Source organism: Micromonospora sp. CA-263727 (assembly GCF_050942455.1).
In the GTDB taxonomy this organism is placed as follows: Bacteria; Actinomycetota; Actinomycetes; order Mycobacteriales; family Micromonosporaceae; genus Micromonospora.
Genome location: NZ_CP192031.1, coordinates 4,244,166 through 4,301,454 on the forward strand (window position 1 = coordinate 4,244,166; position 57,289 = coordinate 4,301,454).

At 68.6% G+C, this 57,289-nt stretch carries 53 protein-coding genes and 2 pseudogenes (1 of these 55 running past the window's edge); 18 read left to right on the forward strand and 37 right to left on the reverse strand.

The window, feature by feature from the left end; translation table 11 throughout:
• Window positions 1-25: 25 nt before the first annotated feature.
• From ACQPYA_RS18540 to ACQPYA_RS18550, 3 genes are read left to right on the forward strand one after another with little or no spacing between them, the layout of a single operon-like run.
• Window positions 26-787, forward strand: a complete 762-nt coding sequence (locus ACQPYA_RS18540; RefSeq protein WP_433528349.1) for a class I SAM-dependent methyltransferase — start codon at window positions 26-28, stop codon at window positions 785-787.
• Window positions 784-2,031, forward strand: a complete 1,248-nt coding sequence (locus ACQPYA_RS18545; protein WP_433528350.1) for an ATP-grasp domain-containing protein — start codon at window positions 784-786, stop codon at window positions 2,029-2,031. Before ACQPYA_RS18540 ends, ACQPYA_RS18545 begins: the two co-directional genes overlap by 4 nt.
• Window positions 2,028-2,840 carry a class I SAM-dependent DNA methyltransferase gene (locus tag ACQPYA_RS18550; protein WP_433528351.1) on the forward strand — a complete coding sequence of 271 codons (813 nt, stop codon included), beginning with the start codon at window positions 2,028-2,030 and terminating at the stop codon, window positions 2,838-2,840. Before ACQPYA_RS18545 ends, ACQPYA_RS18550 begins: the two co-directional genes overlap by 4 nt.
• A gap of 45 nt (window positions 2,841-2,885) precedes the next feature.
• On the opposite strand, the gene ACQPYA_RS18555 is transcribed toward ACQPYA_RS18550, so the two are convergent.
• The 4 genes from ACQPYA_RS18555 to ACQPYA_RS18570 form a co-directional block, all read right to left on the reverse strand.
• Window positions 2,886-3,635, reverse strand: coding sequence for an ATP-binding cassette domain-containing protein (locus ACQPYA_RS18555; RefSeq protein WP_433528352.1), 750 nt, complete (start codon window positions 3,633-3,635; stop codon window positions 2,886-2,888).
• A gap of 60 nt (window positions 3,636-3,695) precedes the next feature.
• Entirely contained in the window at window positions 3,696-5,654 is a 1,959-nt protein-coding gene (locus ACQPYA_RS18560) for a dipeptide/oligopeptide/nickel ABC transporter permease/ATP-binding protein (protein ID WP_433528353.1), read from the reverse strand.
• Window positions 5,651-6,628 carry an ABC transporter permease gene (locus tag ACQPYA_RS18565; protein WP_433528354.1) on the reverse strand — a complete coding sequence of 326 codons (978 nt, stop codon included), beginning with the start codon at window positions 6,626-6,628 and terminating at the stop codon, window positions 5,651-5,653. Before ACQPYA_RS18565 ends, ACQPYA_RS18560 begins: the two co-directional genes overlap by 4 nt.
• Window positions 6,629-6,693: 65 nt before the next feature.
• Entirely contained in the window at window positions 6,694-8,118 is a 1,425-nt protein-coding gene (locus tag ACQPYA_RS18570; RefSeq protein WP_433528355.1) for an ABC transporter substrate-binding protein, read from the reverse strand.
• Between the two features lie 535 nt (window positions 8,119-8,653).
• Between ACQPYA_RS18570 and ACQPYA_RS18575 the strand changes: the two genes are divergently transcribed.
• The gene (locus tag ACQPYA_RS18575; RefSeq protein ID WP_433528356.1) at window positions 8,654-9,211 is read left to right on the forward strand and encodes a DUF6879 family protein; all 558 of its coding nucleotides are present in this window, start codon (window positions 8,654-8,656) and stop codon (window positions 9,209-9,211) included.
• A 553-nt stretch (window positions 9,212-9,764) separates the two neighbouring features.
• Here the strand turns inward: ACQPYA_RS18575 and ACQPYA_RS18580 are convergent.
• Together ACQPYA_RS18580 and ACQPYA_RS18585 are read right to left on the reverse strand one after the other, a co-directional pair.
• Entirely contained in the window at window positions 9,765-10,343 is a 579-nt protein-coding gene (locus ACQPYA_RS18580; RefSeq protein ID WP_433528357.1) for an AAA family ATPase, read from the reverse strand.
• Window positions 10,344-11,074: 731 nt separating this feature from the next.
• Window positions 11,075-11,974, reverse strand: coding sequence for a hypothetical protein (locus tag ACQPYA_RS18585; protein ID WP_433528358.1), 900 nt, complete (start codon window positions 11,972-11,974; stop codon window positions 11,075-11,077).
• Between the two features lie 1,121 nt (window positions 11,975-13,095).
• Between ACQPYA_RS18585 and ACQPYA_RS18590 the strand changes: the two genes are divergently transcribed.
• Complete coding sequence (locus ACQPYA_RS18590) at window positions 13,096-14,475, forward strand: IS1380 family transposase (protein WP_433528359.1); 1,380 nt, start codon at window positions 13,096-13,098, stop codon at window positions 14,473-14,475.
• 161 nt (window positions 14,476-14,636) lie between these two features.
• Here the strand turns inward: ACQPYA_RS18590 and ACQPYA_RS18595 are convergent, their stop codons facing one another.
• Window positions 14,637-14,930, reverse strand: a complete 294-nt coding sequence (locus tag ACQPYA_RS18595) for a group II intron maturase-specific domain-containing protein (RefSeq protein ID WP_433528360.1) — start codon at window positions 14,928-14,930, stop codon at window positions 14,637-14,639.
• Here ACQPYA_RS18595 and ACQPYA_RS18600 point away from each other — a divergent pair.
• On the forward strand, window positions 14,887-15,231 hold the full coding sequence (locus tag ACQPYA_RS18600) for a tetratricopeptide repeat protein (RefSeq protein ID WP_433528361.1): 345 nt from the start codon (window positions 14,887-14,889) through the stop codon (window positions 15,229-15,231). The genes ACQPYA_RS18595 and ACQPYA_RS18600 overlap by 44 nt on opposite strands.
• Before the next feature lie 59 nt (window positions 15,232-15,290).
• Here ACQPYA_RS18600 and ACQPYA_RS18605 read toward each other — a convergent pair whose 3' ends face one another.
• Window positions 15,291-15,893 (reverse strand): hypothetical protein, encoded by a 603-nt coding sequence (locus ACQPYA_RS18605; RefSeq protein WP_433528362.1) that lies wholly within the window; start codon window positions 15,891-15,893, stop codon window positions 15,291-15,293.
• Between the two features lie 197 nt (window positions 15,894-16,090).
• Window positions 16,091-16,555 carry a winged helix-turn-helix transcriptional regulator gene (locus ACQPYA_RS18610; protein WP_433528363.1) on the reverse strand — a complete coding sequence of 155 codons (465 nt, stop codon included), beginning with the start codon at window positions 16,553-16,555 and terminating at the stop codon, window positions 16,091-16,093.
• Between the two features lie 112 nt (window positions 16,556-16,667).
• Between ACQPYA_RS18610 and ACQPYA_RS18615 the strand changes: the two genes are divergently transcribed.
• Window positions 16,668-17,312: an NADPH-dependent F420 reductase gene (locus ACQPYA_RS18615; RefSeq protein ID WP_433528364.1), complete on the forward strand. Its 645-nt coding sequence runs from the start codon at window positions 16,668-16,670 to the stop codon at window positions 17,310-17,312.
• A gap of 132 nt (window positions 17,313-17,444) precedes the next feature.
• Here ACQPYA_RS18615 and ACQPYA_RS18620 read toward each other — a convergent pair whose 3' ends face one another.
• The 7 genes and pseudogenes from ACQPYA_RS18620 to ACQPYA_RS18650 all read right to left on the reverse strand — a co-directional run bounded on the left by ACQPYA_RS18620 (window position 17,445) and on the right by ACQPYA_RS18650 (window position 23,659).
• On the reverse strand, window positions 17,445-17,843 hold the full coding sequence (locus ACQPYA_RS18620; RefSeq protein ID WP_433528365.1) for a hypothetical protein: 399 nt from the start codon (window positions 17,841-17,843) through the stop codon (window positions 17,445-17,447).
• 388 nt (window positions 17,844-18,231) lie between these two features.
• Window positions 18,232-18,438 (reverse strand): hypothetical protein, encoded by a 207-nt coding sequence (locus tag ACQPYA_RS18625; RefSeq protein WP_433528366.1) that lies wholly within the window; start codon window positions 18,436-18,438, stop codon window positions 18,232-18,234.
• Window positions 18,439-18,946: 508 nt separating this feature from the next.
• On the reverse strand, window positions 18,947-20,152 hold the full coding sequence (locus tag ACQPYA_RS18630) for an IS256 family transposase (protein WP_433533476.1): 1,206 nt from the start codon (window positions 20,150-20,152) through the stop codon (window positions 18,947-18,949).
• A gap of 747 nt (window positions 20,153-20,899) precedes the next feature.
• Window positions 20,900-21,025: pseudogene (locus ACQPYA_RS18635) on the reverse strand (ATP-binding protein); the annotation flags it as partial.
• Window positions 21,026-21,110: 85 nt separating this feature from the next.
• Window positions 21,111-22,124, reverse strand: a complete 1,014-nt coding sequence (locus ACQPYA_RS18640; protein ID WP_433528367.1) for a hypothetical protein — start codon at window positions 22,122-22,124, stop codon at window positions 21,111-21,113.
• A 175-nt stretch (window positions 22,125-22,299) separates the two neighbouring features.
• A complete protein-coding gene (locus ACQPYA_RS18645) occupies window positions 22,300-23,106 on the reverse strand; it encodes a hypothetical protein (protein WP_433528368.1) in 807 nt (268 codons plus the stop codon).
• 82 nt (window positions 23,107-23,188) lie between these two features.
• A complete protein-coding gene (locus tag ACQPYA_RS18650) occupies window positions 23,189-23,659 on the reverse strand; it encodes a glycine-rich domain-containing protein (RefSeq protein WP_433528369.1) in 471 nt (156 codons plus the stop codon).
• 105 nt (window positions 23,660-23,764) lie between these two features.
• Here ACQPYA_RS18650 and ACQPYA_RS18655 point away from each other — a divergent pair, with 105 nt between their 5' ends.
• Window positions 23,765-25,177 carry a helix-turn-helix domain-containing protein gene (locus tag ACQPYA_RS18655; protein ID WP_433528370.1) on the forward strand — a complete coding sequence of 471 codons (1,413 nt, stop codon included), beginning with the start codon at window positions 23,765-23,767 and terminating at the stop codon, window positions 25,175-25,177.
• Between the two features lie 95 nt (window positions 25,178-25,272).
• On the opposite strand, the gene ACQPYA_RS18660 is transcribed toward ACQPYA_RS18655, so the two are convergent.
• The 9 genes from ACQPYA_RS18660 to ACQPYA_RS18700 form a co-directional block, all read right to left on the reverse strand.
• Complete coding sequence (locus ACQPYA_RS18660; protein WP_433528371.1) at window positions 25,273-25,935, reverse strand: NUDIX domain-containing protein; 663 nt, start codon at window positions 25,933-25,935, stop codon at window positions 25,273-25,275.
• 18 nt (window positions 25,936-25,953) lie between these two features.
• Window positions 25,954-26,520, reverse strand: coding sequence for a hypothetical protein (locus ACQPYA_RS18665; protein ID WP_433528372.1), 567 nt, complete (start codon window positions 26,518-26,520; stop codon window positions 25,954-25,956).
• 151 nt (window positions 26,521-26,671) lie between these two features.
• On the reverse strand, window positions 26,672-28,363 hold the full coding sequence (locus ACQPYA_RS18670; protein WP_433528373.1) for a pentapeptide repeat-containing protein: 1,692 nt from the start codon (window positions 28,361-28,363) through the stop codon (window positions 26,672-26,674).
• Window positions 28,364-28,982: 619 nt separating this feature from the next.
• Window positions 28,983-29,378 carry a hypothetical protein gene (locus tag ACQPYA_RS18675; protein ID WP_433528374.1) on the reverse strand — a complete coding sequence of 132 codons (396 nt, stop codon included), beginning with the start codon at window positions 29,376-29,378 and terminating at the stop codon, window positions 28,983-28,985.
• 1,252 nt (window positions 29,379-30,630) lie between these two features.
• Window positions 30,631-31,641 (reverse strand): hypothetical protein, encoded by a 1,011-nt coding sequence (locus tag ACQPYA_RS18680; RefSeq protein ID WP_433528375.1) that lies wholly within the window; start codon window positions 31,639-31,641, stop codon window positions 30,631-30,633.
• A 56-nt stretch (window positions 31,642-31,697) separates the two neighbouring features.
• On the reverse strand, window positions 31,698-32,048 hold the full coding sequence (locus ACQPYA_RS18685) for a PadR family transcriptional regulator (RefSeq protein WP_433528376.1): 351 nt from the start codon (window positions 32,046-32,048) through the stop codon (window positions 31,698-31,700).
• A gap of 497 nt (window positions 32,049-32,545) precedes the next feature.
• Window positions 32,546-32,743: a DUF397 domain-containing protein gene (locus ACQPYA_RS18690; RefSeq protein WP_433528377.1), complete on the reverse strand. Its 198-nt coding sequence runs from the start codon at window positions 32,741-32,743 to the stop codon at window positions 32,546-32,548.
• A gap of 221 nt (window positions 32,744-32,964) precedes the next feature.
• Window positions 32,965-33,174 carry a DUF397 domain-containing protein gene (locus ACQPYA_RS18695; RefSeq protein WP_433528378.1) on the reverse strand — a complete coding sequence of 70 codons (210 nt, stop codon included), beginning with the start codon at window positions 33,172-33,174 and terminating at the stop codon, window positions 32,965-32,967.
• Window positions 33,167-34,069 (reverse strand): helix-turn-helix domain-containing protein, encoded by a 903-nt coding sequence (locus ACQPYA_RS18700; RefSeq protein WP_433528379.1) that lies wholly within the window; start codon window positions 34,067-34,069, stop codon window positions 33,167-33,169. The genes ACQPYA_RS18695 and ACQPYA_RS18700 overlap by 8 nt, the downstream gene beginning before the upstream one ends.
• A 591-nt stretch (window positions 34,070-34,660) precedes the next feature.
• On the opposite strand from ACQPYA_RS18700, the gene ACQPYA_RS18705 reads away from it, so the two are divergent.
• The 7 genes from ACQPYA_RS18705 to ACQPYA_RS18735 all read left to right on the forward strand — a co-directional run bounded on the left by ACQPYA_RS18705 (window position 34,661) and on the right by ACQPYA_RS18735 (window position 41,222).
• Window positions 34,661-34,969: a hypothetical protein gene (locus tag ACQPYA_RS18705; RefSeq protein ID WP_433528380.1), complete on the forward strand. Its 309-nt coding sequence runs from the start codon at window positions 34,661-34,663 to the stop codon at window positions 34,967-34,969.
• Between the two features lie 47 nt (window positions 34,970-35,016).
• On the forward strand, window positions 35,017-35,757 hold the full coding sequence (locus tag ACQPYA_RS18710; RefSeq protein ID WP_433528381.1) for a GOLPH3/VPS74 family protein: 741 nt from the start codon (window positions 35,017-35,019) through the stop codon (window positions 35,755-35,757).
• Window positions 35,758-35,789: 32 nt separating this feature from the next.
• Window positions 35,790-37,283, forward strand: coding sequence for an APC family permease (locus ACQPYA_RS18715; RefSeq protein WP_433528382.1), 1,494 nt, complete (start codon window positions 35,790-35,792; stop codon window positions 37,281-37,283).
• Between the two features lie 15 nt (window positions 37,284-37,298).
• A complete protein-coding gene (locus ACQPYA_RS18720) occupies window positions 37,299-37,943 on the forward strand; it encodes a GNAT family N-acetyltransferase (protein ID WP_433528383.1) in 645 nt (214 codons plus the stop codon).
• A gap of 68 nt (window positions 37,944-38,011) precedes the next feature.
• Window positions 38,012-38,155, forward strand: a complete 144-nt coding sequence (locus ACQPYA_RS18725; RefSeq protein ID WP_433528384.1) for a hypothetical protein — start codon at window positions 38,012-38,014, stop codon at window positions 38,153-38,155.
• A gap of 86 nt (window positions 38,156-38,241) precedes the next feature.
• On the forward strand, window positions 38,242-39,174 hold the full coding sequence (locus ACQPYA_RS18730; protein WP_433528385.1) for a hypothetical protein: 933 nt from the start codon (window positions 38,242-38,244) through the stop codon (window positions 39,172-39,174).
• A gap of 797 nt (window positions 39,175-39,971) precedes the next feature.
• Window positions 39,972-41,222, forward strand: coding sequence for an IS701 family transposase (locus tag ACQPYA_RS18735; protein ID WP_433527925.1), 1,251 nt, complete (start codon window positions 39,972-39,974; stop codon window positions 41,220-41,222).
• A gap of 360 nt (window positions 41,223-41,582) precedes the next feature.
• Here the strand turns inward: ACQPYA_RS18735 and ACQPYA_RS18740 are convergent, their stop codons facing one another.
• The 3 genes and pseudogenes from ACQPYA_RS18740 to ACQPYA_RS18750 form a co-directional block, all read right to left on the reverse strand.
• A complete protein-coding gene (locus ACQPYA_RS18740; protein WP_433528386.1) occupies window positions 41,583-43,226 on the reverse strand; it encodes a cobyrinate a,c-diamide synthase in 1,644 nt (547 codons plus the stop codon).
• A complete protein-coding gene (gene cobO, locus ACQPYA_RS18745) occupies window positions 43,220-43,834 on the reverse strand; it encodes a cob(I)yrinic acid a,c-diamide adenosyltransferase (RefSeq protein WP_433528387.1) in 615 nt (204 codons plus the stop codon). Before cobO ends, ACQPYA_RS18740 begins: the two co-directional genes overlap by 7 nt.
• Window positions 43,834-45,881: pseudogene (locus ACQPYA_RS18750) on the reverse strand (magnesium chelatase subunit D family protein). The gene cobO and the pseudogene ACQPYA_RS18750 overlap by 1 nt, the downstream one beginning before the upstream one ends.
• 317 nt (window positions 45,882-46,198) lie before the next feature.
• On the opposite strand from ACQPYA_RS18750, the gene cbiE reads away from it, so the two are divergent.
• The 3 genes from cbiE to cobF are packed head-to-tail and all read left to right on the forward strand — an operon-like array spanning window position 46,199 to window position 48,947.
• The gene (gene cbiE, locus ACQPYA_RS18755) at window positions 46,199-47,416 is read left to right on the forward strand and encodes a precorrin-6y C5,15-methyltransferase (decarboxylating) subunit CbiE (RefSeq protein WP_433533535.1); all 1,218 of its coding nucleotides are present in this window, start codon (window positions 46,199-46,201) and stop codon (window positions 47,414-47,416) included.
• Complete coding sequence (cobM, locus tag ACQPYA_RS18760) at window positions 47,413-48,174, forward strand: precorrin-4 C(11)-methyltransferase (RefSeq protein WP_433528388.1); 762 nt, start codon at window positions 47,413-47,415, stop codon at window positions 48,172-48,174. The genes cbiE and cobM overlap by 4 nt, the downstream gene beginning before the upstream one ends.
• Window positions 48,175-48,179: 5 nt before the next feature.
• Window positions 48,180-48,947 (forward strand): precorrin-6A synthase (deacetylating), encoded by a 768-nt coding sequence (cobF, locus tag ACQPYA_RS18765; protein WP_433528389.1) that lies wholly within the window; start codon window positions 48,180-48,182, stop codon window positions 48,945-48,947.
• A 3-nt stretch (window positions 48,948-48,950) separates the two neighbouring features.
• Here the strand turns inward: cobF and ACQPYA_RS18770 are convergent, their stop codons facing one another.
• From ACQPYA_RS18770 to ACQPYA_RS18810, 9 genes are all read right to left on the reverse strand, one after another.
• Window positions 48,951-49,904, reverse strand: a complete 954-nt coding sequence (locus ACQPYA_RS18770; protein WP_433528390.1) for a DMT family transporter — start codon at window positions 49,902-49,904, stop codon at window positions 48,951-48,953.
• A gap of 188 nt (window positions 49,905-50,092) precedes the next feature.
• Complete coding sequence (locus tag ACQPYA_RS18775) at window positions 50,093-50,428, reverse strand: VOC family protein (RefSeq protein WP_433528391.1); 336 nt, start codon at window positions 50,426-50,428, stop codon at window positions 50,093-50,095.
• Window positions 50,425-51,408 carry an LLM class flavin-dependent oxidoreductase gene (locus ACQPYA_RS18780; protein WP_433528392.1) on the reverse strand — a complete coding sequence of 328 codons (984 nt, stop codon included), beginning with the start codon at window positions 51,406-51,408 and terminating at the stop codon, window positions 50,425-50,427. The genes ACQPYA_RS18775 and ACQPYA_RS18780 overlap by 4 nt, the downstream gene beginning before the upstream one ends.
• A 7-nt stretch (window positions 51,409-51,415) precedes the next feature.
• Entirely contained in the window at window positions 51,416-52,387 is a 972-nt protein-coding gene (locus ACQPYA_RS18785; RefSeq protein WP_433528393.1) for an enoyl-CoA hydratase/isomerase family protein, read from the reverse strand.
• Window positions 52,388-52,396: 9 nt separating this feature from the next.
• On the reverse strand, window positions 52,397-53,395 hold the full coding sequence (locus ACQPYA_RS18790) for an LLM class flavin-dependent oxidoreductase (protein WP_433528394.1): 999 nt from the start codon (window positions 53,393-53,395) through the stop codon (window positions 52,397-52,399).
• Window positions 53,395-54,942, reverse strand: a complete 1,548-nt coding sequence (locus tag ACQPYA_RS18795; RefSeq protein ID WP_433528395.1) for a class I adenylate-forming enzyme family protein — start codon at window positions 54,940-54,942, stop codon at window positions 53,395-53,397. Before ACQPYA_RS18795 ends, ACQPYA_RS18790 begins: the two co-directional genes overlap by 1 nt.
• Window positions 54,939-55,946 carry an LLM class flavin-dependent oxidoreductase gene (locus ACQPYA_RS18800; protein ID WP_433528396.1) on the reverse strand — a complete coding sequence of 336 codons (1,008 nt, stop codon included), beginning with the start codon at window positions 55,944-55,946 and terminating at the stop codon, window positions 54,939-54,941. The genes ACQPYA_RS18795 and ACQPYA_RS18800 overlap by 4 nt, the downstream gene beginning before the upstream one ends.
• On the reverse strand, window positions 55,943-57,034 hold the full coding sequence (locus ACQPYA_RS18805) for an LLM class flavin-dependent oxidoreductase (protein ID WP_433528397.1): 1,092 nt from the start codon (window positions 57,032-57,034) through the stop codon (window positions 55,943-55,945). The genes ACQPYA_RS18800 and ACQPYA_RS18805 overlap by 4 nt, the downstream gene beginning before the upstream one ends.
• Before the next feature lie 72 nt (window positions 57,035-57,106).
• Window positions 57,107-57,289, reverse strand: the end of a protein-coding gene (locus ACQPYA_RS18810) for an acyl-CoA dehydrogenase family protein (protein ID WP_433528398.1). Its footprint extends 852 nt past the window's final position; 183 of the gene's 1,035 nt are visible here — the last part of the coding sequence; its start codon lies off the right edge, out of view; its stop codon occupies window positions 57,107-57,109.

Consider the following 57,289-nt stretch of genomic DNA (forward strand, 5'->3'; position numbering starts at 1 on the left):
TCGTCGAACGAGTTCGGAGTCGCCTGTGGAGTGGTTTGAAGACGACGGGTTCTGGGTGGACTTCGCGGGGGCGCTGTTCGCTCCGCACCGCCGACAGGAGGCACAGCGGTGGGTGGCAACGTCGCCGCTGTTCACGGTGACGACCGGGACCAGGGCGCTGGATCTGGGCTGCGGGCCGGGTACCTACGCTGTTCCGCTCGCCGCGCGGGGTGCCCAGGTCACCGGGGTTGATTTGAGCGCGGCGATGTTGGACCAAGCCCGCACGGCGAGCAAGGAGGCTGGGGTCGCGCTGCGGCTGGTTCGCGCCGACATGCGCGAGTTCGTGGAGCCGGCCTGCTATGAGCTGGTCATCAGCATGTACACGTCGTTCGGCTACTTCGCCGATCCGGAACAGAATCAGCTGGTGCTACGCCACGCCTGGCAGAGCCTGGTGCCGGGTGGTCGGCTGCTGATGGACTTGTTCAGCAAGGAGATCTTCGCCCGGTGGGCCGGCACTCCGAAGACGGTCGAGGTGGACGGTGGTTACCTGTTCATGCGGGACACCGTCCTGGACGACTGGACCCGGTTCCGCAGCGACTGGACCCTGGTCCGGGGCGTCACCGCTCGGCACGGGTTCTTCGAACAGTTCGTCTACAGCGCCGCCGAGATCCGCGCCATGCTCGCCGCCGCCGGATTCACCGGGATCGTCTGCTTCGGGGGCTTCGCCGGAGAACCGTACGACAACAACGCGAAGCGACTCGTCGTGCAGGCGACCCGACCGCCGGAGAGCGAGGGGGACCTCGCATGACCATCGTGCTCCTCGAAGCGCTCACCTTCGGTCTAGCCCGCCTGCGCGACGCCGCCACCGCTGCCGGACACCGGCTGTGCCTGCTCACTGGAAATCGGTCGGTCTACGCGTACGAACTTGACCACCTCGGTCCGCAGGAGCTGGAAGTGATCGACGTCGACACCACCGACGTGGACGCCTGCGCGGCGATCCTCGACCGAGTCCCTGACCTGGCCGGGTTGGTCAACTCCACCGACACCTGGATGCTGCCCGGCGCGCAGCTGGCGCAACGGTACGGCCTGGCCACCCTCGGCCCGCAGGTCGCTCGCACCCTGCGGGACAAGGCGCACGTCCGTACCCTGCTGCACCGGGCCGGACTCAGCCGCGCCGACGCGACCCGGGTCAAGGCCACGGCCGAGGCGGTCACCGACGCGGTCGCGGCGATCGGCTACCCGATGATCCTGAAGGACTCGGCGGGCACCTCTTCCCGGTCGGTCTGGCTGATCCGCGACGACACCGAACGCGACCGGGCCGCCCGCGAGGTCGCCGACGCCACCCTGCTGGGCCCGCATCTGGTGGCCGAACCCTACTTCCCCGGCCCCGTCTACAGCGCCGAGACAGTCAGCTGGCAGGGACACACGAGACTCCTTGGGATCGCCGTGCACGTCCACACCCCGGAACCGGTACGCCGGGAAGAGGCAGTCGCCTTTCCGGTCGCCTTTCCACGAGCCGACCTGGATCGACTGGAGGGCTGGATAGGTCGGATCCTCGCCGCGGTCGGATTCGCCGACGGCGTGGCCCACACCGAGTTCGCGCACACCCCGGCCGGCCCGGAGGTCGTGGAGATCAACGGACGGATCGCCGGGGCGGTCATCGGGGAGATGATGTGCCGCTCGCTCGGCGTGAATGTGTACACGGCGGTGATCGACGCCGCGCTGGGTCGGCGCCCCCAACTGCTGGACGCGGCACTGGCCTCCGGCTGCGGTTACGGCATGACGTTCCTGCACCCACCGGCCGCCGGCCGGCTCGCCGGCTGGCATGGTCCCGAGCGGCTGCCGATCTTCCCCGGCAGCCCGGAGTTCTTCCTGACCGCCCAGGTCGGCGACCAGATCATTCACCTCGCCGACCAACGTGGTTGCACCGCCCTGGTGATGGCCGAGGGGCCCACCGCCGAAATCGGCCTGTACCACTCGCTTGCCGCCGCCGGCACCGTCACCCACGACATGCGACCGCTGGACGGACTGCCCTGGACAGGAGCCCCATGAGCACGTACGGACCGGAAACCTACGGTGAGCGCAACGCCGACGTCTACGACGAGTGGCACGCCGACCTCGACCCGACCGACGCGGTGCAGTGCCTGGCCGGCCTGATCGAGGAGGGGCCGGCAGGGCCAGTCCTGGAACTCGCCGTCGGCACCGGCCGGGTCACCATCCCCCTCGCCGAGCGCGGTGTCGACCTGCGGGGCATCGACGCCTCCGAGGCGATGGTGGCCCACATGCGGGCCAAACCCGGCGGCGACCAGATCCCGGTCGCCATCGGCGACATGGCCGACGTCGACCCGGGCACCGACGACCGCTTCGCCATGATCTTCGTCGTCTTCACCACCTTCTTTTTCCTGATGACGCAGGAAGATCAAGTGCGCTGCTTCGCCAACGTCGCCCGACGCCTCCTACCAGGAGGCCGATTCGTGCTGGAATGCCTGGTGCCTGACCTCGCCCGCTACCAGCGGCAGCAGAGCGTCGACGCCCACCGCGTCGACCACGACCACGTCCGTCTCGTCGCGGTACGCCACGATCCGGTCGACCAACGCTTCGACGGCCAGCACATTCTCATCACCAACGAAGGCATCCGCCTGGCTCCGGTGTCGATGCGCTACGCCTGGCCCTCCGAACTCGACCTCATGGCCCGCCTCAGTGGACTGCACCGCCGCCACCGCTGGGGCGGCTGGCGCCGCGAGCCCTACCTCGGCACCGGCACCCACGTCACCATCTACGAGAAGCCCGCCGACGAGGAACAACTCGCCCGCAACCGTGCCGCCCGGCCGGATTCGCAGCACGCGGCGCCGGCCAGGTAGCGAGACGATGCCTGCCACGAGCAGTTTGAGGCACCAGCGCCGACGTCACCCGCTGCGAGAAGTCCGCACAGCAGTCCGGCTCACGTCCAGGCCAATGGCGGGGGTTGCGGCGAGCAGTTCCCGGGTGTAGGGATGGCGAGGGTTGCTGCCGACCTGTTTGGTCGTGCCCTGTTCGACGATGCGGCCGTGGCGCATGACCGCGACCCGGTCGGCGAACTGTTGGACGACGGCGAGGTCGTGGGAGATGAACAGGCAGGCCAGGTCGAGCTGATCGCGGAGGTCGCACAGCAGGTTGAGGATGGTCGCCTGCACCGAGACGTCGAGCGCGGTGACCGGTTCGTCGCACACCAGGAGGCGCGGCCTCAGGGCCAGTGCGCGGGCGATCGCGACCCTTTGCTGCTGGCCTCCGGACAGTTGCCGGGGCCGACGGTCACCAAGCTGCGGATCGAGTCCGACGAGGTTCAGCACCTCGGCGACGCGCGCGGCCCGCGAGCGAGCGTCGCCGATGTGGTGGATGTGCAGTGGCTCGGTGACGGCCTGACGCACCGTCTGCCGTGGGCTGAGGGTCAGATAGGGGTCCTGGAACACCATCTGCACCTGGCGTCTATGCGTCCGTAACGTCCGGCCGCGCAGGGCGTGCACGTCGACGCCGCAGAACCGCACCACGCCGGTGAGGGGTCGGTGTAGTCCCGTGATGACCCGGGCGAGGGTGGTCTTCCCGCAGCCCGATTCGCCGACGAGTCCGACGATCTCGCCGCCCGCGACGTGTAGTGTCACGTCCTCGACGACGGTCACCAGTCCGCGTCGCTGACGCCTGGGGTGGCCGGCGGTGAGTCGTTCGACCTCCAGCATCGCTCACACCCCATCCGGGTCGCGGGCGGTCTCAGCGGCGAGTGCCGGCCCGTCGGACTGCTGTCGAGGGCACGCCGACCGGTGAGCCGGTAGGGAGGTCAAGGCCAGCAGCCTGGGCTGCTGGTGCGCGCATTCCGGCACGACGTCCGGGCAGCGGGGTGCGAACGCGCAGCCGGTGGTGTCGTCCGGTCCGGCACCGGTGCGGCCTGGCATGGTGCGGAACCGGGTGCCCGGTACGGTCCCGGGGCGCGGCACGGCGTCGAGTAGACCCCGGGTGTAGGGGTGGTCGGGGTTGCCGATCACGGCGTCGAGGGGCCCGGATTCCACGATCCGGCCGGCATACATGACGGCCACGTTGTCGGCCAGCCGGGTGACCACCGCCAGGTCGTGGCTGACGATGATCATGGCCATACCCAGTTCGTCGCGGAGCCGTGCCAGCAGGTCGAGTAGCCGCGCCTGCACGGTCACGTCGAGTGCGGAGGTCGGTTCGTCGGCGACGAGCAACTCCGGCTCACCTGCGATCGCGATGGCGATCTGGACGCGTTGGCGCATCCCGCCGGACAGTTGGTGGGGAAACTGGCGGGTGACCGTGGCGGGATCGGGAAGCCCGGCCAGGTGCAGCAGGTCTTCGCTGACCCGGCGGATCGCCGTCCGCTGGCCGGGGTTGCCGGCATTGCGTACGGCCTCGTCGACATGCGCGCCGACACTGCGGAGTGGATTGAGTGCGGCGAGGCTGTCCTGAAAGACCACGCCCACGCGGCGGCCGTTGATCTGGCGTCGCTCCCGTGGGGTGAGTCCGACGAGTTGCCGCGCCGCCGCGCCGGCTTCCCACATCGCCGAGCCGGTGACGACCGCGCTGGGGTCCAGCAGGCCGAAGGAGGCCAACGCGGAGGTCGTCTTGCCGCTGCCGGACTCGCCGACGATCGCCAGGATCTTCCCTCGTGGGACGTCGTAGGAGACGTCGGCGACGACACGTCGGTGCTCACTGCCGCGCGGGTAAGCCACGGACAGGTTCCGGACACGCAGCAGGGTGCCGTCCCCGGCGGACGTGGTCGCGATGGTGGCCGGCACACCCGTGACTCGCGCAGCCAGCGCCCGCCCGCCCCGGACACGCAGACGCCCGGGGAGCACCCAGCGCAGGATCGAGGGCCGCTCGTCGCCGACCGCCAGCCGCTCGCCCAGCAGGTTACTCGCGAATACGACGGCGGTGATCGCCAGTCCGGGCGGGTAGGCCAGCCACCACGCCGAGGCCAGGTGAGGGCGCCCCTCCACGAGCATCTGACCCCATTCCGCCTGCGGCGGGGGGATACCCAGACCGAGAAAGCTCAGCGTGGCGACACCGAGCACGATGGCGCCGACATCGGTGCTGGCGTACACCAGACACGGCGCGAGGGCCGGCGGAAGCAGGTGCCGGCAGATGATGCGTACGGGGCCGGCGCCGAGCAGCCGCAGCGCGTCCAGATGCGGGCTGGCCCGCAGGCCCGTGACCCGGGCACGCGCGATGCGCGCGTACGGCGCCCATGCCCACAGCGACATGGCGATCACGAGGTTCTCCACACCGGGGCCCCGCACGCCGATGACCGCCAGCGCCACGAGCATCCCCGGTAGTGAGACCGCCATGTCGATGACCCGGGAGACGATCCGGTCGACAAACCCACCCGCATAGCCGGCGGTCGTGCCGGCGACGACCCCGACGGTCACCGAGATCGCCAGGACCGCCGCCGTGACCGCGAGCGAGATACGTGCCCCGTGGATGATCCGGCTGAGTTGGTCGCGGCCGAGTTGATCAGTGCCGAGCAGATGCTCCGCCGACGGCGGCAGCAGGCTGGCCGCCAGATCGTTGGCCGTCGGATCGGCCGGCGCCAGGATCGGTGCCAGGACCCCCACGGTCGCGAACACCGCCAAGGGCAACGCGACCAGAACGGTCCGTGCCGGCCCGCGTCGACGCGGCCCGGCGGTCATGCCGTGACCGCCCGTACATCCTCGGGAACCTGCCCGGCACCACCGCGGCCCCAGCGTGGCCGAGGTATCCGCAGGTGCGTCCCCGGGCCCCGGCTAGATCGCGGGTCGATGAGAACCTGCAACACGTCGGCGAGCCGGTTGGCCAAGATGAACCCTCCGCCCAGCACCAGCGCGCTGGCCTGCAGCGCCGGGATGTCCCGGGCCGCAGCCGCGTATACGAAGTACGCCCCGAGACCGGGCCACCCGAAGATCTGCTCCACCACGACAGTGCCCACCAGCATGCTGCCGACAGTGACTCCGGTGACGGACAGGATCGGCCCGGCCGCGTTCGGCAGGCCATCGCGGACCACGATCGACACCGGGCTGCTCCCCCGGGCCACAGCGGCGAGGACATACGGCCGGTCAAGTGCCTCCCGTAACGTGACAGCCACCACCCGGCTCAGGACGCCGGCCGCCGGCAGCCCGAGCACCGCCATCGGCATCACCCACGTCGCCGGGCTGGCCATCCCCGAGGTCGGGACCAGTCGCAACCGCAGCGCCAGAACCAGAACCAGCAGGTAGCTCAGCCAGAACGCCGGCACCGAGGTCGCCAGCAGCGCCCCGATCCGCAACACGCCGCGCAGCAAACCACGCTTCGACACCGCCCCGACGATGCCGGCCGTCACCCCCACCACGAGCGCCACCACGACAGAACCCGCGACCAGCCCCACCGTCACGCCCATCCGATCGGCTATCTCAGGCCCGATCGGCAAATCCGTTCGCAGCGACACCCCGAAATCACCGGTGCTCGCGTCGGCCAGCCACCGCAGGTACCGCACCGCAGCGGGAGCATCCAGCCCCAACTCGACACGGACCGCCTCCACCTGTTCAGGAGTCGCCGGCCGGCCAGCCCGAGTCGCCGCCAGAATCGCCGCCGGGTCACCGCGCGCCAGCAGAACGAGCGCGAAGGTGCCGGCGGACAGTGCGAGAAGCACACCGACCGTGTCGACAACCCACCGTGTCAGGTAGCCGCCGGCGGAACGCAGACGCCCGGGAACGCTCACCGAACAGTAACCCCGGCCAGGTCGAGAGTCACGTCGGTAGGGGGCACCGCGAAGCCATCCACCCCGGCCCGCACCGCCCACAGCCGTGGCCGGTAGACCAACGGCACGAATCCGGCGTCAGCAGCCACCGCATCGTAAAGCGCCTGGTAAGCCACGGCACGGGCGGCGGAATCCCGGGCGAACAACGCCTTGTCGACCAGGTCCTCGGTGGCCGGCGTCACCCACAGCGGCGCCCGCGCCCCATCGGTGAACAGCGACACGATCGAGCTGGACGGATCATACGGTGCCCCCAGGGTCTCGAAGAACGTGATGTCGTACCTGCCCTCGGCCCGCTCGTCGTAGTAGGCGGCGGCATCCACCGGAACCAACTCCACGCCGATGCCCACCTCCTTCAACGAAGCGGCGATCGCGGCGGCCATGGTGCGAGGATCGAGCTGTCCCTCAGCCGGTGCTGCTGGGATGAGCATCCGCAGCGACAGCGGCCTACCGTCCCTGACCCGGGTTTCACCACTCTGGACGTACCCAGCGGCGTCCAACACGCTGCGCGCAGCTGCCTGGTCGAAACCCACCGGCAGGTCCGTGCCGGAATCCGGCACACCCGGCGGGAACACCCGCCGAGCCGGCTCCGCAAAGCCCAAGAACAACGCCTGCGCCAGCGCTCCGGTGTCGATCGCCTTGCCAACAGCCTGCCGGACGGCCCTGTCGCCCGCAGGGCCGTCCGGATTGAAGCCCAGCAGAATCGAGACATCCGCCGCGCCGCTGAGCAGTTCGGCACCGGCGTGCTCACGCAGCGACCGCGCCTCCACCGGCGTGATCGGCGCCAGATAGCCGCCACCAATCAAATCGATCTCACCGTTGGTGAGGGCGTCAACACGTGCCTGAGAATCCGGGATGACCTTGAACTCAAGTCGCTCTAGACCAGGTTTCGGCCCCCAGTAGTCGTCGTTGCGGGCCAAGACGACACCAGTGGCGCTACTCGACACGAACTTCCACGCCCCGGTGCCCACCGGCTCCTGAAACGTCCCATCCGCAGCCACCGACGCGGGACTCAGCAGCCGCACCGGACGAACGATCGACAACTCCTGTAGCAGAGGCTCGTACGACTCGGACAACGTGAGTAGGACAGTGTCCGCATCCGGAGCCTCGACGGAGGTGATGACCTGCGACGCCCGAAAGAACGAGAAACGCTTGTTGCCCACCCACCGGTCGAAGTTCCACTTCACGGCAGCGGCATCAAGCGGAGTACCGTCGCTGAACCGCACACCGTCACGCAGCTCAAAGCTCACCTGCCGGCCGTCTTCGGCAACCGTCCACGACTGCGCCAGACCCGGCTCCACCCGCCCGTCCCTGCCATAGCTGACCAACGGCTCGTAGATCGCGTCCAGCAACAAGAAGTTGCCCGTGAACGCATGCGGATCCAACGCACCCGACTCCGCACTTAACCCGACACGCAACGTGGTCGACGAGACACCACCCCCGGGGTCCGAGCCACAGGCGCTGAGAAGCGCGATCGCTACAGCGAGAACGGCAACAAGCGGACGAGGTCGCGACACGATCACTCCTGATGCACATCTGTCGATGAAACGAGGGGACTCAGTAGGAGTAGTCGCCGCCCCAACGCACCTGGTTCCCGAGACAACCCAGGGCCGAGATAGCCGAGGGAGGGATGCCGGCGGCGGGTTCGATGCCCTGCAGGTGTCACGGTCCAGCGTGAGGTCGGATGTCCGATGGGACAGGGGGCCGCCGGATTGCTCGGCCACTACTCTCAGTAGTATCCTCCTTACCGGAAGGTGCCGGCGGCGCGGTGCTGTATTCGGAGGTCGTGGTGAAGCTGACCAAGCTCTATCGGCGAGCTGGAGAATGTCCTTCCCGGCGAAGGAGCGGTCAGGATCCCTGCCGAGGTGGTGCTCGGGGCGGTCGAGCGTTACCGCGAGTCCGGGCAGCGGTGATCGAGGGTTGACCCGATCGTTCACGTCGCTCGATGACGACGAGTTCAATCAACTGTTCCGCGACTTCCGCTACACGGCCTACCGCCTGGAAACGCTCCAGCGGTACGACGTGGCGTACGAGCAGGACGAGTTCGGGCGGTTCCTGGCGGGCGAGAGTCGCGGCGAGTTTCCCGGGATCGCAGCCTGGTGCGACACCGTGCGGGCGGCGGCGTCGGCCGGCAAGCGCATGCACCGCGTGCACGTGGTCACCGAGCCGTTGTCGGACTACGTCCGGTTCGAGTGCGGCTGGGCCTACGAGCACACCGTCGAGGCCGGCGAGGACGTCCGCCTGATCGTGGTGTCCGCAGACGACTGGCCGGCCGCACTGCCGCACTACGACTACTGGCTGTTCGACTCCTCGCAGCTCGTCGCCATGTACTACGACGAAGCAGGGCGGTTCGTCTCCGGCGAGCTGATCACCGAGCCGGCCAAGATCGTGCAAGCGAACCTGTGGCGTGACGCGGCCGTCGCCGCAGCGATCCCCTACCGGCAGTACGCAGGCCAACTCCAGATCAGCTCCCCGTAGCCGACGATTCGGCCTCGGCGAGGAGGCAACCACGTGTACCCGGCGCGCAACGAGTCGTCCGGTGATGCCGAGGCGGTCGTCCAAGCCGGCACGGTGCACGGCGGGATCAACCTGCTCGGACGCGCCGCCGCCCCACCGGCACCCCCTCGTCAGCTCCCTCTCGCCGCGCCCCGCTTCGTCAACCGCGAGCAGACCCTGACCCGTCTGGACGCGGCGCTGCCCAACGACGGCACCACTCCTGCGGGTAGCCCGCGATGGCCGTCGCGACCATCGCGGGCGCTCCCGGCGTGGGCAAGACCGCCCTGGCCGTTTACTGGGCTCACCGGGTCCGCACCTGGTTCACCGACGGCGATCTCTACGTCGATATGCGCGGCTACGGTCCGGGGCCCGCGACTTCGGCGCGAGCATCCAAGCGACCATGCGCCTGGACGGCCTGCCGATCTGGACATCAGTCGCGAACTCGGGATCACCGCCGCCCTGAACTGGTCCGCCGCCGAACTCGACCCGCTGTCGGCGGCCAGCCGGGTTTCTCCGTGGACGGCCAGTTCCGAAGCTACGGAAGGTAACCACGGGTTGCTGATCGTCCGGCGTTTGCGAAGGCGACGATCTCGTCGAGTCCAGGGCGATAGCCGTCGCTGGTGTTTACCTCGATCTCGGGCACGCCGAGCCGGACGGGCTGGAAGCCGTCGTGGCCGACGGCATGGATCTGATGGTCGCCGAGGTATGCGTCGGCGTGGGCACGCCGGATCGAGTTCTCGTCCTGCCGTCGCTGGATGCGACCAAAGGCTGTCTGTGCGGTGACCTGGCAGTGCACGACCCGAATGTCGGCCATCCCGATCAATGGCTGCAGGCCGGGGCGCCAGAGGCGGTCTTGGAAGGCTGCCTCGGCGACCGTGGTGACGCCTGCGGTCAGGAGCAGCTGCAGCACCTTGAAGAACGTGGGAAGGGTCCGACGGGTCAGCTCGTCGCTCGGTGCGGCAATGAAGTCGCCGGCCGCGTGGACCATCCCCTCCTTGATCTCGTCCCGGCAGATTGCTGGGCAGCCGATCCTCAGGGCGAGCAGGTGCGCGAGTGTCGTTTTTCCAGCCCCCGACGGTCCGCTGACGATGACAAGGGTCGGGGTTGTTCCCATCACGTCGTTATAGCTCAGCGGGGTCCACCGCGCGGCGTCGGGTAGGGATCAGCTCTGAGTCACCTACGGCCAGATACCTCCCCGCCAAGTGGCCGCCAGTGGGGAATCTCAACTGGCCACCAACAACCCACCCCGCCTTGGCCGACTCCGGCTAGGAAAGCGCAGGCCACGGCATCAAAACCCCAGTCAAGCAGCCCGCCGACGGCCACCGGCTCGCAAACCGACAACCGCACCTACAACCGACTACTACGGGGCCTGCTTTGGCAAGGAGAATTTTGATCCGACAAGCTTGCACAATTCGAACAGAGTCAACTGGAATTGTTCGTCAATGAATCTCAGGAGATTTTGATAGGACTGACTCCATCTACCCGGCGCCTGCTCTGCATCTAATCGCAAACGGAGCCGAGCGTTATTTCGAGTGTTGCCGCAGCAACAGGGGCGGGGTCAATAGATCCGCACATTGCCCCGCCCCCTCACGCTACTCCCGTGGCGCTATCGAGGAATTCCTAATGTCGGGATCGAAATTAGCCGTCACCGCAGCTTCTATACGTAGACCCGCCCCGACGACAGCAAGAATCAAAGCAAAGAAGTTAACCCACATCGGCCTATTTGAAGACACCGAGTTAATCAAAATGGCGAGCAGCCCCGCGAATATTGACACCGTCCCAATGGCTCGAACTGTACCACTTTGATTTGCTTTCATTGTCATCGACTCGCAGGCTCAATTCATGCTAGAAGCGGATACTGGCAATTCCTCCTGCTTTTTGCAGTCTATCGCCAGCACTGCCGGTATAATTGAGTTGGAACAACCCCCATCCGATCGATGCTGACCACGACCCGTTGCCATCCTGGTTGTGCTCGAAGTAGCTAGATGCATCGATTCTCTGTGACCGGTCTGAGCCACAGCTTGGCGGGTTTTCCTCGGCATTGTAGCGCCTGAGGCTGATGGCGGTAAAGCCGTGATCTACGTTCAACTGGAACCCGCTTACCCTATCGCGGATCCGCCACACCGCTGCCGTAGGGGTCAGGCTTTCGAGCCAGATTGCATCGTCAGAGGTTTGGTGAGAGTTATTCCATGTGTAGGACTCCTTCCAAGTGTTAATGGTGGAGTAGCAGCCAAAGTTGTAACTTTCCAGTGCGATCCCTACGGCATCGTCCGGCGCGCTTCCATTGACGTAGTCGTCTCGGAAGTTCCAGTGCGCCTCGATGTTGTCACTGTTTCCACCTGTGTAGACGAAGTTGTAGGCCACAGTCGTTATCGTGAACGCGTTTACAGGGACGTCGAAGATGACGTTCTGGTCGTCCGATGTTACGCCGACCTGCGCTCGGACATATTTGGTGTAAGTTAGATCCGCTTGCCTCGGTGAGGCATTCTCGATGCCAAAGGCCGGGTTCGAGATTCGCACATCGGTGACTCCGATCCGTGCCAACTCTTCACCCATGGCGCGGAAGTTGATCCGGTCCTGGGCGAGCCACTTATTGATTACCCTGCCCGGCGCGCGTTCCTCGTCGGATACGGCTGCCGGCGCTGCACCTGCGGCACCGGCATCGCGGAGATCTGCTTGGGCAGGCATCGCTGTGGTGAGCAGCAGTGTCGCGGCTCCGAGTAGCCCGATGGTGAGTTTCTGCATAGATCCTCCGTAATCGATCGACGACCTTGGGTCAATGCGTGTTCCCGTCAGCGTTGCCATGCTGGCAAGCGGCCTGCTTACCGAGGTGGATCTCAGCAACGGATAGAGATTGGTGCAACACGGGCGAAGGTGTCGAGTCGGGCGGCAGTGGAAACAGGCATAGAACCATCGATAGACAGGTTCTTGCGACAGATCCACGTCTTCGAGAGGGCTCCACGTGATTGCCTATCGTGCCATGGTGTGCGCCACGAGGCGCTGTATCCCGGACGGGGGTGAGAGACCGCCCGTCTCCTCGCCGTCGTAGCGGTGGGGTGAAGCTGGAGGTAGCCGCATCCTGGGGGTCGCTGGGATGGGGTGGGAGCAGCCTCGACGAAGTCACGTTGGCTCGGTACTACCGGACGGGCCGGGTGTGGTGAGCAAGACGAGAAGGTATACGCGAGGAACCGGTGTTGTTACGCCTCTTGACACGATGCCAGCTGCAACTCGGTGGATTGGCTGGTTCGCGGTGCGCACCTGCCCTTTCATGATGGGCAGGGAACTCGCGGTTGGGGTCTAGCGCGGGAGGCCATGGTGAAGGACTACGGCGTAGCCGTGGCGATGCCGCAGGGGCAGAGCCGGGTGCCTAACTCTTCGACCGGGCATCAGTGAACGTGGGAAGCATCCGCGACGCGTTCCATCCGGGCTGGGCTGCCAGGTCGGCATTGGGGTGGATAGGCGCGACGCCGGCCGAAGGTCTGCGGGTGTGGCGGAGCCGTCGTAGTACTCCGAGCCGGGGAAAGCCCGAGCGCATGGGGAAGGGCGGCAGCGTGTTCAAGTCAGAGAGGGACCGTAATGTCCGAAGATGCACTGGTGAACACCGGCGCTGCTGTCTGCTGGCCGAGCAGGGACTCGGCCGGGGCGGTGGTACGGAGGATGCAGACCAAACTTCTCCAGGCCGCTCGCCGAACCCGCCGTGCGATTCTCACCGCAACGGGCTCTCCACGTGTCTTAACCCGGGTGATTCGTGGTGATCATCAACTTGTGGGTCTGACCGGCGTGTAATAGACGAAAGTGCCTCTCCGGCAGGGGAAACTTGTGATTGCGACATCTACAAGGATCTCTACCAAGGAGGCACTTCCGGCGTGCAGTTTACGGCGTGGTCGAAGGATCTGCGGGTCACCGCGGACGGAACACAGGTGGTGTCGCACGTCGGCACGGCGCTGCTGCGGATGCTCGCGGACCGGGCCGGGCTAACCAACGCCTTGTCGGCAGCGCTCGCCCGTGCCGGGGTGTTCCCGGTTCATGACCGGGGCCGAGTCCTGGTCGATCTGGCCGTGATGATCGCCGACGGCGGTGAAGCCATCTGTGACATCGACGTGTTGCGGCACCAGGGCGAGGTGTTCGGGCCGGTCGCCTCGGACACCACCGTCTGGCGGGCCCTGGACGAGATCGGCCCTGCCCAGTTACGGCGCATCGCGGTGGCGAGGGCGAAGGTCCGGGCCCGGCTGTGGCAGCTGTTCGGCGGCCCACCGGCGGCCCGCGCCGCCGGGCGTGACATCGGTGACGGGGTGGTCGTGCTGGACGTGGACTCCACGATCCTGATCGCGCACTCCGACAAAGACGGCGCCGCGGCCACCTACAAGCACACCTACGGCTTCCACCCCATCCTCGTGACCTGCGACAACACCAGCGAACTTTTGGCCCTTACGCTGCGGCCGGGCAACGCCGGCGCCAACACCGCCGCCGACCACCTCGCGGTGCTGGCCGACGCGATCGCGCAGATCCCCGCCGCGCATCGCCGGAACCTGCTGATCCGCGGGGACAGCGCGGCCGGCACGCACGTCGTGCTGGACTGGCTCACCGCGCTGAACACCCGCCGCCGCACCGTCGAGTACTCCATCGGCTGGTCGGTCGGCGAGCCGGAACGCGCCGCCATCACCGCGCTGCCCGCCACGGCGTGGACGCCGGCGCTGACCGCCGACGGCGGCGTCCGTGAGAAAGCCGAGGTGGCCGAGCTGACCGGCCTGCTCACCCTGCCCGGCTGGCCCCAGACGATGCAGGTCATCGTCCGCCGCGAACGCCCGCACCCAGGCGCTCAGCTGTCGCTGTTCGAGCACCGGGACGGCTGGCGCTACACCGCATTCGTCACCAACACCCGCGCCGGCGCGTTGCAGTGGCTCGAAGCCCGCCACCGCGCCCACGCCCGCGTCGAGGACCGGATCCGCTGCGCCAAGGACACCGGCCTGCGCCGGCTCCCGTCCCGCGAGTTCGCCATCAACCAGGCCTGGTGCCTCGCGGCCGCGATCGCCGCCGACCTGCTCGCCTGGCTGCAGATCCACGCCCTCGACGGCGACCTCGCCCGCGCCGAACCGAAACGACTGCGATACCGGCTGCTGCACACCGCAGCCCGCCTCACCCACGGCCAACGCCGCCGCTGGCTGCGCATCCCCGCCACCTGGCCCTGGGCCACCCAACTGTCCGCCGCGTTCACCCGGATCACGACAATCCCCGCACCCGGCTGACCCCCGTCAGCCCCAACACCTACGACCGGACACCCCAGGAGACCACGCCCCGCCGCCGCGACAGACGGCCCACCACCATGCCCAGACCGCCACACCCATCAACAATCATCGACCAATGCGCTCCGGCCGAACCAGCAGCCACCACCGGCGAATCATCGAGGTTAACCGCTGACTATCGGCGGTATCGGTGTCCACGGGGTCGCAATATTGTTACCCCGATATCGGTAACGGGTCACTTTAACGCTGGATGCGCCGGTGAACGCCACCCCGTTGTGAGCGAATCTCCAGCCGACGTCGCAGAAGCGACGGCGAACTTCCTTGATGCTGGGCCGGTTCTTGCCCGCATACTTATTCCGGGTCCATCGCATCAACCGCCACCATGCGTGCCGGGTGATGCTGTTGAATATCTGCTTGGAAACCCCGTATCGGAAAGCGATCGCGATCCTCGACGGCATCAACGACCAGTGGAGCGTCGCCTGGGCGTCGTACCCGCTCGGCCTGGCCTACCAGCAGGCCGGCCAGCTTGACGAGGCCCGGGGAGTGCACGAGCAAGCCCTGGGTCTCTTCCGTCGATTCGACGATCGACGCAGCGAAGGACTCACCCTCGCCGCGCTCGGAGACACCTTCCACGCTGCCGGTCGGCCGGACGACGCCCAACGCTGCTGGCGACAGGCACTCCAGATCCTCGACCCCCTCGGGGACCCCCACGCCAGCACCATCCGCCGACACGTCATCGAGCCAGAGTCCGCGTCGTGACGAAAGCAGTGCGGCATCCGGAGGCGAACGGGACCAGGGCCTGCGGCCCGACGAGGGTGTCAGCAGCCGAGTTGCAGGCGGGCCTTGAAGCGTAGGGTTCCCATCGGTACGGCGTCTCCGCATCGGACGGTGCCGACCTCGATGTTGTCGAAGGTCGTGTACGTCTGGGTGCCCTCGCGCACGACGTTGTAGGCCACTCCCAGGGGGCCGAGATCGTGGCGTAGACACCTGAACCAGGTGTATTCACCGGAGACGGCCCGGGTGCCTTTGTACAGGCCGTAGTAGCCGGGCTCGTTGAAGCTCCAGCGCATGCTCGTCGTCTCGGTGTCGGTGCTGGCCTTGGTGTTCTGCACGGTGAACCCGACCTTGACCGAGACCTTCGTGAAGATCGCTCCGGCGGAGCTGCTGACCTCGACGCTGCCACCGATGGTCGTGCTGACCGAACTGACCTTGGTCAGGGTCTCGGTCCGTTCACCCGTCGTGCCCGGGGCGATGTTGAGGCTCATGAAGTGGGTGAGTGTCGGGCTCACCTCGGAGGCGAGGATCTCGTACCAGGGGCCACCGGTGGTGTGGGGCCCGCACCAGCCACGAGGCGGCCAGATGAGATCGGCCTTGGCCGGGGCCGCCATCGCCAGTGTGGAGAGCAGAATGAGAACGGTCACCGTGCCGATATGTCGGGCTTGTCGCGCTATTGGACCGACAAGTTTCACGGAGCCTCCAAGCCGAGGGGATTACGAAGAGTATGGTGGCCGACCGGTAGAGTAGTCATCGGCTTGATCATTCAGCATCCGCACAAAGCAGCAGAAGGCAGCGAATCGGTTACCCGGCTGACCGGTGCCGGTGACGCAAAGCCGCCACGTCACCGTCCCGTTCCTTCGGGTTCGGCATCACCGGCTGGGTTCAGCGGGGTGCTTTCAGCGCGACGCCGAGCGGATCCGGGTCGGGTGGAGGTTTTGCGCGCCTCGAACCGTTCCTGGGCGGTAAGGACGGCTTCGGCGTATCGGGTGGCCCAGGCGCCCATCGCCTGCATCGGCTCCAGCAGCGCGCCGCCTGCTTCCGTCAGCGCGTAGTCCACGCGGGGTGGCGCCTGCGGGTACGGCCGGCGCGCCACCAGGCCGTTGTACTCCAGCCGGCGTAGCGCGTCGTTGAGGACCTTGGGGCTGATCCCGCCGATGCGGGCAAGGAGCATCGCCGGTCGCATCGGGCCGTACGCGGCGATGGTGAAGACCACGACGCTGTCCCAGCGGTTGGCGAGGACCTCGAATGCCACGCGGGCCCGGCAGTCGGAGGTGTAGTCGTCGAGCTGGTTGGCGGGGTTGCCCATGCGCCCATCCTGCCCGCTGTATCGCACACCGTTCGGTGTGCATCGGCCTGCCTATCGTCCTGGACGGCGGCGGCGTACCGAGCCGCTGCGCAGCGGAGGAGGGAGCAGGCGGATGAGAATCGGCATACTCGGCACGGGCGGTATGGCGGCGGCGCTCGGCGGCGCGTGGAGCGCGGCCGGGCACGACGTCGTGATCGGCGGCCGGAATCAGGGGCGGGCGGAGCAGACTGCCGGCCGTATCGGCGCGGCCGGGCATGGCAGCCTCGCGGGCGCGGCAGCCCATGGCGACGCCGTCCTTCTCGCGGTCCCGGCGGCAGAAGCGCCGCACCTGGTGGGCGGCCTTGCCGGGAAGCTCTCCGGTCGGACGGTCATCGACTGCACCAACCCCGTCGTACCGACCAGCGACGGGCTGATGCTCGACACCGGCGGCGTCACGTCTCTGGCGCGGCAGCTGGCAGCCGCCGTGCCCGACGCGCACGTGGTCAAGGCGTTCAATCTCTGCCACGCGAGCATCTGGACACTACGTCCGCCGGCCTTCGAGGGCGTACCGCTGGCCGTGCCCTACTGCGCCGACGACGCCGAGGCAGCCGCGGCGACGGAGACCCTGATCAGCTCGATCGGCTGCACGCCAGCGCCGTGCGGCGGGCTGGCGCGGGCGGCGTACCTGGAGGCGACAGCGGCGCTTGCGATCGGGCTGTGGTGGGCGGGCCAGCAGCCGCGTACCGCGTTCCCCTCCCTGGCAGAGACACCCGTCTGAAGTGCGGCCAAAACAACCCGCTCGAATCACGGACTGGGCTTGACCCGGGCTTCGGGCCACATCGCCGAGCAGAATACGAGCGCGATGCCCAACGGCATCCTCATTCGCCGCGGAAAACGTGCGGTGTGGCTGCTATCGAGATCGAGGTAGAGCGGCAGGCGTCCGATCCGATTCGTCTAGCAGTGCCTGTAACCGGTCGCGGCATCGCAGGATGAGGCTGGAGATCTCGTCGAACGTCGCCACGCTGACGAGTCCGTTCTCGAACCACATCGCGCGCACGGCGGTCCGGCTCTGCACGAGGTATGTCGCGGCAGCCTCGATCAGCCCGACGAACTCGTCACGGCGGTCCGGAGGCGTGAGCTGGGCAGAACGTCGCGCCACCCGCAGCGGCTCGCCGGGAGCGGTGAAGATCGCGGCAAGATCGCCGTCGGCTCGACTGGCGCCGATGCCCGCGAGAAGGTACTCCAACTCGGCAGCGGCTAACGTCAGCCTGCCAACCGCCAGGACCGTCTCGTCGGTAAGTCGTCGCATCGGCCAACCGTAGCGGGCTCGGACCCACTTCGAGCCTCCTCGCGTGCCGCGTACTGCGCTGAACTATGTCCCCGCTGAGTGGCCTGCCAGTGGGGAATCCGAACTGGCCGCCAACACGTCGTTGGTGGCTGCGGGGACGCGCCAAGGTCACGCTCTTTGAGTCGATACCTGCCGCGAGTCACGCGCTACCCGACGGTCACGGCCCGTCTGAAGGCCGACGCAGGCTCCTGCCGAGTCGAGTCTGCTGTTGCAACAGCGCCGGGACTAAGCCTGCCCTCAGCGTCACCCGAGTGGCTCACCCTCACCATCCTGCAACGAACCTGCGGCTGCGGCTGGACGCCGGTAAGGGCCAGCTACTGAACACGGCCGTGACCAGGAGGTCCGAAGATCAGCCGGTTCGGCGGTTGCCATACTGGCGAGGACTCTGCACCGTGCCGGAACGGCCGTGGGCGCGGCTCGCGGTACCCCCGATGTGGTTGGCGGTGGCCTTGCCCTTGGACCGGCGTGCCGCCCGGTTCTCGAAGGGCTGCGGCTGCTCCTCGGTTCCCGCTTCGGCGTCAGCGGTGGGATCGGCGTCGCTGGTGGCGTCGGCCATCGGTGTCTCCTCGTGCTGTTCAGGACTGGGCTATTCGCTGCGGATCTGGAAGCGTGGCCGCCGCGATACGCAGACGGTAGCGGGCAGGCCGACCCGAGTCGGAACCGACTGCCCAGGTAAACCATCCAGTCACGCCAGAGCCCCTCGCCAGGGCGATCCAACCACACCGTCCGAGCACCCGGATTTGGCCGATGAGCGCGCGTGCTTCAGCGCGTACAAGATCACGCTCGATCCATGATCGCAACGTTGTTGCGTTTAGCGTTTTGTGCGGGGGTCAAGTCCTTTTTCGAAGATTGTGATGGTGGCGTGGAAGGTGTAGGTCTGTGTGGTTGCGGGGTGTTGGCCGGCGTTGGGGCCGTATTTGCTGGTGGGGTTTTTGCGGGTGCGGGCTTTGACGCGTCGGGGACGTCCGGTGGGTAGGAGATGGGTCAGTGCGGCGTGGCCGATCGGGCCGATCAGGGTGGTGGGGGAGTGTCAAGTTAACGGCTGATCTTGGTTGTTGAGGTGGTCAGTGGTTGGCCGGGGTGAGCCGGCCTTCGAAGGCGATCTGGAAGGCGTTCAGAGGTGCCTTCCAGCGCATGGTCCAGCGCCGGCGGCCCGCGCCGGTCGGGTCGAGGCTCATCAAGGCCATGTAGACGCACTTGAGTGCGGCTTGCTCGTTCGGGAAGTGGCCACGAGCTCGCACGGCCTTGCGGATACGGGCGTTGACCGACTCGATCGCGTTCGTGGAGCAGATGACCTTGCGGATCTCGACGTCGAAGGCGAGGAACGGTACGAACTCCGCCCAGGCGTTCTCCCACAGCTTCACGATCGCCGGATACTTACGGCCCCACGCCTCGGCGAACTCGAGGAACCGCTCGGTGGCGGCGTCCTCGGTCGGTGCGGTGTAGACCGGCCGCAGCGCTTTGGCGATCTTGTCCCAGTCCTGCCGGGCGGCGTAGCGGAACGAGTTGCGCAGCAGATGCACCACACACGTCTGCACGATTGTGCGCGGCCAGACCGTCTCCACCGCCTCCGGCAGTCCCTTGAGCCCGTCACAGACCAGCATGAGCACGTCGGCCACGCCGCGGTTCTTCAACTCGGTGAGCACGTGCAGCCAGTGCTTGGCGCCCTCGCCGCCGTCACCGGCCCAGATACCGAGGATGTCACGGTGGCCGTCGACGGTGACCGCCATGGCCAGGTAGATCGGCCGGTTCGCGACCTGCCCGTCCCTGATCTTGACGTTGATGGCATCGATGAACACGACCGGATACACCCGGTCCAGGGGCCGGTTCTGCCACTCCGCCATGCCGTCCATGACCTTGTCCGTGATCGTGGAGATGGTCTGCTTGGACACCTCAGCGCCGTAGACCTCGGCCAGGTGCGCGGCGATCTCCCCGTGGGTCAGGCCCTTAGCAGACAGCGACAGCACCATGTCGTCGACACCGGTCAGGCGCCGCTGCCGCTTACGCACGATCTGCGGCTCGAACGTCCCCGCCGCGTCGCGTGGGACCCGCACCTCGACCGGCCCGACGTCGGTGAGCACCGTCTTGGTCCGGCTGCCGTTACGGGTGTTCCCGCTACCCCGACCCGCCGAGTCATGCCTGTCGTAGCCGACGTGGTCGGTGATCTCCCCGTCCAACGCCGATTCGAGGACCCGCTTCGTCAACTGCTGCAGCAGCCCGCCCTCGCCGGTCAGCTTCAGCCCGTCCCCACGAGCCCGATCGACCAGCATCGCGATCAACTGCTCATCCGTGACCGCACCCACCGGCCCCACGGCCGGCTGTCCCACGGTGGCCTCGGTCGTCATCTGGCGTCTCTCCCTTGATCGGTCAATCAGCCGTTATTTGTACAGTCCCATGCCCGGCGCGTACACACCCCCGGCCACCTCCACCAACCTGGTGATGACAGACTTCTCCATGACGGGACTCCCGATGATCGCCTTGCTCGACACAAGTTGATCTACCAGGAGTCCCGTTCCCGCTACCCGGCAGGGGTTGACCCACCGACCACACCGCTAACGCAACAACGTTGTCCATGATCGAGTGGCATCGAAGCCCCAAGATGACCACTCGAACCTGGATCCAGTGCGATCGACCGCCCACGGTGTCCCGTCCGCCAGCCACCTCCACCGAGGTGGCTTCTGCCCACGGCCGTGATTTCACTGAGAAATAGTTGTTTCTGTGTGAAATCACGGCCGTGCGGACAGCAGACACCACATCACCACCGCCTCCCACTGCCACAGCCTCCACCAGGCAACCAACGGCGCCCGGTTCGACGACGCGTAGCCGAGGCGCGCCGGGCTACGCTTCGGACGAAGGGAGTGAGGTATGTCTGATCACCGCGTTGGCGGCCCGCGTCGTCACTGTCCTCCAATGGACATCGAACGTGGCCTGCCCACTCGCCTGATCAACCTTGCGACGAACCGTGGTCTACCCACCGCAACATCGGCATGGACACCGCGAGCGGTGATTACGTCGTTGGTGGCTGCGGGGACGCGGCCGAGGTCACGCTCTTTGAGTCGGTAGCTGTCTTCCTTGAGTGAGACGACTTTGGCGTGGTGGACGAGGCGGTCGATCATGGCCACGGCGACGATGTCGTCGCCAAAGAACACCACGGAGGCGGGCAGGTCGTGCCAGCGGTGGTCGGGCAGGCCCGCGCCCCGCTTTGTTGACTGTGGCGGCCGTCGGTGGTCAGGTCTCGACGCCGATCCGGGTGGCGAACTCCCGGATGCCGGGTAGGGCGTTGCGGTTACCGGCGCTCAGCAGGTCGTGGGTGAGGTTCTGGGCCCATGGCCGGTAGCGGACTTCTTGAGGGGTGTCGCGTTCGGCGGCGAGGAGGGCTTGGAAGGCGGCTTCTGGTCGACCTCGGCCGTGCAGGGCGAGGGTCGTGTCTTCCCAGTAGCGGGCGCGGCGCTCGGGGGCGGCGATGCGGGCAGGGTCGACCTGTTTGGCGTAGTCGACGGCCGAGCCGTAGTCGCCGAGCACCCGCGCGATGCTGATCTTGTAGACGGCGAGGTCGAGTGGGGTGATCCGCTCGTTGTCGGGGATGTCGGCCCGCCGTACCGCGTCGTTGGCCTCGGTGAGCAGGGCCCAGGCCGTGTCGCGGTCGTCGCGCATCGCGGCGGTGTAGGACGCGACCGCGAGTAACTGCCCATACATTGCGGTGTGCTGCGGAGCGGTCAGGCCGGTGTCGGCGTCGAGTTGCTGCGCGGCGCGCAGGATGAGGCGCTGCGCGCCGTCGCGATGATGGGTGCGGCGCAGCACGGTTGCGGCGAGCCGGGTCGCTTCGGCGATCGCCAGCGGGTCGCCACTGGCGCGGGCGGCCTGCACCGCCCGGTCCGAGGTGGACCAGGCCATGCCGTCGTCGTGCAGCTTGATCAGTAGTTGGGTGGCGACACTGTACGCCTGGGCGAGCCGGCCGGCTGCCTGCTCCAGATCATCGATGGACGCCTGGTCCCGGGCAGCGGTGGCCTGGGCGAGCAGACGGGGCAGACGCCGCGCGAGCTGGCTGTAGCGGCAGGCCCGGAAGTCGGCTCTGGCGGCGGCGAGCTGCGCGCCGAGCCGCTGGCCGGAGATGGGATCAGCGGTCACCCGGCCGAAGATGACATCTTCGACCGTGGAGGCCATGGCTGCCGCATCGGTGGGCAGGAGAGCAGCGCTGGCGGTCAGCCCGAGCGTGCCGGCGATCAGGTCACGTCGACGCATCCAGTCATCACCACCGTTGTTGGGGCCCGCGATCAGACTAACTACGCTGGCTCCCAACGGTGGGTGCGACGCGGCCAGACCCAGTAGTTGCGGCGGGATCCCGTTGGGTTCCTTGGCTACGGCTGCTCTTGCGCCACTGGACAGTCGTCGTGTCAGCCACGGGTGAATGCCTCCATCATTGTGGTGATCTGCTACCGCAGCGGTGGATGGCCCAGACGTGGGCAGCCAGTGCGAGCGGCTTCCGGTGCGGGGCGGTCGGGTTCTCCCGCAGTCGCTGTGCCCATAAGTCGGCGAGCGCTTTGGCGAAGGCGTTCAGCGAAGCTGGCGGGGCCTGTTTCCATGCGGGAACTTGGCCGGCCCAGGCTTCGGCCTGTGCCGGGGTGTGGCGGGCTCGGATGAGACGGACGATCATCAGCGCGGTGTCGATCCATGGTGCGCCCCGACACGGCATGGACCAGTCGATGACGTGGACCCGTGTGCCGACCAGGAAGTTGTATGGCGTGACATCGGTATGCGCCAGAGTGTTCCCGTCGATCACGTCGGGATGGAGTCGGCCTTCCCAGCGTGTGGTGGCTGCCTGCACTTTCACGGGCGGGCACGGGGTGAGCCGTTGCGACAGGACGGTCAGGGTGTCGGCGATGAGCGGCAGGTCTGATGAGCCGGGTGATAGGTCGGGGTGGCGGCCGGGCACGTGGTCGAAGCCGAGCGCGAGCCAGCCGGCTTCCTCGACCGTCCATCGCAGTCGTGGCGCGGTGTCGGGTAGCCATGGGTTGACCCGGGCTTCGGTGCGGTGCATCCGGGCCATCGGGCTGGTGGTGCGAATGGCCTTGCAGAACAGCGGTCCGTTGTCGGTATGGAGTGTTGCGGCGACGTCCGAGACGGATCCGGTCGTGGCACAGATGGCGGCTTGGACCGGGCCGGTGTGCCCTTCGATGGCACGGCGCACGGGGGCGGGCAGGTCGTCCCAGCGGTGGTCGGGCATGCCCGCCCCCCTTTGTTGGCTGCGGCGGCCGTCGGTCGTCCTGGAGCCTACGGCCGCCGCAGCAATGGGGGTGCGTGTCGGGTCAGCGTGTCGGGCTGTCGTGGCAGCCGGCGTGGCACTGCGTGCAGTCGGCCCCGGCTGCACGCCACAGGGGTAGGTCGAGTCGGTAGCCGGCATTGGTGATCGCGGCGACGGCCTGGGCGAGCGGTGTGGTGCCGGACGGCGGGTTGGTCGGCCACTCGCTGCCGTCTTCCGGCTCGTGGTGGATGAATCGTCCGGCAAAACGGTCGCAGAAGGCGGCGTAGTCACGGGTGTGAAGGATGAAGGTGTGCCAGCCGATGTCGACCAGGTCGGATGGACCGATCGGCGTGGTGGTGAGGGCAGCAGCAGCGAGGAACGCCAGCGCCTGGTCGAGAATGCGTGCCGGCATGTCGGGCGGCAGTTCCGGGTGGTCCTTGGTAATGCGGGCGGTGAGTCGAGCGAACAGTTCGGGCGATACCAGTGTGTTTCCGCGGCGATGCGTGAGCGATGGGTTGAGCGTGGTCGTGGTCATGTTCCGCTCCTCAGGGTTGTCGGGCTTCCTGCCAGTGCCTCACTTAGCGTTGCCTCCGCATCACCTCTTGTGAATAAGATGGGTGTTGCGGCAACATCGGCCGTGATGGATTCGGATCACGTCGGCCAACCGGCGGTGCAAGTCGTGTTCGGCCTCGCCCTTCGGCAGCTCCGCACCGAGGCCGGCCTTTCGTTGCGGGCACTCGGGAAGGCAGTCCACTACGACTACAGCCGCCTGTCGCGTGCGGAGCGAGGCGAACACCTCGTTGACCCCGACGTGGTCAGGACCCTCGACACGGCGCTGAACAGTGGCGGCCTGCTCGCACGTTTGCGTGGCCTGGCACCCGTCGATAGCGCCCGCAGACGGCCGGCTCCGGCCGCGTTTCCGGCCACCCTGGGAACCGGCCCCGGCGATACGGTGAAGCTGGAGCTGCGGACGGCCGGCGGAAGGATCGTGCGGGTGGCCCTGACGCGACGCGAGTTCACGCACCTGCTGACCACCGGCGCGCTGCGTGCCGTGCTCCCCGCCGGGATCGCCGACCTTGACCAGGCAGACCGCGTGCGCCAGGTTCTCGACCGGCCACGTCGGCTTGACCCGCAGGTCCTCGGCTACTTCCGGCGGCTGCTCACCGAGCATTACACCGCCGACAAGATGCTTGGCCCCCGCCAGCTCCTCGGGCCGGTGATGGCGCAACTCGATGTGCTCGACACCCTGCGTCGGCACGCTGCACCCGGCAGCGCCGAGTCAGTGCTTCGGCTCCTGACCCAGTACGCCGAGTTCGCCGGTTGGCTGCACCAGGACAGCGGCGACCTGATCGCAGCGATGCACTGGTCCGACCGGGCATCGCAGTGGGCTCAGGCGGCGGGTGACGACGAGATGGTGGCCTACCTGCTCGTCCGGAAAAGCAACATCGCCACCCTTGACAACGATCCGAACGCCGTGATTGCTCTGGCTGCCGCCGCCCAGCATGTGCGGGGCGACATCAGCACGAAACTCATGGCGTTGGCCAGCCAGCAGGAAGCCCGCGGCTGGGCGCAGCTCGCCGACATCGACCGCTTCCGCAGATGCCTCGACACCGCAGCCGGACTGCTCGCCGACAGCCCCGACGAGGTACGGCCGGACGCGCCCGTCTACCTGCGCGGATACGACCTGGACACGCTGGAGGAACAGAGCGCCAGCGCGTACCGCAGCGCGGGCGATTCGGTGACCGCTGCCGCCATCCTTGAGCGGAAGATTCGGCAAACACCGCCCCATCTCGCCCGCGACCACGCGCACCTACGGGCAAAGCTAGCCAACATCGTCGTCACCGGCCCGGACCCCGACCCCGAGCGGGCCGCGCACCTCGCCATCGGATGTGTCGACGTGTGGCGGCAGTCAGGATCAGCCCGGATCGCAGGCGAGTTACGCACCCTGGATACCGCCTTGAATCGCCGCTGGCCAACGCTGACTGGCGTGCGAGACCTGCACGAAGCCCTTGGCGGCCTGAACGACCAGCGCAGGTGCGTCAAGCGGGAGTAACCGAGCAAGCTGGTACAGCACAGCGAACCTGACGCTCCAATAACCCTGGCCAACGATCATGTACGGAACAACGTCGCACCTCAGCATGTCTCGGCTCAGGCGATTCGCTTGCCGTCTTCCAGGTAGCGGGTGACGCCATCCGCGACCGCCTCCAAGGCGGCGGCAGCCCGCCGGGCCAGCAGCGGCGAAAGTCGCTGCTGTGCCTGGGGCAGCGTCGACCACGCCCAGCCCCGCAACTCCTCAGGCGGAACGGAGATCTCGGCGGTCTGTGTCGCATCCAGGATGCCGCCGTCGTACACGAACATGACCCCCTCGGTACGGCCCTCGCGCGGCGGTACCCAGTCCACGACCAGCAGCCGACCAGGAGCGACGGCCAAGCCGAGTTCCTCCTTCAACTCACGTACGGCCGCGTCGTACAACGACTCGTCGGCGTCCACCGTCCCGCCCGGCAGTTCCCAATAGTCCTTGTAGGTCGGCTCCACGAGGAGCACCCGACCGGAATGATCGCGGAACAACACAGCAGAACCCATCCGCTTGCGCGGCAAGGTCGCGGTGTAGTCGCCAGACGAGGACGTCACCAAGGGAGAGACCCCGACCCGCCGACCCGGCACCTCATCGACACCAGCCCCGCCGAGCGAGACCCCGAACCCCATCCGGATCTGCCGATGTGAGTGCGCCACAAAGACTGCCAGCCGCCCATCGGTAATCATCTGAGTGTCATATTTGGATTGTTGCAGGTAGCCTGGTAACGCCTCCATGGAGTTACGAGACATCCTTTAGTCGTTACGGCCCCGCTGACCGTCGATTATTGCCACGAAATGGCGAGCGACGGAAAGCATGGGGAAGTCGACCTGCACGTGGTTTTTCCGGTTAAGCTCCAATTGCCAACTGGAGATTCCAGAGCTGAACGGCGTGTAGTTCTCGCCGATGATTTCCGCGATAGCAAAGCCGCCCGGATGCGTGCCCAGCTTCGTCGTAACGATCTCATGGATCGGCACCTGACTTTTTATCTCGTTTTTGAACTCAATGACCCGCTGGTCGGCGACCACCGCCAAGCCCTCGAAGCGCCCCTGTCTCATGGCCGGAATGACAAGGTTCAGGCGCTCGCCGGGTTTGAGCGCCTGAACGAGTGCGTGTTGCTGCGCGAACACGCCGCGTAGGCCCGCCCGATAGTCCTTTGGTCCGACCACCTCTTCTGTGAACGTCGAACGGAGAGCTTGTTGCACTTGTTCGTCGAGTTCATCTAGCAGCTCGCCTGGGTCGGCGGTCTGGGCTGAGTGCTTGATGTAGAACACCGCAGCGATGATGACCCCAATAACGGCAATGGCGCAGAAAAACTCCATAAGAGACTGCCTCCATGCAGAAGTTTAGAAGAATGGCTACTGCATTTGTCTGATTAGCGCCATTGACAGACGCTAGTCTCGGTAGGGGATTTTATGGTGCCAAGCCCAACGGGCAATGCACGATTCAGGCTCGGTCCTGATCGAGCCCCCTTCACCTTCTAATTCGGGCACGGATGGCAATGAGCGCGAGTGTGAGCAATGCGGGACCGATGACGACTAGACAGAGGCGGACGAGTTCTCCTGGTCTGGAGTATCGAAGCAAGGGCTCTGTTCTGGATAGCGGCAAGGTTGAAAGTTGAAACGCAGAAAGGAGTGCGTCTGGGAAAAGTGCTGGCGCACCGGTGTCTGTGCCGTTCGCCCTTGGCGAGCCAGGGATCGCCACCGCCGTGGCGGCAGTGGTGGAGTGGGGAGCGACTGTGGTGGTAACGTGCAGACCAAACGTGCCGAGTAGCAGCAGGATAAAAAACCATCCGAAGGCGCGTGAGGCACGCAGTCCGTATCCAGAAAGTCCGTAGTAAAGCCATACGAGCGCGTGCTGGGTCCAGCCGGAGGTCAGAGGCTCGTGGCGGGGGGCGGTGCGTCGAACCTCCATCTCTCCGTAGTAGAAGTCGTCTGCACCCGGCTTGTCGCCCGACCCCTCGAGCAGAGTTCTAAGCGTTCTGTAAATGATCTGTACGTCTTGAGCTCGCGGCTCCGGCAGAGCGCTGCGGATGCCACGAAGCTCGGCTCGCATGTCCGCTGTGGCGGAATCAGCCGCGGTCGTCGCTTTCAGCCGCGTTTCCATGGCGGATTCGTTGTAGCTGTCGGCCCATCCGCCTGAACTTCGGCCAAGCGACCGTTGCCAGCCGACTTCATCGGCGACACGAAGGCGACCGCGTATCCGCGGTAGTAGCCTGCGGCCTACCATAGTGAGGGAGGAAAGGTTGCGTGCTCCGGTGAACCGGCATGCCCACAAGTCAACATCACGGAGAACTAGCCGTGCGAGTGAAGTGCCGCGGACTGCGAGTAGGCGGGGATGCACTGAGTCGGCTACTCGGGACCCGCCGAGTCGCTCCACCACGCAGAGATCACTCAACATCGCGGTAGTGCCATGCTCGCCGCTCCAGTACGACAGATAGACATCTTCGTTGAGCTGGGCATGTTGGAGCGATACTTCTGCCCGTCGCAGATCGAGGTAAAGGCGGGCGCCACTGTCAACCGTAATGTGGTCAAGCCACACCATGGGAGCGGAGGCAGTAACATGCATGTTGCCGCGGACTGTCGCATGCGAAAGCGAGAAAAAGCTTCCGCCGACGACCAGGCCACCCAGCCTTGTCTCTTCGTTGAAGACGCAGTCGGGAAAATCTGCGGCGCCGGCAAAGAACACGCCGGTAAAGTACGTCTTGCCGAGAAAGCGCGCCTGCCCAAACCAGGTAATTGCCTGTGAGCCGGCAACCAGCGTCGGAAAGGTAACACCGAAGCGGGCCTCGGAGAACACGGTCATCTCGTTGAAGGCGGCGCGTCGGAAGTCGACGAAGCTGTCAAAGACGCAGAATGTGAATCGCGCTTCCTGGTCGAAGGAGCAATCCGCGAACGTTGCATCGCCGGACCACGTCGATCCCACAAAGATCGCCGATTCGGCAAAGTGGGTTCGCGAGAAATTCCCGCCGTCAGGAAAATGGGACCAGTCGAAGCGCACTGCCGCCGTGATCACTGATTTCCTCTCACCGTCAAGGTCGGCAGCATCCTTCAGCTCGGCAATCATGTCTAGGGTGACAAGGGAGCCTCTGTAGTCGAGGAGCGCGCGTGATGCGAGTGCAGTTGCGATGGTCTCCTCCCGCCACGTCTTCGGCGCATGGAACATGCAACGCTCACCAGGTGCCACGGCAGCGCCTGGGCAGTCGTTACTGGCGCACGGTGCCCAGTTTGGCGGTGCCCCCTCCGAGTCAAGAAGACGCGGCATTGCTGCGAGTCCGGCGGACTGCCGCACCATATCGCGGACGTGCTTACGCCTGGTTTTGGCGTTCGTCCGCAACTGCGTGTCGAGTTCGCGGCTTAGGGCCACCATCTGGTCCGCCGCTGAGGGCCCTACAGTGGACCAGTCCTGCATTGACGTTGAGCTCGTAGCAGAAGTCACTAGAGATTCCAGACATAGGTGGCGGGGAGGGATGCAGGAGCGTCGACGGACACCAGCTTGCCGGACCAAACTGCAACGTTATAACCTTCAAAGGCTTCGCGACGCGGAGTACGTGGGCAACGGAAGATCAGTTGGGCAGTGGCGGTGGACTAATGCGTCGTCCCATCAGAGTGAAGCAAGGTGCCGGCAAGGCGTTCCGTGATGTGATTCTTCCGCCCTATCGCTTGCTGAAATTTGCTGGGAGGTTTTTCGTCGCGGCTCTCCGCAGGACAGTTCCAGGTGGGTCGGCTGTCCTCTCTGCCGGGGAGATTCTCGGCAGGCCCGACAGCATTTGTTTGCTTCCAGGTCATGGCAACAGGTCCAGATCCATTTCCCACATAGTGAGCCCCAACCCGTGCGCGCGCTTGAACTCGACCCCCGCCTTAACGAGTGTCAAGGCGGGTGCCGGCGGGTTCTTCTTCATATCCCCGGTCAGTAACTCCCACACGAGGCGTGCAGCGCCGAAGGTCGCGTACCCGCCAGCATCGTTAGCAACGACGGCTCGAAGGTCGGTGAAGAAGCCGTCCGGGTCGGCGTTAGCCTGCTCTACGTAGGGAATGAATAGTTTATGGACAACCTCGTCGTAGTCGACTCCGCTGCCCTGTGGATTCGCTTCGAACCGCCCAAAGAGTTCCAGGGTACGCACAATATCGTGGGGGAACCGTGATGCGGCTCTCTTCGGGCCTCGAGAGAACAAACCCATGGTCTGCGATCCTCCTTGTAGCGTTGATACAGGATGTTAGGGCGAGTGCAACATCGACCTAGCTGGCGGGTTCCTGTGCTGTGGGAGGGGTGGCTTAGGCGGGTACGGGGTTTGCTGGCCTCGGCGGCACGTTGGCGGGCGAGTTCGTCCTCGATATCGGCGATGGCCAGCCAGATCAGCTAGACCACGGCGTCGTCGGTGGGGAAGTCTCCACGGTTCTTGATCACCTTGCGGATCTAGTACAGGAGCTGCGGACGCGTCAAGTACGTGTTCAGAATCTATGAATCGCAACAACCCTCGCCACGGCCAGAGACGCTACACCGGACGATCACCGCAGCAACAAGATTTGTTCCCCAGTGTCACCAATCAGACCCAACGACATTGGTCAGGCCACTGAGCAACCCCAACGAAACCGAACACTCCGGCAATCAACGGCAAACCTCACGTTCAAGACCGGCTTACTCTCATGCCGCTGACAACGCGGGGCGTTTACCCGAGCACTCGTCACCATCTGTGCGGAATGCCCTGAGCGGCGACCACCGCCCACCGGTAGTCACGTCCTCCGCAGCCGCACCCGTGCGGGGCGTTCTCGATCCAGATCGACGAGTCCAGCGCGCTCCAGGACGACCGCCACGTAGTCTGCTGTCTGCCGCTTGACGAAGGTCTTGAGATACCCGTCCAATGTGTCTCGGTTGCCGCGAACATCACGGTTTGCCCCAACCCGAACCCAGCCGCGTCCGTGCAGGTACCCCGGGATGCCCTCAAGGCAGGACCAGCTAAAGACCGTTCGAGTCTGCCTGGTCCCGAAGAGCAAGACCAACCCGGCTGGGGAAACCTCGTCGACCCCGAAGGTGGCGCGACCAGTCGGCGTTGGGAGGCGCGTACCCGCCCGAACCCCAGCTCGAATAGCCGTCTCGACCTGACCTGGCATAACTGCATCGTGCCTCTCGCTGGTCTGCGATGCCAAGCACCCGCAGACAGCGATGAAAAGGCCAAGGCGTCGCGGTCCGCCACGATGATCCACTGCACGCTCATGCCGCCGAGCGGGCGCGCGTCGGTGCTGGCACCTCCGTCACCTTCGGTAGCCGCCGACCTTGGCCGTGGACAGCTGCGAGGACACCCGAACCTATCGAGATCAGTGCATCTGGTCATGGCGATGGGGTGTTGCGGTCCACCGTGCGCCCAGACGTTCTGTGGGATGGGGTGGAGACTGGTGTCCGGCTCGCAGGCTGCGCTTTGGTCGTGCTGTGGGCTACGCGGGTGTCGAGGGTGCGCCGCAGGTAGGGCAATGGTGTCGGCCCGTGCCGCGCGGACGGCGGCCCGGCGACCAACGGCCGCGCGCCACAAGGGCGAGCGACACCAGCATCGGTCCAATCATGACCACGAGCACCGATGCGACGACCATGGATGACCATTCCGGGATCACGGCCCGGCCAGGGCCGGAGCCGGAGTCGAGCATCGCGCCAAGCGGGTTCACCGCGAGCATCCCGATCGGGGCGAGGAGAATCAGCATCGCCCAAGCACCCCGAAAGTCGCGCCCGGCGGCCAGGCCGAGCGCGATCAGCAGCGTGCAGATCAGTAGCGCGACCGCAGCGGCGGGCAAGGCCGTCATGGTGAGATCGAAGTAGCCGGTCATAAAATTTAGGCTGGGCGCGGTACCGATGGTGATCGGCGTCACCGCCGCCGCGGCGGCGATCGGCATGAGCCGGACCCACCATTGGCGTTGGCCCGCCGTACCGAGCGCGACGACACCGAGCACGATCTGGGGCAGCAGCACCGACAGCGGCGGGCGGGGCAATCCGGTCAGCGCCGCGGCCGGGACGATGCCGACAGTCACCAGTACGGCCAGGCCGATCGCCCAGCGCAGCCATCGGCTGCTCGCCGCGACGTGTACCACGGCGGCGAGCAACCAGGTCGCCCAGGCCGCCACAGCGAGTGAGAGAAACGGCCCGACCCGCGAAGACCAGGGCGGTATGGGGGCAAGCACTTCAAGACCGGCCCACCAGGTCGCGAAGGCGGTCGCCGTCATCAACGCGAGTAAGCCAGCGAGGCGGAAACCGGGACCGAGTCCCTGCGCGGTCCTCAGATGCTGCCGCAGTCCACCGACCGCAAGGTCCGCGACGTCGCTGACTGAGGGTCGCCTGCGTCCGGGCGCCGCCAGGGACAGGTAGGTGTCCACCAGCTCCGAACCGCGCTCCCGCCGATAGTCGACCGGATAAAACAGCACCGTCCACCGCGCATAGCGGCGTTCCAGCCCGGTCACGGCAGAGCTGCCTCCATCCTGTTCTCCAGTGCGGTTATGCCAGCTCTCCACCGGAATCATGCGAGTCCACCACTGAGGCGAGGCGACGGCGTAGTGGCGCGCAACCGGGCGGTCGCCGCCTCGACGTTGCGGCGCATGCGTTCGGTCTCGGTGGCCAGTACCTCACCACCCGGCTCGGTGAGTCGGTAGTAGCGGCGCAACCGGCCGTCGACGATCTCCTCCCGTTCGACGGCCACCAGGCCAGCGTCGACCAGCCGGTCGAGTGCGCCGTACAGCGTGCCGGGGCGCAGCGAGATACGGCCGTCGGAAAGCCGGGCCACCTCAGCGATCAAGCCATACCCATGCATTGGCTCACCGGCCAGGGCGGCGAGAATCAGGAACGTGGGTTCGCGCATCGGAGTCTCCACACACGCCAATATAACGGCTGCGAAGGTATACCAAAAGATCGCCATCACAGCCGGCCGTGGCAGCACTCCACACGCGCCGGATCACTGCATCCCGAACCAGCTCAGTGATCCGGCGGCCCGGCATCCGCTACGCACGGCACACTCGACTGCGATACGAGCATCCGCTCCTGCCGCGAGGCGCTCGTGACGGAAGGTGACGTCGGCGCCCGGCGCTGCCGCTGGCCTCCGGTCGTGCCGATGAGCGCGCATGCCTCAGCCCGTGCAAGGTCACGCTCGATCCATGATCGAGTGGCATCGAAGCGCAGAAACAGCCACTCGATCCGGTATCGAGCGTGATCTTGGAGCCGGACATGGACCTGGCATCAGACTCGCTGATCCGATGCGCGACTTTGCCGCGATTCGCGTGTGGCCCGGCTGCCTCACCACACGGGCATGGGGCACTGATGGGGGCCGCTGGGGTAGCGGCCCCCATCGGTTCAGGGGTGGGTGGTGTTGGCTTATCGGTTGGGGGTGGGTGGGGTGGTGGTGAAGGTGGCCCAGGAGGTTGGGGAGAAGGTCAGTACGGGGCCGTTGGGGTCCTTGCTGTCGCGGACGCCGACGCCGCCACCGGGCAGCGCGTCGGCGACCTCGACGCAATCGCCCTGGTTGCCGCTGCGGCTGCTCTTGCGCCACTGGACAGTCGTCGTGTCAGCCACGGGCAAATGCCTCCATCGTTACGGTGATGAGGATCCTCGACTGAGGTTGGCAACGATCGCGCCACGATGGCCGGGGCCACAGCGTGCTGTCGCTTTGTTGCCGAAGGGCACGCGAATCCTGTGTGGACGCCATGTCAGACGGTAGCCGGCGCGTGCTGTGCCGGCGGCCCGCTACCGTCTGTCAGTGGCGGCGGTCTCTTGTGGTGGTTTCGCCTGCCTGGTTACAGGTTGATGGCGTTCTCTCGCAGGGCGTCCGTGAAGGCGGCCCAGCTCCGTGCCGTGACGGCCAGGTGGCCGCCCTGGGGGTTCTTGCTGTCGCGGACGAGGACCGCGTCTTCCCGGTCGAGCAGGTTCGTCGCCACCTCGACGCAGTCTCCGCCGTTGCCGCTGCGGGTGCTCTTGCGCCAGATCGCGCCAGCCGAGTCAGCCACTGGTGTATCCCTTCTGTGCTTCCGAGATCAATCGTTTCGACGCCGTCTGGTTGAGGGCGCGTTTCTCCAGGTCGGCCCACGCCAGCCGGTAGGCGTTGACCTCGTCGGGCTTGTTCAGGTACATCGCACCAGTCAGCGTCTCGGCGTACGCGAGCGGGGGTTCGAGTGCGTCTCCGAAATCGTTGGTGGGAAAGTCGAGGATGGTGAAGGGGCCACAGGCGGCCATCCCGCTGTGCACGCCTGCGGAGAACGGCACGATGCGGACGGTCACGTTCGCCTTGACCATCATCTCCAGCAGGTGGGTCATCTGCTCGGCCATCGCCTTGTTGCCACCGATCGGGCGGTGGAGCACCGCCTGGTTGAGGACGACCTGGAGGTGCGGCGCGCGGGGCCGGGTGAGGAGTGACTGTCGCTCGACACGGACCTGGACGCGACGGGTGATCTCCTCCTCGGCGAGATAACCCGGTGGCACGCGAGCGACCTGTTCGGCGTACGTGGGGGTCTGGAGCAGGCCCGGAATCAGCTCCGACTGATATTGGAGGATCGTCTCGGCGCTGTCCTCCAACGTGACGTAGAGGCCGAACCAGGCCGGCAGCGCCGTCTCCGTGTAGTCATGCCACCAGCTCTTGCGTCGACCGTTGCGGGTTTCGGCGGTCAGGGCCAGCAGCACCTTGGTGTCGTGCTCTCCCGCTCCGTAGATGTCGAGCAACGCCTTGACATCAATGTCGCGGAAACGGACGTTCTCGTGGCCTTCCTCCCACCGGGCGATGGTCGTCCGGCCCTTCTGGAGTTGCTCGGCCGCCTGCTCTTGCGTCAGCCCTGCGTGCTTCCGTAGCGCCTCCAGGCGACGCCCGATGTGGCGGCGCAGCAACGCCGAGCCCACTGCCTCAGACACCTAGCCCACCCTTTCACTCACCTTGGGCGCACGCTGCGCCCAATTAAAACACGCATCCGGAGTGTAGACCTGGGGGGCGCACCCCCCTTGACCTGCCCATTCATGACTAGATGCAAAAGTTCCTCTCAAATAAACTATCTGTTTTTGGCGGTTGATTTTTGGGCACGCCCAAAGTGTAATGAATGACAGAAGGGCCCGGTAGCCATCAAACGGATCATCGCTTTGAGGCTGATCACATCTGTCAGATCAGGCGGAGCACCACGAGCCGCACGGGCTTCTTCAGCCAGCTCATGCCCAGTACGTGCGGAAGGCAGTTCCATTCACGAGCCGGGTGCGGGGACTGTGCCGCTTCCCCCGATCGGAGCGGTTCCCGCACTCCATGGTCGGGTGCGCGGTCGGTGTCGGGAAGGACCTGGCCGCGCATCCCTAACAGGAAGGTGATGGCAGTGCGCGTCAAGTGGTTCGTGCCGGTCGACGCCGATCACCCGTACCGTCCGTTCGGCCTCGCCCCGACGCCCGCGCCCATCGCCGGACCCGCCGTTGATCATGAGGTTGGCCGGTTGGCAAGCGCTCACCCGAACCGCCAACCTCATGATCGACGCGCTGGGGGTCTGGGGTGGGGTCGTGTATAGGTCGCCGCTGCCGTTGCCGGAGGTCGCGGCGGGGACCCTGCTGCGGCTGGAGGCGGGTGACTGGTCGTACGGGCGGGATCTGATTCCGGGCACTCCGGTCGCCGTCGTGGTGGCGGGTGTGCGGGATCTGCCGAATCGGGACGACGAGTGGGTGTGGGTGCTGGGGCATCGGCCGGAGTGCGCGTACCCGCATGTCGATCGGCATCCGCCGTGCATGGAGGTGCGGGTCGCGGTCGCCGCGCTGCGTGGGGGAAGGCGGGAGTCGTGACGGGTGGGTTTGTTTTCGATGATTCGACCGAGAAAGGCCAGTCGACGGTGAACGACACACCTTCCGGCGTACCCGGTGGGTATGCGCCGCATCTGCACGAGCATCCGGTGCCGAGCCGGCCGGTGCGGGCGGTGGGTAGCGCCGCCGCGCGGAACACGATGCGTGTTGCTGACGAGTTCTTCTATCTGGCGCATGACGATCAGACCGGTCGTCCGCGTTTGTTCGAGTCCGCGACGGCGCATGGGTTGGCTGCCGCGTTGCTGGTCGAGTTGTACCAGGAGGGGCGGGTCACGTTCGAAGGCCGGCATGTGCGGGTGATCGACGTGGTGCCGCCGCAGGACTGGCTGCGGCATCTGGTCCTGGATCGTCTGGTGGCCGAGCCTCGTCATACCGCGACCCGGACGTGGTTGGCGTTCCTGGGCACCAGCGCCTATGAGCAGGTGGCGACCCGGATGTGGCAGCTCGGGCTGCTGCGTCCGGAGCAGGTGGGCCGGTGGTGGCGGCATCGGACCGTCTACGTGCCCACCGACATGAACACCGCCGCCTGGTCGTGGGCCCGGCTTTCCTTCCAGGTACGCAACTACCAGCGGCTGAACGCTTTCGACGTGGCTCTCGCCGGGTTGGCGGTGCACACCCAGCTCGATTCGGTCCTGCTCGATGGTGCGCCGCTGGCGGCCCGCGCGTTCCTCGGTCAGCAGGTCGAGCAGGCGCACCCGCCGCTGCGGGACCTGCTCGCCGATCTCGGTGCCGTTGTCGGTGGTGCGGTGCTGAGCCACCGCACCTCCTGAGCCCATTTCACCTTTTCGTGGAAAGAGAAGTGATGTCCCACACGAGACCTGACACCGTTTCCGCCGTTCTTGCCCGTGGGCGGCTTGGTATTCCGTCGGTGGTGTTCTTCGTCATCGCCGCCGCCGCGCCGTTGACCGTCGTGGCGGGTGGTGCGACTACCGGGTACGCGGTCACCGGGGTCACCGGCATTCCCGTGTCATATCTGGTGGTCGCCGTCGTGCTGGCGCTGTTCGCGGTGGGCTACGTGGCCATGTCGCGCAGGATCGTGAACGCGGGCGCGTTCTACACCTACGTCACCCGGGGTTTGGGTCGTCCGGCGGGTGTCGGTGCGGCGATGGTCGCGCTGCTGGCCTACAACGCGATGCAGATCGGCCTCTACGGTGGGGCCGGCGCGGTCACCGCCCAGTTTCTGAGCGACCGCTACGGTTGGCAGCTGACCTGGTGGGTCTGTGCCCTCGCCGTGTGGGCGGTGGTGGCGGTGCTCGGGGTCGCCCGGATCGACCTCAACGGCCGCGTCCTCGCCGTGGTCCTGGTCGCCGAGTGCGTGGTCGCGTTGACCTTCGACGCGGTCATGGTCACCCACCCGGCCGACGGCACGGTCAGCTTCGTCACCCTCGCCCCGACGCACGTCTTCGCCGCCGGCATCGGGGCGGCGCTGGTCACCGCGATCACCGGTTTCGTCGGCTTCGAGGGCACCGTCGTGTTCTCCGAGGAGACGAAGGATCCTCGGCGCACGATCGCCCGTGCCACCTACATCGCGGTGGCGGTGACCGGTCTGCTCTACGGGTTGTCGGCGTGGGCGATGTCGGTGGCCACCGGCCCGGACCGGATCGTGGAGGCGGCTCGCGCCGACGGCACCGACCTGATCTTCAACCTGGTGTCCCCGTACCTGGCCGACAGCGTCATCACCCTCGCCCGGGTCCTGTTCATCACGTCGCTGTTCGCCGCCCTGCTGTCGTTCCACCACACGGTGGCCCGGTACCTGTTCGCCCTCGGCCGCGAACGGGTCCTACCGGCGGTGTTCGGCCGCACCAGCCGGCGTACCGGGGCACCGAAGGTCGGCTCCCTCGTCCAGAGTGGGCTCGCTTTCGCGGTGCTGGTCGGCTACGCGGTGGCCGGGGCGGACCCGATCGTGCACCTGTTCTTCTGGATCACCGTCACCGGCGGCCTCGGCGTCCTGATCCTGATGACGGTCACCTCTACCGCCGTGATCGGCTTCTTCGCCCGGGTCACCCACACCGAAGGGCCGTGGCGGTCACTGGTCGCGCCGGGCACCGCGACGGTCGCGCTCGCCGGGATCCTCACCGTGACCCTGCGCGAGTTCGACACCCTCCTCGGCGTCGCACCCGACTCGCCGCTGCGGTGGGCGTTCCCCGCCGCCTACGCCACCACCGCACTGCTCGGCATCGGATGGGCACTGCTCCTCCGCACCGTCAACCCCACCGTCTACACGGCGATCGGCCTCGGCGCGGACAGCGACACCAGCCCGCTACGCGCCCCCAACACCCTCCACCAACCCGCCTAACCACAGGGAGAAACCGTGACCAACACCGTCACCGTCCGACCCGCCACCCGCACCGACGCCGGACCCCTGATCGCCGTACTCGCCGAAGCCTTCCACCCCGGCCCCCTCGCCGACTGGCTCATCCCCGACCCCGACGACCGACGCACCATCTACTACCGCTACTTCAAAGACGCCTACCACCACGGCCTCGAACACGGCCTCGTCCACACCACCACCGACCAGACCGCCGTAGCGATCTGGCACCCCCACCACGAACACACCCCCACCCCAGGACGACTCACCACACTCGAACGCATCGCCGGAACCTACGCACCGAAACTCGTCCTCCTGGAACAACTCCTCGACACCCACCACCCCGACCAGCCCCACCACCACCTCGCCTACCTCGCCGTCGACCCCACCCGCCACCACCAAGGCATCGGCACCGCCCTACTCACCGACCACCACCGCCACCTCGACCACCTCGGCATACCCGCCTACCTCGAAGCCACCAACATGCACAACCGACGCCTCTACCTCCGCCACGGCTACACCGCCGGCACCACGATCACACTCCCCACCGACGGGCCCACCATCTGGCGCATGTGGCGCGGCACCCTGGACACCAACGGCAGCCGGACCCCATTCCCGCACACCAGACCACGGCGGCGGTCACTGTGACCACCACCCCCGCGACCACACCACCCATCCACCCCACACCACCGAGCCGCCCCGCACCGCCTGGGGACGTGGCCGCCATCACTGGCTCGCTCTCCCGCACGTCGTGCCGGACGCCCGCCGCCAGGGCGTCGGCAGCGCACTCCTCACACACCACCACCAGCGCGCCGACCAACGCCGGCCGACCGATCTTCACCAGCACGCTCGCCGACTGAGCCACCACCGACACCCGCCCCGAGGGCTGCTCCAACGGCGCAGCAGCCCCGGGACCAGACCAACAACAGCAAGGAACCGGACACCCATGCTCCGCGCGAACACCCACACCCGCCGTGTAGCCGCCGCCCTCGGCAGCCTCCTACTTACCGGCTGCCACGCCGCACCCGCCATCCCCACACCCGCACCACCCTCATCGACCCCAGGCGGTCAGCAGCCCACCACCCCCGACACGGCGGCCACCGCGCCCGGCCTCACCCCACCGCAACGCCTCACCACCATCGCCGCCACCCTGCGCCCGGTCCCCACCGACAGCACCACCCACCTGCCCATCACATACCTACACCTACAAACCTGGACCCGCGCCACCACCGTGATCCGCCGCGAAGACCTACGACGCTGGCGACACCCGGACGGCTCCGGCCACGAAACCATCCGCCGCGCACCCGACATGCCGAACGTCGACCACCAACCCACACCCACCGAACGACACCTGTTCACCCAGGCCCCACCCACCACCACCCGATACCGAGACGACCTACACCCGTACCTGCCCGAAGCGCTGCCAACAAACCCGGCCGCACTCGCGGAGCTACTGGCACCACCCGAACTGGCCACCGAACCCGCCTACCCCAGAATCCTCACCAGAGGCGTCATCGGCCTGGCCGCCAGCCAATACCTCGACCAACAGCAACGCGCGACGACCCTGCACGTCCTGGCCGCAGTGCCCGGCATCACCTACCACGAGACCACCACCGACCTCGCCGGACGTGCCGGACTCGGCTTCCGGGTCGTCGCCGACACATCGACCACCACCCTGATCATCGACCCGGGCACCGGAGAACTACTCGCCGCACAGGAACGCGTCACCGGAACACGACCCGGCCTCTTCTCCCACATCCTCATCCTCGATCGAGGACACACCGACGCAGACGGCATGCCGCCCGATGCCGGCGTACGGATTCCAGTGCAAAGTCCGGTACGCCAAAGATGTACACGGGCTGGGTCGGGGGTCGTCTAGCGCCTCGGCTGCGGACATGGTGACTTCCTGCTGCTGCTCACGTTGCGTCACCAGTACCGTCGGGTCGGTGCTCGGATCGCGGCCAGTGAGCGAGCGGTGGAGCTTGCCGGGTTGGTCTCGGCTGCTCCGCTCCGCTGCGCGAAGCGGCCCTAATCGGGAGGAAGTAGGTCTACTTCCGAGTTAGGGCGTGCGGCGCTGCGTGGTTGAGTGGCCGGGCCTGGCCGGGCCTGGCCGGGCCTCGTGGAGGCTGCGCCGGCCGGGAGGCGGTGGTGATGTGGTGTCAGCCGTCCGCACGGCCGTGGGCAGAAGCCACCTCGGCGGAGGCGGCTGGCGGGCCGGACACCGTGGACGGTCGATCACACTGGATCCAGGATCGAGTGGCCATCTCGGGGCTTCGATGCCACTCGACCACGGATCGAGCGCGATCCTGCACGCGCTGAAACACGCGCGCTCATCGGCCAGATGCGTGCGCAGAGGGAATGGCGGGACTCACGCGACACCCGTCCCCCAACGTCACCGACCCGGACTCGCCGCGACGTCATGAGGGAGCCGCCGGACGTGGACCGAACTCGGCGCCGGCGTGCACCTCAGCCGTACCTACCTCTGCACTCGGACCCGTACGCCGACAATCAGGCGGAGACCGGGTGCTCGGGATACGTCACGGCTTTTGTTGCGCCGGCCCACGCCCAGGGTCTCGACTATCACTGGGATCAGTATCTGGGGCTCGATCTAGTAGTGCTTTGTCACATTTCGGTATAGTTCGAGGACTGTTGGTGTGGTGAGTCGTTGGCTCCGATGTGGATGTTCGGGAAGTGGAGCGTCTGGCTGGCGATCTGGCCGATTTCACCGCTGATGTGTTCGGGTCGTTGACTCGGGTCGGGTGGCAGGATCGGGCTGGGCAGTATGTGCGTGGGTTGATGGTGGATGGGCGGCGTAAGTCGATCCAGCCGATGGCGGGCCGTCTGCCGGGTGTGCATGATCAGGCGTTGAACCATTTCGTGACGAACAGTCCGTGGAATGTGGTGCCGGTGCGGCGGCGGCTGGCGGTGCGGATGGATGAGGCGATCGCACCGGCGGCGTGGGCTCTGGATGACACGGGCTGGCTCAAGTGCGGCAGGGCGTCGCCGGGTGTGGCTCGGCAGTACACCGGGACGGCGGGCAAGGTCACCAACTGCCAGATCGGGGTGAGTCTGAACCTGGTCACCGACATCGCGTCGTGTCCGGTGGACTGGCGGTTGTTTATGCCCGAGTCGTGGGATCCCGCCTCGGCCGAGGCTGCCCTCGATGTCGATGTGCGGCGGGCGCGGTCGCAGATCCCCGATGAGGTCGGGCATCGGGAGAAGTGGCGTCTCGGGTTGGACATGATCGACGAGGTGATCGGGTGGGGGCTGACACCGCCGGTGATCGTGGCGGACGCCGGATACGGAGACAGCGGCGAGTTCCGCCACGGCCTGGCCGAACGCGGCTTGTCCTTTGTGGTGCAGGTGGCCACCACGATCGGCGTTCAACGGCAGGAAGCAGCGCGGACCGCGCCACCGGCGGCGTGGACAGGCCGGCGACCGACACTCCGATACCGGGACCCCGCGACCTCGGTCAAGGATCTGGTCCTGTCCCACGGTGCCGCCGCGGCCCGCTCGGTGTCCTGGCGTGACGGCTCGCGCACCCGCGCAGGCCAGCCGGTGAAGATGCGCTCCCGGTTCGTGTTCCTGCGGATCCGGCCAGCCGGACGTGTCCTGCTCGCCGCCCACCGCGACCAGGACCTGCCCGAGGCGTGGCTGATCGCCGAATGGCCACCCGACCGCGACGAACCCACCAAGTACTGGCTGTCGAACCTGCCCGCCACCACCCCGAAACGCACCCTCATCCGATGGGCGAAACTCCGCTGGCGCATCGAACACGACTACCGCGAACTGAAAACCGGACTCGGCCTCGACCACTACGAAGGCCGCACCTGGCAAGGCTGGCACCACCACGTCACCCTCGTATCCGCCGCCCACGCCTACTGCACCCTGCAACGCCTCGACCCAAAAGCCCCCGCGCCGGCCTGACCCTCTACGCCCTACTCCGCGAACTCCAAGCCCTCCTGGCCCGGCTGGCCGGCGCATGCCCCACCTGCAAAACCCGCTTCCCCACAAGAAGAAAACCCCGAGACCGTCTCCGATCATGACAAAGCACTACTAGCGCAGATGCCAGAAACAATCAAAGACGTACGAACTCTGATGATCAAGTACCTCGCCGGGCTGGACATCGACAAACCAGCGCGGGCATTGCGGCACGCGGCCGAAAAGGAGACGAGCCACGCCACGCTGTGACATCCGACCGACCCTGTCGATCATGCAGTTGTGGTGGCCGAAATACCCCGACACGGGGTGTTTGCGAGGCACCACAACTGCATGATCGACGGGGCGTCAGCGAAGGGGTCCGCTGGGTCGCGGATCGTGTGTGATTTCGGGGCTGGGCCGGCGGGCGGGGCTGGGCCGGCGGGGCGGGTGGGGCGGGTGGGGGGTGGGGGTGGGTGATCCGGTGGCGTGCTGGTGGGCGGCGGCGGCGAAGCGGGCGGCGAGGTCCGGATGGCCGGCCCAGTGCACGTGCAGGTAGGAGGCGTGCACGTTGCCGTCCGGGCCGGCGACGATGCCGTCCAGGGTCGGCACGGCGGTCCCGTGCGCCGCGGACGGGCGGGGCCGGAAGCGCCAGGCCGGGGCCACCCGGGGTGGCCCGCCGGAAGCCACGCCGGGTCGCCTGTCGGGAGCCGCGCCGGCCAGCCGACCGGAAGCCGCGCCGGCCAGCCTGTCGGGAGCCGCGTCGGGTGCACCGGCGGGCGACGGGTCGACCCGGGTGCGGTGGAACTCGTGGCCGGTGACCGTGGTGTCGGCGTCGGCGATCACGCTGGCGGTGACGGCGCGGGCCTCCCGGTAGCCGAGGACCAGCCGGTCGCTCATCCGGGCGCGCACCGGCAGCACCCCCGCCATCGCCGCGCCGTCGAGGTCCTGGGCGAGGTAGAGCAGGCCGGCGCACTCGGCGACGACCGGGAGACCGGCCGAGGTGGCGGCGGCCACCGCCCGGCGCAGCGGTGCGTTCTCGGCCAGCGCGGCGGCGTACACCTCGGGGAATCCGCCGCCGAGGTAGAGCCCGGCGGTGCCGTCGGGCAGCGCCGGGTCGTGCAGGGGGTCGACGGGGGCCAGGCGGAGGCCGGCGGCGGCGAGCAGTTCGTCGGTTTCGGCGTACCGGAAGGTGAACGCCGAGCCCGCCCCGACCGCGACGGTCGCGCCGGCGGCCAAGCCACCCAGCTCGACGGCCCGGCCACCCAGCTCGGCGGCCGGGTCCCAGGCCGGGCCGGGCAGCGCGGGCGCGCGGCGGGCGACCGCGACGACCGCGTCGAGGTCGACACCGGCGGCGACGTGCGCGGCCAGCGCGTCGACGGTACGCCGGGCGGCGGCGACCCGTTCGGCGGCCGGCACCAGGCCGAGGTGCCGGCTCGGGGTGTCCAGGGTCGGGTCGCGGCGCAGCGCGCCGAGCACCGGGACACCGGTGGCGGCGAGGGCGTCGCGGATCTCCGCCTCGTGGGTCGGCGAGCCGACCTTGTTGAGGATGACCCCGGCGACGGTGAGCTGCGGGTCGAAGGTGGCGAAGCCGTGCACCAGGGCGGCGATGCTGCGCGAAGCGCCGGAGACGTCCACCACGAGCAGCACCGGGGTACGGGTCAACCGGGCCACGTGTGCGGTGGAGGCGAACCCGGCCCGGCCCACGGCCCCGTCGAGCAGCCCCATCACGCCCTCGATGACCGCGATGCCGGCGGGAGCCCCGGCGTTGGCGCCGTGCCGCAGCAGCGGCAGGATCCGCTGCTCCCCCTGGAGGAAGGGGTCGAGGTTGCGGCCGGGACGGCCGGTGGCCAGCTCGTGGTAGCTCGGGTCGATGTAGTCCGGGCCCACCTTGTGGCCGCTGACGGTCAGGCCGCGCTGTCGCAGTGCCGCCATCAGGCCGGTGGCCACCGTGGTCTTGCCCTGCCCGGAGGCGGGGGCGGCGACGATCAGCCGGGGCGGGACGGTCACCATTCGATGCCCCGCTGGCCCTTCTGCCCGGCGTCCATCGGGTGCTTGATCTTGGTCATCTCGGTGACCAGATCCGCCGCGTCGACCAGCCGCGGATCGGCGTCCCGGCCGGTGACGACGACGTGCTGGTGGCCGGGGCGCTGCCGCAGCGTCTGCACCACCTCGTCGACGTCGACCCAGCCCCATTTCATCGGGTAGGTGAACTCGTCGAGCACGTAGAGGTCGTGCTCGGCCGCGGCGAGCCGGCGCTTGATCTCCGCCCAGCCCTCGGCGGCCTGCGCGGCGTGGTCGACCTCGGTGCCGCGGGTGCGGCTCCAACTCCAGCCGGCGCCCATCTTGTGCCAGGCGACCGGGCCGCCCTGCCCGGTTTCTTCGTGGACCCGGCCCAGGGCGCGCAGCGCGTTCTCCTCGCCGACGCTCCACTTGGCGCTCTTGACGAACTGGAACACCGCGATCGACCAGCCCTGGTTCCAGCCGCGCAGGGCGAGTCCGAAGGCGGCCGTGGACTTGCCCTTCGACTGGCCGGTGTGGACGATCAGCAGCGGACGGTTGCGGCGCTGGCGGGTGGTCAGCCCGTCGTCGGGGACGGTGACCGGCTGGCCCTGCGGCATCAGGCGGCACTCCGTCCGAGCCGGGTCGCGGTCCGGGACCGCACCGCGTGGGTGAGCGCCTCGGCGGCGACGCCCTCCAGCGGCAGGTGTTGGCCGTCGAGGGTGTCGGCGAGGTCGGCGGCCAGCCGCATCCGTACCCGGCCCTGCTCGCAGTCGACGACCACGGCGGCGGTGCCGTCGGCGGCGATCAGCCGGGCGGCGTGCCGGGCCCGGGTCACCGCGTCCGGGCCGGCGGTGGCGCGCCCGTCGGTGACGATCACCAGGAGCGGGCGGCGGCGGGGGTCGCGGATCCGCTCGACGCGCAGCACCTCGCGGGCGCGCAGCAACCCCTCCGCCAGCGGGGTACGGCCGCCGGTCGGCAGGGTGGCCAGGCGGGCGGCGGCCACCTCGACGCTGGCGGTGGGGGGCAGGGCCACCTCGGCGGCGGCGGCCCGGAAGGTCACCAGCCCGACCTTGTCGCGGCGCTGGTAGGCGTCCAGCAGCAGGGACAGCACCGCGGCCTTGACCGCGCCGACCCGCTGCCGGGCGCCCATCGAGCCGGAGGCGTCCAGGCAGAACAGGATCAGGTTGCTCTCCCGCCCCTGCCGTACCGGCAGCCGCAGGTCGCTCGGGCGGACCAGCACGCCGGGGCCGCGCCGGCCACGGGCCCGCTGGTGCGGTGCGGCGGCGCGCAGCGTCGCCACCAGGTGCGGTCGGCCGGCCTGCTGGCCGGTGGGCCGCCGCGCGTCGACGGTGCGTCCGCTGCTGGTCCGGGCCGGGGAGCGGCGTCCGGCCACCCCGGCACCGGTCCCGGCGACCTGCAACAGCCGTGCCCGGTAGGGCGCGGCGGCCGGTACCGGCTCAGGGCGGGGCCGGTCGCCGCCGGTCGCCGGGGCGGGTGGGGCCGGCGGGCGCTGCCGGTACGGCCGGTCGTCGGCCCGTCCGTTCTCCCCGGGTCACCCGGTCCGCCGCCGTCGGGCGGCTCCGGCGGCCCGTCGGGGCCGGGCGGCCCATCGGGCGGCCCGTCGAGTGGCTCGGGCGGCCCGTCGGCGGGCGGGTCCGGCTCGTCCTCGGGCGGTGTGGGCTCGTCCAGGCCGGCGTCGTGCAGCGCGCGGTCGAGGTCGGCGGCGTCCTGCTGCGGCGGGTCGAAGGGGTTGCGGCGACGGCGGTGCGGCAGGGCCAACCGGGCGGCGACCCGCACGTCGCCGACGGTCACCTCGGTCCGTCCGGACCAGGCGGCGTGGGCGATGGCGGTACGGGCGATGACCAGGTCGGCGCGCATCCCGTCGACCTCGGCGGCGGCGCAGAGCGCAGCGATGCGGGTCACCATGGCGTCGTCGAGGCGTACCGCCGGCAGCAGCGCCCTGGCCTGGGCGACCTGCGCGCCCAGCGCCGCGTCGGCGTCGGCGTAGCGGGCGGCGAAGCCCTCCGGGTCGGCCTCGTAGGCCAGGCGTCGGCGCATCACCTCGGCCCGGACCTGCGGGTCCCGGCTGGCGGCGACCTCGACGGTCAGGCCGAACCGGTCCAGCAGCTGCGGCCGTAGCTCCCCCTCCTCCGGGTTCATGGTGCCGACCAGCACGAACCGGGCGGCGTGGGTCACCGAGACACCGTCGCGCTCGACGGTGGCGCGGCCCATCGCCGCCGCGTCGAGCAGCACGTCGACCAGGTGGTCGTGGAGAAGGTTGACCTCGTCGACGTAGAGCAGGCCGCGGTGGGCGGCGGCGAGCAGGCCCGGGTCGTACGCGGTCACGCCCTCGCGCAGCGCCCGTTCCAGGTGCAGCGCGCCGAGCACCCGGTCCTCGCCGGCGCCCACCGGCAGCTCCACCAGCCGGGCGGGCCGGATGCGGGCCGGCGGGGAGGCCGGGTGCGGGCCGTCCGGGCAGTGCGGGTCGACCGCCGCGGGATCGCAGGAGAACCGGCACTCCGCCACCACCTCGACCGGGGGCAGCAGGGTCGTCAGGGCCCGGACCGTGGTCGACTTCGCGGTGCCCTTCTCGCCCCGGACCAGCACGCCGCCGATCGCCGGGGAGACCGCGCACAGATTCAACGCCAACGCCATGTCGTCCATGCCGACGACGGCGGAGAAGGGGTACGACCGCACGGCCACACCTTTCACCTCGCGCGGGTCCTCGCCCACGGCCGGTCACCGACCGCGCCGGTGCACGAGGGCACAGGCGGCGCGGTACGACGCAGCGAGTGTCTGGCTCCCGGACCCGACGCCTGGCCGGACCGGTCACAGTGGCGGGACCGCCCCGGAGTCACCGGCCCTGCTCGGGCCGATCCACCGGTGTTCCCCACCGCGCCGTCGCCGCCGATGATGTCACACCCGCCCCCGGGGCGGCAGGGCCGCGAACTGCTGGACTACCGTTGCGCCGCGTGAGGTCCATGACATCCGACCGGCCGGTCAGCGTCGTCGGCATCGGCGCGGACGGCTGGGCCGGTCTCGGCGAGAGCGGACGCCGTGCGCTCCAGGACGCCCAGGTGGTCCTGGGCGGGCAGCGGCACCTCGACCTGTTGCCGGCGACCGTGCCGGCGCAGCGGGTGCCCTGGCCCACGCCGCTGCTGCCGGCCCTGCCCGATCTGCTCGCCGCGCAGGCCGGGCGTCGGCTCTGCGTGCTGGCCAGCGGCGACCCGATGTGGTTCGGCATCGGCGCTCACCTGGTCCGGCTGCTCGGCCCCGGGCAGGTACGCGTCATCACCCACCCGTCGGCGATCGCGTTGGCGTGCGCCCGGATGGGCTGGCCGGTGGAGCGGGTCACCGTACGCAGCGCGGTCGGTCGTGACCTGGACGGCATCCGCCGCGACCTCGTGCCGGGGCGGCTGCTGCTGGTGCTCAGCCCGGACGCGGCCACCCCCGCCGCCGTGGCCCGCCTGCTCACCGACGCCGGGTACGGCGCGAGCGAGATGACCGTCCTCGCCGCGCTCGGCGGCGACGGGGAACGCCGGGTCGACGGCTGGGCGCGGAACTGGAGCGCCGAGCCGGGTGACCCGCTCAACGTCGTCGCGCTCCGGGTCGCCGCCGAGCCGGGCACCCGGGTGCTCGCCACGGTGCCGGGCCTGCCCGACGACGCCTTCGACCACGACGGCGCGCTGACCAAACGGGAGGCCCGGGCGCTCGCCCTGGCCCGCCTGGCGCCCACCGCCGGGGAACTGCTCTGGGACGTCGGCGCCGGGAGCGGCAGCATCGCCGTCGAGTGGCTGCGCAGCGACCCCGCGACGTCGGCGGTGGCGGTGGAGGCCCGCGACGACCGCGCCGACCGGATCGCGGTGAACGCCCGTAGCCTCGGCGTACCGCAGCTGCGCGTGGTCCGCGGCCGGGCGCCGGAGGCCCTCGACGGGCTGCCCGCCCCCGATGCGGTCTTCGTCGGCGGCGGGCTCACCACCCCCGGGGTGTTCGACGCGGCCTGGGCCGCGCTGCGCCCGGGTGGGCGGCTCGTCTCCCACGCCGTCACCCTCGAAGGCGAACGGGAACTCGCCGCGCAGGCCGCCCGGCGCGGCGGGGACCTCACCCGGCTGTCGATCGAACGCGTCGCGCCGCTGGGCAGCTTCACCGGCTGGAAACCCGCCCGGCCGGTGGTGCAGTGGGCGGTGAGCCGGCCGTGACCGTCTACTTCATCGGCGCCGGTCCCGGCGCGGCCGACCTGATCACCGTACGCGGGCAGCGGATCCTCGCCCGCGCCCAGGTCTGCCTGTACGCCGGCAGCCTCGTCCCCGCCGACCTGCTCGCCGACTGCCCGCCGGGGGTGCGGCTGGTCGACACCGCCGAGCTGACCCTGGACGAGATCGTCGCGGCGATGGCCGACGCGCACCGCGACGGGCACGACGTGGCGCGGCTCTGCTCCGGTGATCCCGCCGTGTTCAGCGCCGTCGCCGAGCAGGCGCGCCGGCTGGACGCGGCCGGCGTGCCGTACGAGATCGTTCCCGGTGTGCCGTCCTACGCCGCCGCGGCGGCGGCGCTGCGCCGGGAGCTGACCGTGCCGACGGTGGGGCAGACCGTCATCCTCACCCGCACCCAGGCCCGGTCGACGCCGATGCCGGCCGGGGAGAACCTCGCCGAGCTGGGGCGCAGCCGGGCCACCCTGGTCCTGCACCTGGCCGTGGCCCGGACCCGCCAACTCGCCGACCAGTTGGTGGGCCACTACGGCGCGGAGTGCCCGGTCGCCGTGGTCGCCAACGCCAGCCGACCCGACGAGATCATCCTGCGGGGCACCCTGGCCGACATCGCCGACCAGGTCGAGGCGCACGGGATCCGCCGCACCGCGGTCGTCATCGTCGGTGCCGTCCTGGCCGCCGGCTCCTTCCCGGACAGCTACCTCTACTCCCCCGGCCGGGACCGCGACGCGAAGCGCCGGGCGGGGTGACCGGCATGCGGACGATCCTCCTGATCGGCATCGGCGCGGGCGACCCCGGTCAGCTCACCGTGGCCGCCGCGGCGGCGATGCGGCAGGCCGACGTCTTCTTCCTGCTCGACAAGGGCGCCGAGAAGCACGACCTGATCGCGTTGCGGCAGGAGCTGCTGGCCCGCTACGCCCGCCCGGACCACCGGGTCGTCGAGGTCCGGGACCCGGATCGGGACCGCACCGCCGACGGGTACGTCACCGCCGTGGACGACTGGCGGCGGCAGCGGGCCGACCTGCTGGAGACCGCCATCGTCGAACAGCTGCGCGAGGGCGGCTGCGGCGCATTCCTGGTCTGGGGCGACCCGGCGCTCTACGACAGCACCCTGGCCATCGTCGAGGACATCCTGGCCCGCCAGCGCGTCGCCTTCACCTACACGGTGATCCCCGGCGTCAGCAGCGTGGCGACCCTCGCCGCGCGGCACCGGATCAGCCTCAACCGGGTCGGCCGCCCGTTCCTGGTCACCACCGGCCGCCGGCTGGCCGCACACCTGCCGCGCGACGTCGACGACATCGTGGTGATGCTCGACGCGCACTGCGCCTTCACCCGGCACCTGGACCAGGACCTCGACATCTACTGGGGCGCCTACCTGGGCACCAGCGACGAGATCCTCATCGCCGGCCCGGTCGCGGAGGTGGCCGACCACATCGTGCGGACCCGCCAGGAGGCCCGGACGCGCAAGGGCTGGATCATGGACACGTACCTGCTGCGCCGCCGGGACCCGGCGAAGACGTGACCGCTACCCGACGCGCGTTCCGCGCGGTGCGGCGGTCGCCACCCGGCCGGCGGCGCGCTGCCGCACCGCCGGGCGCGAGCTGTGTTTCTCGTGCAGGGCGAGCAGGATCACCGAGGCCAGCACCAGCACCAGACCGGCCCACTGACTCAGGACGAGCCGCCCGTCGAGCAGGGTGAGCCCGACCAGCGCGGCCGTCAGCGGGAAGGCCAGCTCGGCCAGGGCCGCGCTGGAGGCGGGCGTACGCCGCAGGGCACGGTAGTACAGCGACAGGGCGAGCAGGCCGGGAATGGCCGCGAGCAGCACCAGCCGGGGTATCAGCTCCACCGGAACCGCAACCGGGGTACCTGTCGCCCCGGCGAAGGCGGCCAGGGTGACCAGGCCGACGGTGAACCGCAGGGTGGTGACGTGCAGGAAGGAAAGCTCAGCGCTGACCATCCGGCCGAGGACCGTACCGGCTGCCCAGAGCGCCGCCGCGCCCGTGGCCAGTCCGGCGGCGGCCAGGCTGCTCGGTTGCGCGGACAGTGGGTCGGGGAAGGCCAGCAGCCAGGCACCGAGCAGAGCGGGGCCCGCGAAGAGCGGAAAGCGGCGGCCGACCCGCTCCCCCAGCAGCACGGCGGCCAAGAGGATCGCCAGCAGCGGTTGCAGCTTCTGCAACACCTGGGGGGTGATCGGGTCGCCGAGCCGGAACGCGGCGGTGAACAGCGTGGTGGCCAGTGCCGAGGAGCCGGCCCCGATCACCAGCACGGCCAGCTTCGTCCGCACCGAGCTACGGGCGAGCGAGCGGAGGGCCGGGAGCAGCCAGGGCGACACGAGGAGCGCCAGGACGACGTGTTCGGCCAGGACCACGCTGAGCGCCGGAAGCTGCCGGGAGAGCGGTTCCCGCAGCAGGCCGGAGAAGCCCCAGAGGCTGGCGGCCACGGCGACCAGCCAGGTGCGGTCGCCGGAGGCGCGGCTCATGAGCGGAATCATCGTGTCCTTCCGGGACGGCGGGTGCCTACCCATGATCGGCGAACCATGCTCGGCCCGCGACGACCTTCTGCCGGCCGGTGACGTGCCGGGCCAGCCGGACAGCGTTCTCGTTGGCCGCCGCCCCGCCGGTGCTGGAGAAGCGCCGCGCCGGTCCACGCCGAGAAGGGCCGAGCGGCTCAGGCGAGCCGTTCGTACAGCACGACCGAGTTACCTCCCGGATCGACGACCACCGCACGCCGCTCGTGCGGTCCGACCACGACCGGCGTCGCCGTCGCGCCGGCCGCGACCGACCGCGCCAGGCAGGCGTCGAGGTCGTCGACCTCGACACTGAGCAGGACGCGGCCCGCCACCGGTTGCTGCGCGGCGTCGGCCAGGCCGATCGTCACCGCACCGTCGGTGAGGGCGGCGTACCGGTCGCCGTCGCGGAACCGCACCGCCAGCCCGAGTGTGGTGTAGAAGTCGATCTGTGCATCGAGGTCGCTGGCGGGGACGATCAGATGTCCGATTCTCATGCCCGGAACCTCGGCATGACCTCGCGGGCGAACCGTTCGACGATCTCCACCGAGCGCTCGATCGGCAGGCCGAGCCACTGGGCGCGGAACACGAAGTGGTTGAAGCCGGCGGCGGCGAAGTCCTGGATCTTCGCGGCGATGTCGTCGGGCGAGCCGAAGAACAGCGCCCGCGCCTTGATGGCGTCCCACTGCGACTCGAAAAAGTCCATGCCGTACTGCACGTACTCCCCGTAGGAGCGGCGGACCGCCGCGCCGGCCAACTCGTACGCGGCGTCGAAGGAGTCGGCGACACAGAGGTCACGGTGGATCGGGAAGACCGCGTCACCCTCACCGAAGCCGGCGGCCCGGCGGATCTCACGGTAGTCGGCCAGGTTGCCGACCGCCCAGTTGCGCCGGACGTTCGACGGGGCCAGCCACGGCAGCCCCTGACGCGCGATCCGGGCGATGCCGGCCGGGCCGTTGGCGCCCACCCAGACCGGCGGATGCGGCTGCTGGACCGGCAGCACGCTGCACCGCACCCCGTCGAGGACGAAGTGGCGGCCCTCGTGGCGCACGGTCTCGCCGGTCCACAGCCGCTGCATCACCGCGAGGGCCTCGTTCATCCGGGACACCCGGGTACGCCGGTCGATGCCGAACGAAGCGAACTCCACGTCGCGGTAGCCCGAGCCGATGCCGAGCACGAAGCGACCACCGGACATCTGGTCGATGGTGGCGATCTCCTCGGCCCAGTGCACCGGATGGCCCAGCGGCAGGATGAGGATGCCGGTGCCCAACCACATGCTGCCGGAGTGGTCGATGAGCCGGCTCAACAGCGGCAACGGCTGGGGCGTACGCAACGACGACAGGTAGTGGTGGATCCCGAAGACCGAGTCGTAGCCCAGGTCACGGACGTGTTGGACGTACTCGACGGTCTCACCGAGCCGCCGGCCCAGGTTGTCGCCGTCGGCGTACTGGTGGTCGAGGAGGATGCCGAACTTCACGGCGCGCCTACTTCTCGCGGGACCGGGTGTCGCTGAGCCGGAAGTACGGGGCGACCAACCGGTCCCGGTCGGCCAGCGCCTGGCGGATGCCCTTCTCGCGGCGTTCCTTGAGGAAGTTCCAATCCCCCTCCTCGAAGCTGACGTTGGTGGCCCAGCCGTGGCCGACCCAGCCGGTCATCGCGCCCAATCCCTTGCCCCGGGCCTCCATCACCAGCTGCATCATCGACTTGCCCATCATCAGCGAGTCCAGTGGCATGACGGCGATCGCGTCGGCGTAGTCGTCCACCCAGCGCGGCAACTCGTCGCGCTCGACGACCTTCGTCACCAGGCCCTTGCGCTCGCCCTCCTCCGCGCCGATGGCCCGCATGGTCAGCATGACGTCCTTCATCGTGGTCAGGCCGACCTTCTCGATCCAGTGGTACATGTCCTGCGGGGCGGGACCGAGGTAACGGAAGGCAGGGTGGGTGAACCGGGCGTCGGGGCTGGCGATGACGATGTCGGCCGAGAGCGCGATCTGGAAGTGGCCGCCGTAGCAGTAGCCCTGGACCTGGCAGATGGTCGCCTTCAGCGACTCGATGATCGGCCGGGTGAAGCCGGAGCTGAGGACGTTGCGGTCGGGCAGGATCCGCTGCCGCTGCGCCGGGCGACGCCGCGACGCCCGGTCCGTACCGGAGCGGTAGCCGATGTAGTGGCCGAGTTCGGCGGCGTCCGCGCCGGTGCCGAAGTGCTCGCCCTCCCCCTTGAACACGATGACCTTGACCCGGTCGTCGGTCTCGGCCTCGCGGACCAGGTCACCGACGCGCTCGAAGGCGGCCACCGGGATGGCGTTGAGCCGTTCGGGACGGTCGAAGGTGATGGTCGCCACGGACCGCTGCTCGTCGACGTCGTACCGGACGTACTTCGCGAGGACCTCGGGGTCGACCTCCATGTGCTCGACGTCCCACTGGTCGGCCAGCAGTTCGGCTTCGGTCTTCTTCACGGCGGTTCCTTAGGGTCGGGCGGTACGGAAGGCGGGGAACACTTCGGTGGCGAACAGCCGCAGTGAGGCGCGCAGCCGCTCGGTCGGCATGCCGAGCCACCCGGGACGGAAAATGAGGTGGTCGAACCCCAGGTCACGCAGGGCGGTGATGCGCTCGACGAGAAACTCGGGCGAGCCCAGCAGCAGCGTGTTGCGGACCAGGTCGTCGAAGCGGTCCCGCTGCCAGCGCAACGCCGGATACTCGGCGTAGGTGGCGTACTCGACCCGGGCGTGCGGCAACGCCTCCTCGACGGCCCGCTCGGTGCTGGGCGCGCAGTACAGTTCGACGCCGACCGGTCGTTGCACCGAGGCCGGGTCACGACCGTACTCGGCCAGCGCCTCGTCGTAGACGGCGAGATGCTCGGGCAGGAACCTGGGGCTCGGCGAGTTGCCGGGGGCGTACCAGGCGTCGCCGAGCCGGGCCGCGCGGCGCACGGCCTTCTTCCCGCCCGCACCGATCCAGATCGGCGGGCCGCCCGGCGTCAGCGGCCGTACGCCGATGGTGGCCTCGGTCTGCGGGTAGAACTCGCCGTCGTGGGTGACCCGGTTGCCGCTCCAGAGCGCCCGGATCAGCCGCAGGCTCTCGTCGAAGCGGCGGAAGCGGCTCTGCGGGTCGACGCCGAACGCGGCGAACTCGTTCTCCCGGTAGCCCGCGCCGACGCCGAGCACGACCCGCCCGCCGGAGAGGTGATCCAGGGTGGCGAACTCCTCGGCGACGTGCACCGGGTGGAACATCGGCAGCAGCAGGATTCCGGTGCCCAGCAGCATGTCACCCGAGCGCGGGATCAGGCTCGCCAACATCGAGATCGGCTGCGGGGTGGCCAGGTTGGACTGGAAGTGGTTGATCGTCCAGACCGAGTCGTAGCCGAGTTCGGCGGCGAGTTCGACGGTGCCGAACAGGTCGCTCAGGTGCCGCCCGAGGTCGTCGCCGTGCGGGTACTGGTGCGACGCCATGATGCCGAACTTCATCAGCCTCGCCCCTCCTGCGGTGTGTAGGCAGCCGCCCGGCTGGTCTTGCCGGCGGTGCTGCGTTCCAGCACGGGCACGAACTCGACGCGCCGGGGTGTCTTGAAGTGCGCCAGCCGCTCTCGGGCGTAGGCGACGATGCCGTCGGCGAGAACCGGGTCGGTGACGCTGTCGTCGGCCTCCCGTACGACAAGGGCCACCGGGATCTCACCCAGCCGGTCGTCGGGGCGACCGAGCACCCGGACGTCACGTACCAGGGGATGCTCGCGCAGCTTGTCCTCGATCTCCTCGGGCCAGACCTGGAAGCCACCACATTTGATCATGTCGCGCTTGCGGCCGACGAGGAACAGCACGCCATCGTCGTCGACGTAGCCGATGTCGCCGGTGTACACCCAGCCGTCGCGGACCAGTTCCCGGGATGCCTCGGCGTCGTCCACGTACCCCCGGGTCAACGCGGAGCGGACCACCACCTCACCCTCGACGCCGGCCGGTAGGGCGGTGCCCGCCTCGTCGCGGATCTCCAACTCGACGCCCGGGTAGACCCGGCCGGCGGAGCCGGGTTTCCACCGGCCGGCCCGCATGTCCCGGCCGTTCCAGCCGGCGATGTGCCCGGCCTCCGTCGACCCGTAGTTGACCAGGATGGGCACCCGGTAGCGCTGCTCGAACGCGCGCCGCAGCGACCACGAGATGGCCTGGCCGGCGACCAGGACGGACTTCACGCCGTGGAACGGGAGGTCCCGCTCGGAGTGCACGATGTCGAAGACCATGGTGGGCAGGAAGAAGAAGTTGTCGAACGTGAAACGCGTCATGAGGTCGGCGAGCCGATCGATGCCGAACCGTTCCCAGACCACCGTCGGCCGGCCGACGAAGTACGCGAAGAGCAGCGAATGCTGACCGCCGCTGTGGAACAGCGGCAGCGCGATCAGGTTCGGTGTGGCGTCGGGCGTGGCGCTGCCCTCGGCGTCGGTGCCGGTGGTCACCCGGGCCAGCCGCCGGAGCGAGTCGCGGGTGCCACCGTGGGTCACGCTGACCGCCTTCGGCCGTCCGGTGGTGCCGCCGGTGAACAGGACGCACGCCTCCGCCTCCGGCGCGACGTCGACGGCCGGCACCCGCATGGGACGCCGCCAGGGCAGCTCCGGCACCTCGTCCAGCGGGGCCGTAAGGGAGCGGACCGGCACGTCCACCTCGGCGCGGAGCCCGGCGACGACGTCCGGACGCCGGTCGTCGACCAGCAGCAGGCGCGGAGCGGTCTTCGTGACGGATTCGACCAGTTCGGCGGTGTTGTACAGGCTGCTGACCGTCACCGGGACCGCGCCGACCTTCCACGCGCCGAAGAGGAGGAACACGATGTCGGGCCCGTTGGTCAGATAGCAGGCGACCCGGTCGCCGGCGGCGACCCCCTCGGCGCGGAGCGCGGCAGCGACACCGCCGGCCAGCAGGTCGATCTCGTCGAACGTCCAGGATCGGCCGTCCTCGCCGTACAGGCCCGGCAGGTCGCCTCGGTCGACTCGGCGTCCCTCCAGGATCAGGGCGAGGTTGCTGCTGCTCACGGGGCCGCCTCCTCGGTCACGACCGGCGTGCCGACCCGGGGCAGGACCTCGGCGCCGAAGCGGGCGAGTTGCTCCATCGCCTCCTCCTGGCGGGCGCCGACGAACTGGTGCCGCAGCGAGACCTCGGTGATGCCGAGGTCGGCTTCCCATCGGCGGAGCTTGTCGACGATCTCGTCCGCCGACCCGACGAGGCAGTCCTCGGCCAGGTACCGCTCCAGGTCCAGCGTCTGGGCATCGTCCCAGGACTTGTAACCGGCGTACTGGCGGCGCAGATGCGGGCGGACACCGGCGACGGCGGCGGAATAGCTGTCGCCGATGAACGCCTCGCGGCTCATCGGGTACTCCCGCGCCAGGCTGAACCCGCGCTCGGCCAGCTCAGCGCGGTACATGCCGAGCAGGCGGGCGAGGTCGGCGTCGTTGCCCTTGGGGCCGATCAGCCACGGAGCGTCCAGCCGCGCGGCCCGGCGGATCGCCGGTTCGGCGAAGGCGCCGATCCACAGCGGCGGGCCGCCGGGTTGCGCCGGGCGAAGCGCCAGCGAGGCGGCGGTCACCTCGCCCCAGCTGCCGGCGACGTCGATCGTCTCGCCCCGCCATAACGCGCGCAGGATCGGCACGTACTCGCGGAGCCGGCGCAGCCGGTCGTCCCAGGCGACGCCGAAGGCGGCGGTCTCGCGCCGGCGGTAGCCGGCGCCGATCCCCACGGTCAGTCGCCCCCGGCTGAGCACGTCGAGGGAGGCGAGGTCCTCGGCGAGCGCGATCGGGTTCAGCAGCGGCGCCAGCAGGACCCCGAAGCCGATGCGGATCCGGCTGGTGGCGTGCGCGAGGTGGCCGGCCAGCGGGATGGGTTGCACGAAGGCCGACCGGGCCAGGTAGTGGTGTCCGAGGTAGACGGCGTGGAAGCCGGCCGCCTCCGCAGCGGCTGCCTGGGCCAGCACGCCGTCGATGCCCGCCGTGGCGGAGGCCGACGGATCGAACTGGGCGCTGAGGAAGCAGCTGATTCTCACCCGACGACCGCCTCGGCCGCCTGGACGCTGCGGTCCGCCCGGTCGGCGGCGCGAAAGTGTGGGATCACCTTCGTGGCGAATTCCTCCATCGCCTTCAGCGCGGTGGTGCGGTCCAGCGACGGGATCCGCAGCCAGCCGATGTAGTGGTTGATGCCGAGTTGCTCGCGCAGCATCTCGATGGTTTCGATGACGCGCTGCGCCGAGCCGAAGTTGCCGCCGTGGGTGAGGGTCTGTTCGAGGGTCAGCAGCTCGATGTTCTTCGCCACCGCCGCGTAGTAGGACCGTTCCTGCTCGATGGCTTCCTCGGACCCGGGGATGACCTTGCCGACCGACTTGTAGTAGTTGAGCGCGGCCCGGGCGGCCTCCCGCAGACCTTCCGTGCTGTCGCCGCACCAGACCTGCTGCATGAACGGCAGCTCGTAGCTGGCGATGTCGAACCCGTTCTCCCGCATGCTCTGCCGGTAGAGGGCGAAGTTGCGCTGCATCACCCCCAGCGGGGTGAAGTTCGGCGAGGTGATGATGGCTTCACCGACGGCGCCGCGGTCCCGGAAGCTGTCCGGGGAGACGGTGCCCTGCAGGATCGCCGGACCACCGGGGGTGAACGGCCGTGGGTAGGTCGTGACGTTGTCGTAGTGGAAGATCTCGCCGTGGTAGGAGAAGCTCTCCTGCGACAGCGCCAGCCGCAGCACCTCCAGGGTCTCCTGGTAGCGCTGCTTCGACTCGGCCAGCGGGATACCGAAGCCGGCGAACTCGGCGGGCTGGTAGCCCCGGCCGACGCCGATCGAGACCCGGCCGCCGCTGAGCACGTCGAGGGCGGCGATGTCCTCGGCCAGCCGCAGCGGATGGTGCAGCGGCAGCACGAGCACGGCGGTGCCGATGGTGATCCGCTTGGTCCGTTCGGCGACGGCCATGCCGAAGTTCAGCGGGCTGCCGAGGATGCCGTACTTCGAGAAGTGGTGCTCGGCCAGCCAGATCGAGTCGAATCCGAGCTCGTCGGCCAACTGGATCTCGTCGAGGGTCTCTCGAAGCACCTGATGGTCCGACGAGCCGTCGCTCACCGGGAACAGGTTCATGATTCCGAACTTCACGGCCTCACCTCATTTATTCCGACCAGCCGGTATGTTACGCACGTGTTACTCGATCTGCAAGGGTTTCGCAGGTCAGCGGGGTTCAGCCGAGCGGCGGGCGGCGACGCGCAACTCGCCAGCGCGGCGGCGGTGCCACGAACCGCGCCCGAACCGGGCGTCGAGCACCAGCGCCCGACGCAGGAACAGGTGCGGATCGGCCTCCATGGTGATGCCCATCCCGCCGTGCACCTGGATGCACCGCTCGGCGGCGAAGAC

Excerpts from the sequence above, each read along its gene's own strand:
- ACQPYA_RS18545 (WP_433528350.1), top strand. The coding sequence starts at position 784 with ATGACCATCGTGCTCCTCGAAGCGCTCACCTTCGGTCTAGCCCGCCTG.
- ACQPYA_RS18550 (WP_433528351.1), top strand. The coding sequence starts at position 2,028 with ATGAGCACGTACGGACCGGAAACCTACGGTGAGCGCAACGCCGACGTC.
- ACQPYA_RS18560 (WP_433528353.1), bottom strand. The coding sequence starts at position 5,654 with ATGACCGCCGGGCCGCGTCGACGCGGGCCGGCACGGACCGTTCTGGTC.
- ACQPYA_RS18580 (WP_433528357.1), bottom strand. The coding sequence starts at position 10,343 with ATGGGAACAACCCCGACCCTTGTCATCGTCAGCGGACCGTCGGGGGCT.
- ACQPYA_RS18585 (WP_433528358.1), bottom strand. The coding sequence starts at position 11,974 with ATGCAGAAACTCACCATCGGGCTACTCGGAGCCGCGACACTGCTGCTC.
- ACQPYA_RS18595 (WP_433528360.1), bottom strand. The coding sequence starts at position 14,930 with ATGCCGTCGAGGATCGCGATCGCTTTCCGATACGGGGTTTCCAAGCAG.
- ACQPYA_RS18610 (WP_433528363.1), bottom strand. The coding sequence starts at position 16,555 with ATGGGCAACCCCGCCAACCAGCTCGACGACTACACCTCCGACTGCCGG.
- ACQPYA_RS18615 (WP_433528364.1), top strand. The coding sequence starts at position 16,668 with ATGAGAATCGGCATACTCGGCACGGGCGGTATGGCGGCGGCGCTCGGC.
- ACQPYA_RS18620 (WP_433528365.1), bottom strand. The coding sequence starts at position 17,843 with ATGCGACGACTTACCGACGAGACGGTCCTGGCGGTTGGCAGGCTGACG.
- ACQPYA_RS18625 (WP_433528366.1), bottom strand. The coding sequence starts at position 18,438 with ATGGCCGACGCCACCAGCGACGCCGATCCCACCGCTGACGCCGAAGCG.
- ACQPYA_RS18630 (WP_433533476.1), bottom strand. The coding sequence starts at position 20,152 with ATGCTGGTCGATCGGGCTCGTGGGGACGGGCTGAAGCTGACCGGCGAG.
- ACQPYA_RS18640 (WP_433528367.1), bottom strand. The coding sequence starts at position 22,124 with ATGCGTCGACGTGACCTGATCGCCGGCACGCTCGGGCTGACCGCCAGC.
- ACQPYA_RS18645 (WP_433528368.1), bottom strand. The coding sequence starts at position 23,106 with ATGCCCGACCACCGCTGGGACGACCTGCCCGCCCCCGTGCGCCGTGCC.
- ACQPYA_RS18650 (WP_433528369.1), bottom strand. The coding sequence starts at position 23,659 with ATGACCACGACCACGCTCAACCCATCGCTCACGCATCGCCGCGGAAAC.
- ACQPYA_RS18655 (WP_433528370.1), top strand. The coding sequence starts at position 23,765 with ATGGATTCGGATCACGTCGGCCAACCGGCGGTGCAAGTCGTGTTCGGC.
- ACQPYA_RS18660 (WP_433528371.1), bottom strand. The coding sequence starts at position 25,935 with ATGGAGGCGTTACCAGGCTACCTGCAACAATCCAAATATGACACTCAG.
- ACQPYA_RS18665 (WP_433528372.1), bottom strand. The coding sequence starts at position 26,520 with ATGGAGTTTTTCTGCGCCATTGCCGTTATTGGGGTCATCATCGCTGCG.
- ACQPYA_RS18670 (WP_433528373.1), bottom strand. The coding sequence starts at position 28,363 with ATGTTCCATGCGCCGAAGACGTGGCGGGAGGAGACCATCGCAACTGCA.
- ACQPYA_RS18675 (WP_433528374.1), bottom strand. The coding sequence starts at position 29,378 with ATGGGTTTGTTCTCTCGAGGCCCGAAGAGAGCCGCATCACGGTTCCCC.
- ACQPYA_RS18705 (WP_433528380.1), top strand. The coding sequence starts at position 34,661 with ATGATCGACGCGCTGGGGGTCTGGGGTGGGGTCGTGTATAGGTCGCCG.
- ACQPYA_RS18715 (WP_433528382.1), top strand. The coding sequence starts at position 35,790 with ATGTCCCACACGAGACCTGACACCGTTTCCGCCGTTCTTGCCCGTGGG.
- ACQPYA_RS18730 (WP_433528385.1), top strand. The coding sequence starts at position 38,242 with ATGCTCCGCGCGAACACCCACACCCGCCGTGTAGCCGCCGCCCTCGGC.
- ACQPYA_RS18740 (WP_433528386.1), bottom strand. The coding sequence starts at position 43,226 with ATGGTGACCGTCCCGCCCCGGCTGATCGTCGCCGCCCCCGCCTCCGGG.
- cobO (WP_433528387.1), bottom strand. The coding sequence starts at position 43,834 with ATGCCGCAGGGCCAGCCGGTCACCGTCCCCGACGACGGGCTGACCACC.
- cbiE (WP_433533535.1), top strand. The coding sequence starts at position 46,199 with ATGACATCCGACCGGCCGGTCAGCGTCGTCGGCATCGGCGCGGACGGC.
- cobF (WP_433528389.1), top strand. The coding sequence starts at position 48,180 with ATGCGGACGATCCTCCTGATCGGCATCGGCGCGGGCGACCCCGGTCAG.
- ACQPYA_RS18770 (WP_433528390.1), bottom strand. The coding sequence starts at position 49,904 with ATGAGCCGCGCCTCCGGCGACCGCACCTGGCTGGTCGCCGTGGCCGCC.
- ACQPYA_RS18775 (WP_433528391.1), bottom strand. The coding sequence starts at position 50,428 with ATGAGAATCGGACATCTGATCGTCCCCGCCAGCGACCTCGATGCACAG.
- ACQPYA_RS18790 (WP_433528394.1), bottom strand. The coding sequence starts at position 53,395 with ATGAAGTTCGGCATCATGGCGTCGCACCAGTACCCGCACGGCGACGAC.